At 73.2% G+C, this 54,678-nt stretch carries 53 protein-coding genes, 1 pseudogene and 1 riboswitch (1 of these 55 cut by a window edge); of the genes and pseudogenes, 19 read left to right on the forward strand and 35 right to left on the reverse strand.

Translation table 11 applies throughout. The features are described from left to right. The 6 genes from ACIBA9_RS32835 to ACIBA9_RS32860 form a co-directional block, all read right to left on the reverse strand. Window positions 1–633: the 5' portion of a cytochrome P450 gene (locus ACIBA9_RS32835; protein ID WP_399368790.1), read on the reverse strand. 603 nt of this gene lie to the left of the window's left edge; only the first 633 of its 1,236 coding nucleotides appear in the window; it begins with the start codon at window positions 631–633; its stop codon lies off the left edge, out of view. Between the two features lie 39 nt (window positions 634–672). Then, window positions 673–2,064, reverse strand: a complete 1,392-nt coding sequence (locus ACIBA9_RS32840) for an NAD(P)/FAD-dependent oxidoreductase (RefSeq protein ID WP_399368792.1) — start codon at window positions 2,062–2,064, stop codon at window positions 673–675. Beyond that, complete coding sequence (locus tag ACIBA9_RS32845; RefSeq protein ID WP_399368794.1) at window positions 2,054–2,308, reverse strand: ferredoxin; 255 nt, start codon at window positions 2,306–2,308, stop codon at window positions 2,054–2,056. The genes ACIBA9_RS32840 and ACIBA9_RS32845 overlap by 11 nt, the downstream gene beginning before the upstream one ends. 162 nt (window positions 2,309–2,470) lie before the next feature. After that, window positions 2,471–3,148 (reverse strand): hypothetical protein, encoded by a 678-nt coding sequence (locus ACIBA9_RS32850; RefSeq protein WP_399368796.1) that lies wholly within the window; start codon window positions 3,146–3,148, stop codon window positions 2,471–2,473. Window positions 3,149–3,289: 141 nt separating this feature from the next. Further along, window positions 3,290–4,981, reverse strand: coding sequence for a DUF885 domain-containing protein (locus tag ACIBA9_RS32855; RefSeq protein WP_399368798.1), 1,692 nt, complete (start codon window positions 4,979–4,981; stop codon window positions 3,290–3,292). Between the two features lie 53 nt (window positions 4,982–5,034). Next, window positions 5,035–5,520 (reverse strand): Lrp/AsnC family transcriptional regulator, encoded by a 486-nt coding sequence (locus ACIBA9_RS32860; protein ID WP_362155686.1) that lies wholly within the window; start codon window positions 5,518–5,520, stop codon window positions 5,035–5,037. 60 nt (window positions 5,521–5,580) lie between these two features. On the opposite strand from ACIBA9_RS32860, the gene ACIBA9_RS32865 reads away from it, so the two are divergent. Further along, complete coding sequence (locus ACIBA9_RS32865; protein ID WP_399368800.1) at window positions 5,581–6,798, forward strand: trans-sulfuration enzyme family protein; 1,218 nt, start codon at window positions 5,581–5,583, stop codon at window positions 6,796–6,798. A 540-nt stretch (window positions 6,799–7,338) separates the two neighbouring features. Here the strand turns inward: ACIBA9_RS32865 and ACIBA9_RS32870 are convergent. The 4 genes and pseudogenes from ACIBA9_RS32870 to ACIBA9_RS32885 form a co-directional block, all read right to left on the reverse strand. Then, window positions 7,339–8,769, reverse strand: a complete 1,431-nt coding sequence (locus ACIBA9_RS32870; protein ID WP_399368802.1) for a GNAT family N-acetyltransferase — start codon at window positions 8,767–8,769, stop codon at window positions 7,339–7,341. 198 nt (window positions 8,770–8,967) lie between these two features. Next, window positions 8,968–11,625: a DUF6493 family protein gene (locus ACIBA9_RS32875; protein WP_399368804.1), complete on the reverse strand. Its 2,658-nt coding sequence runs from the start codon at window positions 11,623–11,625 to the stop codon at window positions 8,968–8,970. Further along, a pseudogene (locus ACIBA9_RS32880) lies at window positions 11,622–13,054 on the reverse strand (SWIM zinc finger family protein). The gene ACIBA9_RS32875 and the pseudogene ACIBA9_RS32880 overlap by 4 nt, the downstream one beginning before the upstream one ends. A 513-nt stretch (window positions 13,055–13,567) precedes the next feature. Beyond that, the gene (locus ACIBA9_RS32885; RefSeq protein WP_399368806.1) at window positions 13,568–14,401 is read right to left on the reverse strand and encodes an alpha/beta fold hydrolase; all 834 of its coding nucleotides are present in this window, start codon (window positions 14,399–14,401) and stop codon (window positions 13,568–13,570) included. Between the two features lie 321 nt (window positions 14,402–14,722). Between ACIBA9_RS32885 and ACIBA9_RS32890 the strand changes: the two genes are divergently transcribed. Beyond that, a complete protein-coding gene (locus ACIBA9_RS32890; RefSeq protein WP_399368808.1) occupies window positions 14,723–15,484 on the forward strand; it encodes a GntR family transcriptional regulator in 762 nt (253 codons plus the stop codon). 111 nt (window positions 15,485–15,595) lie between these two features. On the opposite strand, the gene ACIBA9_RS32895 is transcribed toward ACIBA9_RS32890, so the two are convergent. The 3 genes from ACIBA9_RS32895 to ACIBA9_RS32905 form a co-directional block, all read right to left on the reverse strand. Further along, entirely contained in the window at window positions 15,596–16,753 is a 1,158-nt protein-coding gene (locus ACIBA9_RS32895; protein WP_399368810.1) for an ROK family transcriptional regulator, read from the reverse strand. Window positions 16,754–16,902: 149 nt separating this feature from the next. Next, window positions 16,903–17,568 carry a response regulator gene (locus ACIBA9_RS32900; RefSeq protein WP_399368812.1) on the reverse strand — a complete coding sequence of 222 codons (666 nt, stop codon included), beginning with the start codon at window positions 17,566–17,568 and terminating at the stop codon, window positions 16,903–16,905. Between the two features lie 48 nt (window positions 17,569–17,616). Further along, on the reverse strand, window positions 17,617–18,771 hold the full coding sequence (locus ACIBA9_RS32905; protein WP_399368814.1) for a sensor histidine kinase: 1,155 nt from the start codon (window positions 18,769–18,771) through the stop codon (window positions 17,617–17,619). 107 nt (window positions 18,772–18,878) lie between these two features. Here ACIBA9_RS32905 and ACIBA9_RS32910 point away from each other — a divergent pair, with 107 nt between their 5' ends. From ACIBA9_RS32910 to ACIBA9_RS32920, 3 genes are read left to right on the forward strand one after another with little or no spacing between them, the layout of a single operon-like run. Beyond that, on the forward strand, window positions 18,879–19,799 hold the full coding sequence (locus ACIBA9_RS32910; RefSeq protein ID WP_399368816.1) for an ATP-binding cassette domain-containing protein: 921 nt from the start codon (window positions 18,879–18,881) through the stop codon (window positions 19,797–19,799). A 2-nt stretch (window positions 19,800–19,801) separates the two neighbouring features. Then, window positions 19,802–20,518 (forward strand): ABC transporter permease, encoded by a 717-nt coding sequence (locus tag ACIBA9_RS32915; RefSeq protein ID WP_399368818.1) that lies wholly within the window; start codon window positions 19,802–19,804, stop codon window positions 20,516–20,518. Between the two features lie 41 nt (window positions 20,519–20,559). Next, window positions 20,560–21,042: a hypothetical protein gene (locus ACIBA9_RS32920; protein WP_399368820.1), complete on the forward strand. Its 483-nt coding sequence runs from the start codon at window positions 20,560–20,562 to the stop codon at window positions 21,040–21,042. A gap of 51 nt (window positions 21,043–21,093) precedes the next feature. Here ACIBA9_RS32920 and mug read toward each other — a convergent pair whose 3' ends face one another. The 9 genes from mug to ACIBA9_RS32965 form a co-directional block, all read right to left on the reverse strand. Then, complete coding sequence (gene mug, locus ACIBA9_RS32925) at window positions 21,094–21,585, reverse strand: G/U mismatch-specific DNA glycosylase (RefSeq protein ID WP_399368822.1); 492 nt, start codon at window positions 21,583–21,585, stop codon at window positions 21,094–21,096. A gap of 62 nt (window positions 21,586–21,647) precedes the next feature. Further along, a complete protein-coding gene (purB, locus tag ACIBA9_RS32930; RefSeq protein ID WP_399368824.1) occupies window positions 21,648–23,090 on the reverse strand; it encodes an adenylosuccinate lyase in 1,443 nt (480 codons plus the stop codon). A 59-nt stretch (window positions 23,091–23,149) separates the two neighbouring features. After that, the gene (locus ACIBA9_RS32935) at window positions 23,150–23,506 is read right to left on the reverse strand and encodes a DUF4326 domain-containing protein (protein WP_399368826.1); all 357 of its coding nucleotides are present in this window, start codon (window positions 23,504–23,506) and stop codon (window positions 23,150–23,152) included. A gap of 10 nt (window positions 23,507–23,516) precedes the next feature. Further along, window positions 23,517–24,305, reverse strand: a complete 789-nt coding sequence (locus tag ACIBA9_RS32940) for an SGNH/GDSL hydrolase family protein (protein ID WP_399368828.1) — start codon at window positions 24,303–24,305, stop codon at window positions 23,517–23,519. A 75-nt stretch (window positions 24,306–24,380) separates the two neighbouring features. Further along, window positions 24,381–25,394 carry a hemolysin family protein gene (locus tag ACIBA9_RS32945; protein ID WP_399368830.1) on the reverse strand — a complete coding sequence of 338 codons (1,014 nt, stop codon included), beginning with the start codon at window positions 25,392–25,394 and terminating at the stop codon, window positions 24,381–24,383. After that, entirely contained in the window at window positions 25,391–26,734 is a 1,344-nt protein-coding gene (locus ACIBA9_RS32950) for a hemolysin family protein (protein WP_399368832.1), read from the reverse strand. Before ACIBA9_RS32950 ends, ACIBA9_RS32945 begins: the two co-directional genes overlap by 4 nt. Before the next feature lie 153 nt (window positions 26,735–26,887). Further along, complete coding sequence (locus tag ACIBA9_RS32955; protein WP_399368834.1) at window positions 26,888–27,313, reverse strand: GNAT family N-acetyltransferase; 426 nt, start codon at window positions 27,311–27,313, stop codon at window positions 26,888–26,890. Between the two features lie 417 nt (window positions 27,314–27,730). Then, a complete protein-coding gene (locus ACIBA9_RS32960) occupies window positions 27,731–30,298 on the reverse strand; it encodes an ABC transporter permease (RefSeq protein ID WP_399368836.1) in 2,568 nt (855 codons plus the stop codon). A 4-nt stretch (window positions 30,299–30,302) separates the two neighbouring features. Then, window positions 30,303–31,115, reverse strand: a complete 813-nt coding sequence (locus ACIBA9_RS32965; protein WP_362155624.1) for an ABC transporter ATP-binding protein — start codon at window positions 31,113–31,115, stop codon at window positions 30,303–30,305. A gap of 149 nt (window positions 31,116–31,264) precedes the next feature. Between ACIBA9_RS32965 and ACIBA9_RS32970 the strand changes: the two genes are divergently transcribed. Both ACIBA9_RS32970 and ACIBA9_RS32975 read left to right on the forward strand, forming a co-directional pair. Further along, complete coding sequence (locus ACIBA9_RS32970) at window positions 31,265–31,507, forward strand: toxin-antitoxin system HicB family antitoxin (protein ID WP_399368838.1); 243 nt, start codon at window positions 31,265–31,267, stop codon at window positions 31,505–31,507. Between the two features lie 4 nt (window positions 31,508–31,511). Continuing rightward, window positions 31,512–31,886, forward strand: coding sequence for a fic family toxin-antitoxin system, toxin component (locus ACIBA9_RS32975; protein WP_362155619.1), 375 nt, complete (start codon window positions 31,512–31,514; stop codon window positions 31,884–31,886). Between the two features lie 681 nt (window positions 31,887–32,567). On the opposite strand, the gene bioD is transcribed toward ACIBA9_RS32975, so the two are convergent. The 3 genes from bioD to bioB are packed head-to-tail and all read right to left on the reverse strand — an operon-like array spanning window position 32,568 to window position 35,875. Then, window positions 32,568–33,284 carry a dethiobiotin synthase gene (gene bioD, locus ACIBA9_RS32980; RefSeq protein WP_362155616.1) on the reverse strand — a complete coding sequence of 239 codons (717 nt, stop codon included), beginning with the start codon at window positions 33,282–33,284 and terminating at the stop codon, window positions 32,568–32,570. Window position 33,285: 1 nt separating this feature from the next. Continuing rightward, the gene (locus ACIBA9_RS32985; protein WP_362155613.1) at window positions 33,286–34,575 is read right to left on the reverse strand and encodes an adenosylmethionine--8-amino-7-oxononanoate transaminase; all 1,290 of its coding nucleotides are present in this window, start codon (window positions 34,573–34,575) and stop codon (window positions 33,286–33,288) included. Further along, on the reverse strand, window positions 34,568–35,875 hold the full coding sequence (gene bioB / locus ACIBA9_RS32990; protein WP_399368841.1) for a biotin synthase BioB: 1,308 nt from the start codon (window positions 35,873–35,875) through the stop codon (window positions 34,568–34,570). The genes ACIBA9_RS32985 and bioB overlap by 8 nt, the downstream gene beginning before the upstream one ends. A gap of 147 nt (window positions 35,876–36,022) precedes the next feature. Here bioB and ACIBA9_RS32995 point away from each other — a divergent pair, with 147 nt between their 5' ends. Next, window positions 36,023–37,150 (forward strand): 8-amino-7-oxononanoate synthase, encoded by a 1,128-nt coding sequence (locus ACIBA9_RS32995; RefSeq protein ID WP_399368843.1) that lies wholly within the window; start codon window positions 36,023–36,025, stop codon window positions 37,148–37,150. 142 nt (window positions 37,151–37,292) lie between these two features. Here the strand turns inward: ACIBA9_RS32995 and ACIBA9_RS33000 are convergent, their stop codons facing one another. Further along, window positions 37,293–37,517, reverse strand: a complete 225-nt coding sequence (locus ACIBA9_RS33000; RefSeq protein ID WP_362155604.1) for a DUF397 domain-containing protein — start codon at window positions 37,515–37,517, stop codon at window positions 37,293–37,295. 9 nt (window positions 37,518–37,526) lie between these two features. Further along, window positions 37,527–38,387 (reverse strand): helix-turn-helix domain-containing protein, encoded by an 861-nt coding sequence (locus tag ACIBA9_RS33005; protein WP_399368845.1) that lies wholly within the window; start codon window positions 38,385–38,387, stop codon window positions 37,527–37,529. A 212-nt stretch (window positions 38,388–38,599) separates the two neighbouring features. Here ACIBA9_RS33005 and ACIBA9_RS33010 point away from each other — a divergent pair, with 212 nt between their 5' ends. Beyond that, entirely contained in the window at window positions 38,600–39,058 is a 459-nt protein-coding gene (locus ACIBA9_RS33010) for an ATP-binding protein (protein WP_399368847.1), read from the forward strand. Window positions 39,059–39,327: 269 nt separating this feature from the next. Here the strand turns inward: ACIBA9_RS33010 and ACIBA9_RS33015 are convergent, their stop codons facing one another. The 3 genes from ACIBA9_RS33015 to ACIBA9_RS33025 all read right to left on the reverse strand — a co-directional run bounded on the left by ACIBA9_RS33015 (window position 39,328) and on the right by ACIBA9_RS33025 (window position 41,349). Then, window positions 39,328–39,801 carry a C40 family peptidase gene (locus ACIBA9_RS33015; protein WP_362155595.1) on the reverse strand — a complete coding sequence of 158 codons (474 nt, stop codon included), beginning with the start codon at window positions 39,799–39,801 and terminating at the stop codon, window positions 39,328–39,330. Between the two features lie 3 nt (window positions 39,802–39,804). Further along, window positions 39,805–40,037: riboswitch (cyclic di-AMP (ydaO/yuaA leader) on the reverse strand. A 339-nt stretch (window positions 40,038–40,376) separates the two neighbouring features. Beyond that, entirely contained in the window at window positions 40,377–40,685 is a 309-nt protein-coding gene (locus tag ACIBA9_RS33020) for a hypothetical protein (protein WP_393898134.1), read from the reverse strand. Window positions 40,686–40,692: 7 nt separating this feature from the next. Next, window positions 40,693–41,349 carry an ATP-dependent Clp protease proteolytic subunit gene (locus ACIBA9_RS33025; protein ID WP_399368849.1) on the reverse strand — a complete coding sequence of 219 codons (657 nt, stop codon included), beginning with the start codon at window positions 41,347–41,349 and terminating at the stop codon, window positions 40,693–40,695. An 86-nt stretch (window positions 41,350–41,435) separates the two neighbouring features. Between ACIBA9_RS33025 and ACIBA9_RS33030 the strand changes: the two genes are divergently transcribed. The 8 genes from ACIBA9_RS33030 to ACIBA9_RS33065 all read left to right on the forward strand — a co-directional run bounded on the left by ACIBA9_RS33030 (window position 41,436) and on the right by ACIBA9_RS33065 (window position 48,220). Then, window positions 41,436–41,714, forward strand: a complete 279-nt coding sequence (locus ACIBA9_RS33030) for a type II toxin-antitoxin system Phd/YefM family antitoxin (protein WP_399368851.1) — start codon at window positions 41,436–41,438, stop codon at window positions 41,712–41,714. A 226-nt stretch (window positions 41,715–41,940) separates the two neighbouring features. Continuing rightward, window positions 41,941–42,243: an urease subunit gamma gene (locus ACIBA9_RS33035; protein WP_399368853.1), complete on the forward strand. Its 303-nt coding sequence runs from the start codon at window positions 41,941–41,943 to the stop codon at window positions 42,241–42,243. A 10-nt stretch (window positions 42,244–42,253) separates the two neighbouring features. Next, window positions 42,254–42,565 (forward strand): urease subunit beta, encoded by a 312-nt coding sequence (locus tag ACIBA9_RS33040; protein ID WP_393898137.1) that lies wholly within the window; start codon window positions 42,254–42,256, stop codon window positions 42,563–42,565. Next, window positions 42,558–44,276, forward strand: coding sequence for an urease subunit alpha (locus tag ACIBA9_RS33045; protein ID WP_399368856.1), 1,719 nt, complete (start codon window positions 42,558–42,560; stop codon window positions 44,274–44,276). The genes ACIBA9_RS33040 and ACIBA9_RS33045 overlap by 8 nt, the downstream gene beginning before the upstream one ends. Next, complete coding sequence (locus ACIBA9_RS33050) at window positions 44,276–44,950, forward strand: urease accessory protein UreF (RefSeq protein ID WP_393898139.1); 675 nt, start codon at window positions 44,276–44,278, stop codon at window positions 44,948–44,950. Before ACIBA9_RS33045 ends, ACIBA9_RS33050 begins: the two co-directional genes overlap by 1 nt. A gap of 100 nt (window positions 44,951–45,050) precedes the next feature. Continuing rightward, entirely contained in the window at window positions 45,051–45,728 is a 678-nt protein-coding gene (gene ureG, locus ACIBA9_RS33055; protein ID WP_362155573.1) for an urease accessory protein UreG, read from the forward strand. Further along, a complete protein-coding gene (locus tag ACIBA9_RS33060; RefSeq protein WP_362155570.1) occupies window positions 45,716–46,486 on the forward strand; it encodes an urease accessory protein UreD in 771 nt (256 codons plus the stop codon). The genes ureG and ACIBA9_RS33060 overlap by 13 nt, the downstream gene beginning before the upstream one ends. Before the next feature lie 138 nt (window positions 46,487–46,624). Further along, window positions 46,625–48,220, forward strand: a complete 1,596-nt coding sequence (locus ACIBA9_RS33065) for an alpha/beta hydrolase (protein ID WP_399368859.1) — start codon at window positions 46,625–46,627, stop codon at window positions 48,218–48,220. Window positions 48,221–48,325: 105 nt separating this feature from the next. On the opposite strand, the gene ACIBA9_RS33070 is transcribed toward ACIBA9_RS33065, so the two are convergent. The 3 genes from ACIBA9_RS33070 to ACIBA9_RS33080 all read right to left on the reverse strand — a co-directional run bounded on the left by ACIBA9_RS33070 (window position 48,326) and on the right by ACIBA9_RS33080 (window position 50,822). After that, window positions 48,326–49,351: an NAD-dependent epimerase/dehydratase family protein gene (locus ACIBA9_RS33070; RefSeq protein WP_399368861.1), complete on the reverse strand. Its 1,026-nt coding sequence runs from the start codon at window positions 49,349–49,351 to the stop codon at window positions 48,326–48,328. A 61-nt stretch (window positions 49,352–49,412) separates the two neighbouring features. Beyond that, window positions 49,413–50,138, reverse strand: a complete 726-nt coding sequence (locus tag ACIBA9_RS33075; RefSeq protein ID WP_399368863.1) for a lysophospholipid acyltransferase family protein — start codon at window positions 50,136–50,138, stop codon at window positions 49,413–49,415. A gap of 234 nt (window positions 50,139–50,372) precedes the next feature. After that, entirely contained in the window at window positions 50,373–50,822 is a 450-nt protein-coding gene (locus ACIBA9_RS33080; RefSeq protein ID WP_399368865.1) for a peptidase inhibitor family I36 protein, read from the reverse strand. A gap of 351 nt (window positions 50,823–51,173) precedes the next feature. On the opposite strand from ACIBA9_RS33080, the gene ACIBA9_RS33085 reads away from it, so the two are divergent. Then, complete coding sequence (locus ACIBA9_RS33085; protein ID WP_399368867.1) at window positions 51,174–51,578, forward strand: DUF6153 family protein; 405 nt, start codon at window positions 51,174–51,176, stop codon at window positions 51,576–51,578. A 77-nt stretch (window positions 51,579–51,655) separates the two neighbouring features. After that, window positions 51,656–52,288 carry a DUF305 domain-containing protein gene (locus ACIBA9_RS33090; protein ID WP_399368869.1) on the forward strand — a complete coding sequence of 211 codons (633 nt, stop codon included), beginning with the start codon at window positions 51,656–51,658 and terminating at the stop codon, window positions 52,286–52,288. Between the two features lie 69 nt (window positions 52,289–52,357). On the opposite strand, the gene rocD is transcribed toward ACIBA9_RS33090, so the two are convergent. Beyond that, window positions 52,358–53,575 (reverse strand): ornithine--oxo-acid transaminase, encoded by a 1,218-nt coding sequence (gene rocD / locus ACIBA9_RS33095; protein ID WP_362155550.1) that lies wholly within the window; start codon window positions 53,573–53,575, stop codon window positions 52,358–52,360. Then, entirely contained in the window at window positions 53,575–54,384 is an 810-nt protein-coding gene (ddaH, locus tag ACIBA9_RS33100; RefSeq protein WP_399368871.1) for a dimethylargininase, read from the reverse strand. The genes rocD and ddaH overlap by 1 nt, the downstream gene beginning before the upstream one ends. Between the last annotated feature and the right edge of the window lie 294 nt (window positions 54,385–54,678).

Raw genomic sequence — 54,678 nt, forward strand, 5'->3', positions numbered from 1 at the left:
GGTACGTTCCTCGACCAGCCCGGCCAGATACATCCCGAGCTGCATCCGCGCCTCCGTCGCCGACTTCGCGAAGTCCGGGTCCGCCGTCATGCGGGTCGCGGGGTCCAGGGTGGCGACGAGCGGATCGACCCAGGCACGGAAACGCGGCTCGTCCTCGCGGGGCACGCCCAGCAGCCGGCAGATCACCGTCACCGGGAAGGGATAGGCGAACTGGTCGACGAGGTCGATCTGCCGGGCGTCCCCGAACCCGTCGATCAGCTCGGCGACGATGTCCGCCATCTCGCCGCGCATGTTCTCGACCCGGCGCGGCCGGTGCGGCGGCCCGAAGGCGCTGTTGGCGATGCGCCGCAGACGGTCGTGCTCGGGCGGGTCGAGCCGCAGGAAGGACGGCGGCAGCCCGGTGTTCTCCCCCTGGCCGATGTCGTCGTCCCCGGCGGCGACGAGGGTGGCGGCGTCGGAGCTGATCCGGGGATCGTGCAGCAGACCCTTGATGTCGTAGTACGAGCTGATGACGTAGGGGCCGCCCTCCTCCTCGTGCAGCACCGGCGTCTTGCGGAGCTCCTCGTACAGCGGGTACGGGTCGGCGCGGTTGGCGAAGTCGGTGATCTGGCGGAACAGCGAGGTTTGCGTCATCACGGGTCCTTGGAGCGGCGGTGAGGGGCGGGGCGGCGGTCAGTGACGGGCGGGGTGGAAGACCAGCTGCTGGTCGGCCGGCGAGTAGCCACTGAGGGTCACGGTGGCGCCGTGGGTCGGCAGCGACGGGTCGGGGAACTCGGCCGCGACCGGATTACGGCCCTCGGGACGCCGGTCCATCGTCGGATACTCGACCGGGAACGGCGCGCCCCGTTCGATCTGCCGGGCGTAGAACTCCAGCCACCGGGTGTTGTCGAAGCTCACGGCCGCGATGACGCGGCCCTTGTAGCCGTAGACGCCCACGAACCGGCGCTCCGCCAGCGAGCCCTGCGTGATCATGAGCTGCTCGCCCATCGGCGGTACGCCGACCGACTTGATGTTCACGCCGAACATCGAGGACCAGAAGGCGGGCATCCACAGATGCGGACGCCGTTCGGTGCCGTGGCAGATCATGTTGTGTGCGGCCGTCTCCGCCTGGGCGACGGCGTTGCCCCAGTGCTCCAGCGAGAGGAACTGGTAGCCGAACAGCGCGTGCGGGGAGCGCGCCACGTCACCGGCCACGAAGACGTCGTCGGTGACGATGCCGCGGAAGTCGAAGGCACGGCAGCCCGCGTCGCAGGCGATGCCCCGCGGCCCGGCGCCCAGCCCCGAACCGGTCAGCCACTCCGTGTTCCGCAGCGAACCCAGCGAGACCACGACCACGTCCGCCTCGACGACGCTCTCGTCGGACAGATGGACCGCCCGCACCCTGCCGACCGCGTCGCCTTCCAGCGAGGTCACCGTGACATGGGTGCGCAGGTCCACGCCGTTCTCGACCTGCAGGTCGGCGGCGACCGATCCGACCACTCCGCCGAGGGCGCCGACCAGCGGCGCGCCCGCCCGCTCGGCCACCGTGACCGCGATGCCCATCTCCCGGCAGGCCGACGCGACCTCCGAACCGGCGAACCCGGCGCCGATGACGAACACCCGTCGCGGCCCCGCCTTCAGCCGCTGGTAGAGGTCCGCCGCGTCGTCGCGGGTCCGTAGCAGGCAGACACCGTCCAGCCGGGCCTCCTCCTCCTTCGGCCAGGGTCGGGCCCGCACCCCGGTGGTGATCAGGAGGCGGTCGTACTCCACCTCGTCGCCGTCGGCCAGCCGCACCCGCTTCGCCCGCAGATCCAGACCGCTCGCCGCGACTCCCAGCCGCCACTTGGCGTCGATCTCCGCGCGGCGCGGCAGGTCGGTGTGGCGCGGGGACGCCATGCCCAGCAGGACGGACTTCGACAGCGGCGGCCGGTCGTATGGCTCGTACGGCTCGTCACCGATCAGGGTGAGTTCCCCCGTGAAGCCCTCGGCCCGCAGGGTCTCCGCGGCCCGCAGGCCCGCCAGCGAGGCACCCACGATGACGATCCGGCCCTCACGCCTGAGCCATTCCACGGAGTCAGCGGCCATCGGAGGCCTCCAGCGGAGTCCCGGCCGCCGCCGGGCCGGCACCGGCCACGCCGTCCAGCCCGTCGGCCGTGATCGCCCGCACCGGGCAGGCGGCGACGGCGCGCGCCACCTGCTCCCGTTGTTCCTCCAGCGCGCGCGGGTTGTACATCAGCGACTCCTCGCCGTGCATGGCGAAGACGTCGGGCGCGAGGAACGCGCACTGCGCGTAGCCCTGACACTTGTTGAGATCGACGACGAGCCTCATCGGCGCTCCGCCCCTTCCGGTCGCCAGGTCCGGTGCGCGCCACTGCCGGCGTGCGGTCCTCTCCGGACGGCGGTCATGTCCCGCACGCCAGCATGGGAGCCCGACGGGAGGCGCGCGCGCCGGGCGGGGCCGTCCGGGTGAGCGGCGCCGAAGCCGCCCGGGTCACGCGGAAGCGGCCGCTCGGGTCCGCGCACGGCGGCCGGCCACGAGGATGTGCAGGCTCAGCACCAGCGACCAGGCGGGGAAGACCAGTTCCGCCCAGGGGACGTTCGAGGAGACGAAGAGCAGGATCAGGGCGGTCAGGAAACCCACCAGCGACAGCCAGCGCGGCAGGACGCCGAGATGGTGCCCGATCATCGACATCGAGCACACGAAGACGGCCGCCATCCGCATGGCGTACCCCGTCATCAACGTGTACGCGAGATGCCGGCCGAAGTCCCAGGCGATGGGGTCGGGCGTCGCGCCGGCCTGGTGCCTGACCGCGAGTACCGCGCTCGCCGCCGCGGCGGCGGCGAACAGGCTGGCGACGAAGACCAGCCCGCTGCCGAGCAGGACGGTGGCGAGGAACTTGTCCTCGGCCGCGCCGACATGCGCGCGGACCGCGCCGACGAACCACAGGAAGAAGATGCCGGTGAACGGCACGAGCGCGAGGGCCGCGCGCAGGGCGTCGCGCCGCCCGGAATCGGTGAATGCCTGGACGGTGACCGCGTCGGCCCCCTCGGGGATCCCCATGCGGATCAGGACGATCGCCGCCGCCAGCAGCAGCGCGAAGACCACTCCGGCCAGCCCGGCGGCCCGCGGGGTCTCCAGCGCCTCCTGACCCGGCGCCTTCTGCTCCATACCCGGCCCGCCTCCTTCGCATCGGCCCCGGGCACCAGCTAGCGGCCTCGCCACCCGCCCGCGCCACCCGAAGACGGCCGTACGGCCGAGCGAACCGCCCGGCCGTACGCCACCGCCTCCCGCTGCCCCTGCCGCGCGCCCTCAGAGCCGGGAGAGTTCGTCCACCAGGTCGTCCAGGCCCAGCGCGCCCTGGGACAGCGCCGCCATGTGCCAGGCCTTGAGGTCGAAGGCGTCTCCGTGCCGCTCGCGAGCCTTCTCCCGGCCCAGCAGCCACGCCCGCTCGCCGAGCTTGTAGCCGATCGCCTGCCCCGGAATCGTCAGATACCGGGTCAGCTCGCTCTCCACGAACTCCGCCGGCCTGCTGCTGTGCGCGCCGAAGAACTCCTGCGCCAGCTCCGGGGTCCACCGCTCACCGGGGTGGAACGGCGAGTCCGCCGGGATCTCCAGCTCCAGGTGCATACCGATGTCGACGATCACCCGGGCCGCCCGCATCATCTGCGCGTCCAGGTAACCGAGCCGCTCCTCGGGGTCACCCAGATAGCCCAGCTCGTCCATCAGCCGCTCCGCGTACAGCGCCCAGCCCTCGGCGTTGGCGCTGACCCCGCCGACCGTCGCCTGGTAGCGGGAGAGGTTTTCGGCCACGTGTGCCCACTGGGCGAGCTGGAGGTGATGGCCGGGCACGCCCTCGTGGTACCAGGTCGACACCAGGTCGTAGACCGGGAAGCGGGTCTGGCCCATCGTCGGCAGCCAGGTGCGGCCGGGCCGGGAGAAGTCCTCCGAGGGAGCCGTGTAGTACGGCGCCGCCGCACTGCCGGGCGGCGCGATCCGCGACTCCACCCTGCGCACCCGCTCGGCGAGTTCGAAGTGCGTGCCGTCCAGGTCCTCGATCGCCTTGTCCATCAGGCCCTGCAACCAGGTGCGGACCTCTTCCACGCCCTCGATGTGCCGGCCGTGCTCGTCGAGGTGCGCGAGCACCACCCAGGGCGTCGCGGCGCCGGGCAGGATCTTCTCCCCCTCCTGCCGCATCTCACCGAGGATCCGGTGGAACTCCGACCAGCCGTAGGCGTACGCCTCGTCCAGGTCGAGGTCGGTGCCGTTGAAGTAGCGGGACCAGCGGGCGTACCGCTCACGCCCCACCGTGTTCGGGGCGTCCTCGACGGCCGGCGCGTACACGTCGCGCAGCCAGTCCCGCAGCTCCACCAGGGCCCCGGTCGCCGTCCGGGCCGCCTCGTCCAGATCCGCGCGCAGCGCCTGCGGGCCGCCGGCGGCGAAGTCCTCGAACCAGCCGCGCCCCGAACCGTCCGTGTCGGCCCACTCGGTGAGCTGCTCGATGAAGGTGGCGGTCGGCCGGGGCGCCGCGAACAGTTTGCGGTCCAGGCCGAGTTGAAGGGATTCGCGGTAGCCCGCGAGCGCGCCCGGCACGGCGCGCAGCCGCTCGGTGATCGCCGCCCAGTCCTCGTCCGTCTGCGCCGGCATGATGGTGAAGATGTCGCGCACCGAGTGGCCGGGGGTGTGCATGTTGCCGACCGCCCGCAGATGCTCGTCCGCCTCGTGGACGGCGAGTTCGGCGGTCAGCCGCTCGCGCAGCAGCCGCCCGCAGCGCCGCTCCGCGTCACTGTCCGCGCCGGGCCGCCGCTCCGCCTCGTCCAGCTTCAGGAGGGTGGACCGGGCCAGCTCGGCGAGCGCTTCCTGGCCCGCGGGCGAATAGTCGGGCAGCCTGCTCGCACTCTCCTTCACCCCCAGATAGGTACCGGTGACCGGGTCCAGGGCGATGAGGTCGTCCACATACGCGTCGGCGACCTGACGGGGCAGCGGGCTCTTGGTCTCAGACATGCGGTCCATCCTCGTACGACGAGGATCACCGCGTCACCCACGTATGGGGGTATTCAGCTCTCGGCGTGGCCGGGAGGCAGCAGGGGTCCGCACTCCCACTGCTGGAAGATCAACCGGGTCTCCACCCGGGCCACCTCCCGCCGTGACGTGAACTCGTCGAGCACCAGCCGCTGCAGATCGGCCATGTCCGCCACGGCCACATGCACCAGGTAGTCGTCCGGCCCGGTCAGATGGAACACCGTCCGTGCCTCCGGCATGGCCCGGATCCGCTCCACGAACGGTCCCACCAGCTCCCGCCGGTGCGGCCGAACCTGCACCGACAGCAGCGCCTGGAGCCCGCGTCCGAGTTTGGCCGGATCGAGCCGCAGCCGATGGCCGAGGATCACCCCCGACCGGCGCAGCCGGGTCACCCGGTCCAGACAGGTCGACGGCGCCACGCCCACCTGCGCCGCGAGCTCCCGGTACGTGGTCCGGGCGTCGTTCTGCAACAGCCGCAACAGATGGAGGTCCACCGAATCCAGTACGACAGATTCCGCCATATGCCGAACGTAGCACGGAGACCGAGCCCCGAAAACCGTTCGATGTTCACTCTTCCGCCCATGGACACAGCGAGCATCGGTGCCTACGACGACGTACGCACCGCATCGAGAGCCCTGGCCACCGAGGCCGTGCACGCCGGTCGCGACGACCTCGCCCGCCAGGGCCTGCACGCCCCGCCGATCGATCTGTCCACCACCTACCCCTCCTACGACAGCCGCACCGAGGCCGCCCGCATCGACGCCTTCGCCACCGACGGCGCCGACCCGATCGGGCCGCCCGTCTACGGCCGCCTCGGCAACCCGACCGTCGCTCGCTTCGAGACCGCCCTGGCCCGCCTGGAGGGCACCGAGGCCGCGGTCGCCTTCGCCAGCGGCATGGCGGCGCTCAGCGCGGTCCTCCTCGCCCTCCCCCTCCCCGGGGGCCTGCGCCACGTCGTCGCCGTACGACCGCTGTACGGCTGCAGCGACCATCTGCTGACCGCCGGGCTCCTCGGCACCGAGGTCACCTGGACCGACCCGGCCGGCATCGCCGACGCGCTGCGCCCCGACACCGGCCTGGTGATGGTGGAGACCCCCGCCAACCCGACCCTCGCCGAGGTCGACCTGCGTTCCGTCGCCCGCGCCTGCGGTTCCGTGCCGCTGCTCGCCGACAACACCTTCGCCACACCCGTGCTGCAACGCCCGGCCGAGCAGGGCGCCCGGCTGGTGCTGCACAGTGCCACCAAGTACCTCGGCGGACACGGCGACGTGCTGGGCGGAGTCGTCGCCTGTGACGAGGAGTTCGCCGGCCGGCTGCGCCGGATACGGTTCGCCACCGGTGGTGTGCTGCATCCGCTGGCGGGCTATCTGCTGCTGCGCGGCCTGTCCACGCTGCCGGTACGGGTCCGGGCCGCGTCCGAGAACGCCGCCGAGCTGGTCCGCCGGCTCGCCGCCGACCCCCGGGTGTCCCGTGTGCACTATCCGCGGATCGGCGGCGCGATGATCGCCTTCGAGGTGCACGGCGACCCGCACGAGGTCATCTCCCGGGTCCGGCTCGTCACCCCGGCGGTGAGCCTGGGCAGCGTCGACAGCCTCATCCAGCACCCCGCGTCCATCAGCCACCGCATCGTCGACGCCGATGACCGGCGCGAAGCCGGGGTGAGCGACCGGTTGCTTCGGCTCTCCGTGGGCCTGGAGGACGTGGAGGACATCTGGGCGGACCTGAACCAGGCACTGGGCACCTCACCGAACCGGCCGACGGCGACGACGAACCACGCGGTGGCGGGCGCGGGCCGGTAGGGGCGGTGTGCGGTCGTGGCGACGGGCAGGCGGCTGGTCGCGGATGCGGCGGCACGGCGGCCTGCTGTGCGCGGTCACCGCGCGGCGGCACGGCGGCGGAGCACTCCGTGGCGAGGCCGGCGGCCAAGCGCCGTCGCCGTCGCCGCGGACCGGCCGGGGCGGTGGACGCCTCACGTGGACGGTCTGGCGCATCGGCGGTGGGCTGGTGTGCGGTGGCCGTCCGGTCGGTCGGTGTGGTGGGTCAGTCGCGGCGGGCCGGAGCGTGATGGTTCGCCGGGTCCGTCGGCTGTGCGCGTTCGGGAGCCGGCCGGGGCGGTGGACGAGTGCGCCAAGCGCGTGCCCTGTTGCCGCGGCGGTGGGCCGCCGGGTGACGGCGGTCGTGGCCGGTCGGTGTCGATGGTCGGCCGCGTCGGACCGCCGGGGCGGCGGTGCGCCGTCGCGGCGGTCCGGTAGGCGAGTGGACGCTCCACCAGGGCGGTGGACGCTCCACGCGAACGGCCCGGCGTAACGGTGCCGGGCCGTCGTGGCGGGGCGTGTGGGTCAGCCGCGGTGGGCCGGGTCGCCGAGGTGTGCTCGCGCGATGTCGAGGGACGGGCGGGACGCGTCCGGGGCCGAGTCCAGCCGGGCCGTGATGACCAGGGTGCCCTCCTCGACCTGGTAGTCCAGGGGCAGCCCGAGGCCCCGCATCGCGGCGACCATGCCCGTGTTCGAGGCCCGCGTCACCGCGTACACGCTCGCGCAACCGGCCTCCACCGCCATCGCCACCAGTCGGCCGAGCAGTTCGGCGCCGATGCCGCGCCGCTGCCACTCGTCCTCGATCAGCAGCGCCACCTCCGTCTCGTCCCCGTCCCACAGCAGATGCCCGAGGCCGACGATCTGTCCCGCGGGCGTCTGCGCCGCGAGCGTCCGCCCGAAACGTGGGCTGAGCAGGTGGTTGAGATAGCGGCCCGCATCGCCGACGGGACCGTGGTAGCGCATAGCGAGGGTGCGTGTCGAGCACCGGTCGTGCATCGCCTTCGCCTCCGCCACATCCCCGGTGTCGACCCGGCGCACGGCGATGTCGTTGCCCTCGGGCAGGGTCAGCACGTCCTGGCCGCGCGGAATCCGCGGTCCGAGCCGGCCGTCCAGCTCCACCAAAGCCCGGGCCCGGGCGAACTCCGTCGGCGTGAACGGCAGATACGCCCGCTCCACGGTGAGCACCCCACCCTCCGGGGCCCGCAACCGCATGACCGTGTCTTCCAGCACGCCCTCGGCCGGCACCGGCTCGGGCCCGCGGCCCCCGCCGACCGGCGTACCGGGCAGCGAGCGGATCGTGCACCGGCCCAGCAACTGACGCAAGGCCAACGGCAGTTCGGCGGCGTCCAGCGCGGTGCGGGCCGCCAGGCCGAGCACCCGGGTGGGCACGTCGACCAGGTCGTGCGCGTCCGCCCGCTCGATCCAGGTGCCCGTGCCGCCGGCCAGGGCGACCGCCCGGGTGATCTCGGCCGCCGACAGCGGGCCCGGCGCCCGCAGCAGGAACTCGTCCACCGTGCCGTCGGCCAGCGGATGGGTCTGCAGACTGAGGATGTCGACCCGCCGCTCGGCCAGCGCGGCGCACAGCGCGGCCAGTGAACCCGGCTCGTCCTTCACGGTCGTCCGCATCCGCCACAGCGCGCCGGGGCCGGTCACGTCCGCCGTGCCGGCCGACTGCTCCGGAAGCCCGGCCGACCGCGACGCGGACGACCGGGTGCCGGTATCACCGGCCGGGGGTGCGTGCCCGGGGCGCCTCGCCCACCAGGCGTGGAATCCCGCCGTAGCCACCAGCACGACCGCCGAGGTCACCAGCAGCACCGGACCGTCGGGCCCATGACCGATCAAGTTCGCCACCGCGTCCGCCACGGCGACGGCCGTGAAGAGCGCGGCCAGCTCGACGACGTCCCGCCGCCAGTGGTGCACGGGGCGCGCGTGCCTCGTGCGGGTCACATCAGACATGTCTGGAGTCATACAGCCACTGTGAAGGAACGGTGTTGCGTGATCACGAACTGATTGTGACCGATGGGTAAAGCATGCTCCGCCCCTTTTGTTGCCCTTTCCACAGCCGGCCCGCCGTCGGTCCGCCGTCGGCCCGCTGTCGGCCCACGCTCGACCCGCTGTCGGCGCCCCGGGCCGTCGGCGCGACCGGGGCTGCGCTCAGGCCGCCGCAGTCTCCGGGGCCAACGCGGCTCGCAGTCGCCGCGCCTCGCTCACCATGCGGGAGTTGCCCTTGCGTGCGGCGGTGTGGGCGAGGTGCGGCATCTCGGCACGGACACCCGACCGCTCGGCGCAGTCCGCCGCGACGGCCAGCAGATCCCCGAGCCCCCGGGCCGACACCGCGCCCGCCTCCGGCCGGGCGGTCGCGAGGTCGGCGAGCAGTACGGGCAGAGTGTGCCGGAGCATGCCCCAGATGGTCGCGTTGGCGCCGGTGGCCGCCGCCGTCCGCGCCGCGTCGGCCAGCCGCTGTGGCTTGACCGCACCACGCCGCACCAACTGGCCGAGGTCCGCGCCGAGTCGGGCGGCGTCCAGCTGACCCCGCGCGGCGAGCACCAGCAGGGCGTCCACGGCGGCCAGCCGGTCCTCCGCGTGCCGTGCGCCGAGCCCGTAGGCGACGCACAGATGCACCGCTTCACCCGCCTCCCCGCCGGACTCGGCGAGCAGGGGCAGCACTCCGGTGTCGCGCTCGTCGTCCACGGCCGTGGCGGCGATGTCGCGCAGCAGCCGGACCGCGACCAGCTCCCGACGCTCCGGAAGAACGGCGAGCCAGTGCGGGCGTATCGCGTCGTCCCAGTGGTTGCAGCGGTGGCGGCCGGTGAAGACGGACACCGGCCGGCCGAGGTGATGGAACTCCGTCGGGAAGCCCTCCGGGAACCCCGGCAGTTCCCCCTGCTCCAGCAGGATGCGCACGCCGCCGGTGCGCCGCCGGGTCGCGGGCCGGCCCGGGTTCGGCGCGGTCAGATGCCGGGCGAGCCGGCTGCCCTCCCGGGTGCCGAGCGCCCGCGCACGCCGCGCCGCCTCCGCGACGGCCGTGGGGTCGTCCCGGCGCAGCCGCAGCAGAGCCTGGGCGAAGTCGGTTGCGGCGACCCGGGCGTCCAGCCTCCGGTACTCCGCGAGGCGGGCCACCAGGTCCTCCGGCTCCAGCGCACCGGTGCTCCAGGTGGGTGTGGCGAGCAGCAGCGGCAGCGGTTCGGTGCGGACCCGGTACGCCACCTCGCGCAGCCGGGCGTCGAACACCCGACTGAGGCCGGAGTGCGCGCACTCCTGCTCCCGGGGGCCCTGCCGCACGGCGTCGCAGAGTGTGGCCGTACCCACTTTCTCGTGCAGGGTGGCGAGGAGCAGGTCGATTCCGTCGCGGGCGCCGATCGTGCCGTAGCGGTCGTTGCCGAAGTAGGTGTCCCGGTGCGGCCACTGCGAGTCGTCCGAGATCGCCCACCAGCGGTTCGCGACCACCGGTGCGAGCGCCTCGCGTAGTGCGTTCGGATCCCGGTAGGCGTGACGCACCAAGCCGTCCAGCGCCCGCTCGAACCCGGCGACATCGTCTCCGGGGGATGCCAGCAGCGCCCCGACCTCCTCGGCCAGTTCCACCGCCGACTCCGGCACCGACGCCAGCCGCACCGGCTCGGGAGCGGGCGGCAGCACCTCCTCGTACACCTCCCGGGGAGCCACGGTGACACCCGGCAGCGCGGACGCGCGGGCGCGCAGCACCGGGGACAACCGGCCGACCGCGTGACCGAGTTCCCCGGCCGGGTCCAGTTGCCCGGCGTACCGCTCGACCAGCTTGAGCGCCCGCTCCTGCACCCGCACGTCCTCGTGTCCGAACGCCTGGATCACGACCGGCAGCAGCTCCGCCGCGGCGCCCCGATCACGCGCCAGTACCTTCCCCAGCAGCACGAGTTGGGCTCGGACCAGCTTCTTCTCGGTGCGGAACAGCAGTCCCCCGGAAGCCTCGGTCAGCTGCGCCGGAGTCAGGTCCCCGGCCAGGGCCAGGGCCGCGAGCACCGTCTGGGCATGGGTGGCGACGGGCGACACCGCGTCCCGGGCGAGCGCCGTCCAGTCTGCGATCCGCGCCCGCTGCTCCTCCCGGGTCGGGGAAAGCCTGGTCAGCAGGGGCAGGAAGACCCGGTGGTCGGTGGGGCCGCCGCCGCGCAGCAACCGGGCCACGCACGCGTCGACGAGGAACGCGCGGTCCAGGAGGCCTTCCCGGGTCAGGTCCGTGAGGGCGCTCTGCCAGGACCGGGATCCGTCGCCGAGCAGCCACCGGACCTCGCGAAGATCAGTGAGGGTGAACAGACCGGAGACCAGCGTGGCCAGATGGGGCTCGCCGCGCAGGGCGTCGAGGACGCCGGAGTGGTTCGAGGCGTGGCTGATGTGCTGGATCCAGCCGGTGACGTAGGCGTCTGTCACCGGCACGTCGCAGCCGGCGCGGTGCACCAGCCCGGCCATGAGCGGGTACGGCACACCCGCGGACACCGGTCGCCGGGCCAGCCGGTGCGCGACATCGGCCAGCCAGCCGGTGTCCCGGTGTTCCAGCACCCGCAGGAGGCTGTCGGTGGGTGCGTGGCTCCAGCGCAAGTCGGTGGCGCCGAGCCAGTCGGCGGCGGCCGCCGCGCCCGTGTGACAGGCGGCCCCGGCCAGATGCAGCGCCGGCAGTACCTGCCCTGACCGTGCCTCCCACACCCGGGTGCGCCGCAATTCCCTGCGCAGCTCCTTCAACTCCGGCAGGTGGGAACGTCGTTCGCTCTCCGTCAGGCTCCTCAGCAGCCGCAGGGTCTCCGCCATGCGCCCCGCCCGCACCGCTTCCAGCAGTTCACTCATCGCACGCCCCCGTCGATTCCCGCCAGCTCACGCGCCGTCGCGTCCGCCCCGGCCACGGCCTCCGCCGCGGCACCCCGCCGTACCAACCGCACCGCCAGCGCGTGCTTGCACGGCCCGCGTCCGCCGCGGTACTTCGCCCACCACAGGCAGCTGCACGTCAGTACCCCCGCCTCCTCGCGCACCCGGTGCACATGGCCGTCCCCTGCCGTCACCGTGGCGAGGGCGCCGTCCAGCGTGACCGCCCCCGCGGCCACCAGCGCCCGTGCCGAGAGCAGCCGCGGATTGTGCCGCTCGGCGCGCCCGGCGTCGTACGGCAGCTCGCGGTGGAAGTACGCCGCCTCCGCCGTGTCGTACCCGACCTGGCCCGAGGTGCCGAGGCGGACCAGGGCGGCGCGGACCCGCTCCGGGGTGAGACCGGAGGCGGCCGCGAGATCGGCCACGTCGACGCGGGGTTCCCAGGCCAGCAGTACCGAGATCAACTCCGCGTCCGCGCCTGCCTCCTCCGCGGCCAGCGCCTCCAGGACGCCGCCCTCGCCGGAGAAGCCGCGCGAGGCGTCCGGCGACAGCGTCAGGGTGAGCCGCATACCGGGCAGGACGACCTCCCAGGCGGCGGCCGCCGCGGCCGTGCCCGTGGCCGCGGGGCCGTACACCCGCAGGGCCGTGGCGTGCCGCAGCACCCGCCGGAGTGCCGCCAGCCGCTCCGGGCCCGGCAGACATACCGCGCCGGGCACCGCGCGGGTCGTCGGCCGCAAGCCGCGGCCCACCGGCACGACCCAGCGCGGACCGCCCGGGGCGCGCCGCGCGCCGCCCGGCCCGGGCAGTCCGCGCAGGAACCGCACCGCCTCGTCCGCCGGCAGCTCGGCCCGCAGGTCGAAGCCGGCCGCGATCACCTGGGCCTCGGCGAAGCCGCGCAGCCAGCGGTCGGGCAGTGGGACCTTCTTCTCCACCACCGGGCCGTCCAGCGTGGTGACCGCGAGCTCCTCCGGGCCGACCCGCAGGTGCAGCGGGTCGGCGCCGCCGAGGCGGGAAAGCGCCTCGCGCAGCGGGTTGTTCACGTCGACGTTGGTGGTGCCGTGCCCCACCGCGCCGCCGTCGAGGCCCGGGGCGAGCACGTCCAGGCGCGCGTACACCCCGCCGCAGCCGGAGAAGGACTCGAAACGCAGCCGGTCGCCGTTGCCCGTCACCACCGGGTCGAGCGACGCGCGCAGCTGCGGCTGGTAGTACCGGGCGGCCGCCACGTCCGCCACCGCCAGCAGCCCCGCCGCCGCCACCTGAGGCGAGGTCAGGAAGCCCGCGAAGAACCGCGGATGGTCCTCGACACCCGTGGGTGTCGCCCCCCGGGACGTTTCAGTCCGAGTCGGCTCCCGCCCGTGGCGGACTTCAGCGCGGAGGGTCGGCGATAGGCCACGGCCTGCAGTGATCGCGTCATGGAAAGACCGTAGAGGCGACCACTGACAATGGGTCCGACCTGCGAAGACGGCTTTTCGGAGGGGGAGTTGCCGTGCCGCGCACCGGGGGATGACGCCGGTGCGCGGCACGGTGTGCGGGGTAGGGGACACGGCGGCCCCGCCGAGTACTCCTCGCCGGGAACCCGGCCGGGGCCACGGCCCGACGACCGCTGCCCGGAACTACTGCCCGGGAACTACTGCCCGACGCGGCCCGGCCGGAGCGTCCGCGTGAACAGCACTGTGCCGTCCCGCTCGCGCAGCCGCAGCGTTTGCTCGCCGCTGCCGCCGTCGATGCCGACCTCGCCGAAGAACTGGTGGCCGCCGGCGGGGGCGCGCCCGAGAACCCGCGCCTGCCGGTCCGGCCGGTCGCCGTGCGCGGGGCCGATACGGCCGGCACGCGCGCGTGCCGGCGCGGCGCCGCGGTGCGGGCCGGTGGCGCCCGGTCGCGGCCCCTGTTGGTCACCGCTCGCGGTAGCGGCGCGTCGGTCGGTGGTTCAGGCGCGGCTGCCGTCCAGGATGACCCGCGCGACCAGCGCCGGATCGTCGTTCATCGGGCAGTGGCCGCAGCCGGGCAGCCGCACCAGCCGGGCGTGCGGTATGAGTTGCTTGGCGCGCACACCCTGGCGGCGGAGGAGGAGCCGGTCCCGGGAGCCCCAGGCCACGGTGACGGGCAGGCCGAGCAGATCGTCCGTGAACCGCACGGTGATCCCCGCCCGCAGGGTCGCGTCGAAACCGGTGGCTCCCGCGAGGGCGAGCGTCTCGGCGACCACGGCCTCCGGGGAACGGCGCCCGGGGCGGCCGTAGATGGTGCTGGTCAGGGCGGTGCGGCCGGCCGCGGTACGGCTCAGCCGCTCCACGAGCGGCAGCGGGAGCCGCTGGGCGATGCCGCGCATCGCCAGCAGCACCGCGAACGCGTACCGGCGCTCGGCCTCCGTCCAGAAACCGGCCGGCGACAGGGCCGTCACGGACCGTACGGCCTTTTCGCGGCCCAGCTCCAGGGCGAGCAGGCCGCCCAGCGAGTTGCCCGCCACGTGCGGGCGGTCCAGGCCCAGTTGCCCGAACAGGGCACCGAGCACGGTGTTGGTCGTCGCCAGGCCGTAGGCGAGGTCGCCCGGCAGAGCGGGGGAGGCGCCGAAGCCCGGGAGGTCGACGGCGATCACCTCGCGCTCGGTGGCGAGGATGTCCACGACCGGGTCCCAGGCCTGCCGGTGATGGCCGATGCCGTGCAGCAGCACCAGCGGTGCGCCGCGTCCCACGCGCGCGTAGGACACGGTCACATCGCGCGGGCCGAGCGCGGTGGGGACCTGGAAGGAGGCGGTCGCGGACATGGGTGCTCCTCGTCTGGAGGCTCCGGAGGCTGACGGACGCTGTAGACAGCTTGTCAGCAATCGCTACCGGCGGGTAGCCCTTCGCTCCCGTCGACCGGCGCCCCCCAAGTGCGACGAGGGCTTTGCCGCGATGTCACGGACACCGTTCCGTACGAACGCCTCGTGAACGCTCCGCGGCGGGTCGCCCATGGGTTGCCCAAGGGTCCGAGGATTGGTCTTGACCAAGGGTGGCGGCAGCCCTATGGTCGCAGAGAAGTGCAACAACCTTTAATAAACAAGGGCGCTAAAAACCGCCGGACCACGGCTCTTGCGGAGGACAGGGTGGGGACCACGCAGCTGGAATCGGTGCCGGAACCGAAGTACTGGCATCTCAAGACCGTACTCAGTGAGGCATTGGACTCCGAGTTCTCGGTCGGTGAGATCCTGCCCAACGAGCGGGACCTCGCCGCCCGCTTCGGCGTGGCCCGTGCCACGCTCCGCCAGGCCCTCGAACAACTGGAGCTGGAGGGCCGGCTACAGCGCCGCCGCGGTGTCGGCACCACCGTCGCGCCCCCGCGTGTGGGCGTCGCCGTCGGCACCGAACGGCACATCTGGCCCGGAGCCACGGGAGACGCGTGGCAGCCCGTCGACAGCGGGCTGGCGGTCCCGCCCGCCGCCGTCGCCGAGGTCCTGGAGACCGGCGCCCAGGAAGCCGTCCACACGGTCCGTCGCTCCCGCACCTCCCACGGCCGATGCGTCGCCACCGAACTGCTCTACGTCGCGGCGGCATCGGTGCCCGACCTCTCCGCGATCGACGCCCCCTCCGGGCCGGCACGCGCGCGGGCGGTGCTGCGCGAGCTGCAGCACCTGGAGCTCGAGGGCCAGGACCGTGCCGTCGAGCTGGGCTCCGCGCGCGCGGACGACGCGAAGGAACTCGACCGGCTCCCCGGCTCGCCCGTCCTGGTCGTCACCACCCGCTTCCATGCCCAGGGGCGTACGGCGGTGCTGTCCGTGGCGACCTACCGCGCGGACACGTGCCGGCTTACCTTCGGCGACTCGGCCGGCGTGGAGATACACCACACGCCCGAACAACAGGCCTCCTGACACCTCGCGAGCCACCGCCCGGCGGGTGCGGAACGCCCCGCCGGGCACCCCGGGCGGACACGCGCCGAAGTGGGCCGCCCGATCCCCACCGGCGCCCCCGGTCCGGTCGCCTCAGCGCCGCGCGGTCACCGTGCCGTTCACCGCGAACAGCTGCTCCTCGACGTGGTCCAGGGCGAGCCGCAGGGCGCCCGTGGCCACCGCCGCCTCGCCCAGCAGGGACAGCGCCACCCGGGGCGGCCGCAGGCAGTAGCGGGCCAGTTCGCGGCGCAGCGGTTCCAGGACGCCGTCCAGGCCGGCCGCCCAGCCGCCGACCACGACCAGTTCCGGATCGACCGCCAGCACCAGTGCGGCCACGTCGTGCACGAGCCGCTGGATGAACCGCTCGACGGCCGCCCCCGCCCGCTGGTCGCCCTCGCGGGCCAGCGCGAACACCTCGGCGACCGCCTGCTCGTCCAGCGGGTGCAGCGGTTCGTCGGTGGTGGACAGCAACGTCTCCGGCGTCGCCTCCCGACCCAGCAGGTGCAGCGCCCCGATCTCACCGGCCGCCCCGCCGTAGCCGCGGTGCAGCCGTCCGCCGATCAGCGAACCCGCCCCGGGACTCAGCCCGGCCAGCACGAACACCACGTCGTCGGTCTCCGTCGCCGCGCCCTTCCAGTGTTCGGCGACCGCTGCCGCGTTGGCGTCGTTCTCGACCAGCACGGGGCATTTGAAGGAGCGGCTGAGCCGCTCACCGAGCCGCAGTCCCGTCCACTGCGGCAGTGCGGTGCTCAGTCGTATCGTGCCACCGGCCTCCACGATGCCCGGGGTGCCCACGCCCACCGCCCGCAGCGAGCCGCGCGCCACCCCGGCCCGGCGCAGCAGCTCGGCCACCGCGCCGCGCAGCCGGTCGAGCCGCTCGTCCGCGGAAGCGGTCGCGTCCACCTGCTTGGCCTGCGCGCCCAGCACCCGCCCGTCCAGATCGGACAGGAGCGCCGCGACCCGGTGCGGCCCGATCTCCAGGCCCAGCAGATGGCCCGCCTCGGCCCGGAACCGGAACCGGCGGGCCGGCCGCCCCTGACGGCGCGTGGCGTTCCCGTCGGCCGCCGTCTCCACGACGAGTCCGGCGTCGATGAGCCCTTCGACGACGCCCTCGACGGTCGGCCGGGACAGACCGGTCACCCGGGTGACCTCGGTGAGCGTCGCGCAGTCCGTGGCCCGCAGCGCGTGCAGCACCACCGCGGAATTGATCCTTCGCAGCAGCGAGGGATCGCCGCCGGTCAGCTGCCCCACCGTCCGTCCTTCCAGCTCGCAGGCGTGTTTCGCCGGATCGTACTCGGCCCGGCGCACCCCGGCGAGTGCCGGGTTCGGGCGGGCGGCGCGGCGCCGGTCACGGTGGCCCGGCGGCGGGGCCGGGCGCCCGAGTGCCCGTCCGCCGTATCTCAGCGCGGCTCCACGAACCCCGACTCGTAGGCCGTGATCACCGCCTGGGTGCGGTCGCGCGCGCCGAGCTTGGCCAGCACGCCGCTCACGTGCGACTTCACCGTCTCGGTGCCCACCACCAGCCGCTCGGCGATCTCCGCGTTCGACAGCCCCCGCGTCATGAGCCGCAGCACCTCGGCCTCCCGTTCCGTCAGCCCGGCCCGCTCCAGCACGGCACGCGCCGGACGCTCACGGTCGCCGGCATCGCCGTACCGGGCGGCGAGACGGCGTACGGAGGCGGGGAACAGCAACGACTCGCCCTCCGCCACCAGCCGCACCGCGTGCACGATCTCGGCCGGCCGGGCCCGCTTCAGCAGGAAGCCGGCCGCTCCCGCGCGCAGCGCCTCGTACACGAACTCGTCGTCCTCGAAGGTGGTCACGACGAGGATCCTGGGCGGCGCCTGGACGGTACGCAGCACCGCGCGCGTGGCCTCGATCCCGTCCATCAACGGCATGCGGACGTCCATCGCGACCACGTCCGGGCGCAGTCGGCGCACCAGCGGGATGACCGCCGCCCCGTCGGCCGCCTCCCCCACCACCCGGATGTCGGGCTGCGCCTCGAGAACGGCGCGCAGGCCCGCGCGGACCAGGGGTTCGTCGTCCACCAGAAGTACGCTGACCGGCATCCGGCCAGCCTAGAGGGTGTTGCTCAGCGGTGATCGACAGCCCATGGATCACCCGAGTGGAAGCTCCGCCCGCACCCGCCAGTCGCCCTCGTCCGGTCCCGTGCGGGCCCTGCCGCCCAGCAGCGCGGCCCGCTCCCGTATCCCGCGCAGCCCGCTGCCCCGCCCGGGCCCCCGTATCCCGGCCGGCAGCGGATTGCGGACCTCCAGACACAGGGTGCCCCCCGCGACGGCCACCCGGACCCGCACCGGGACGGCACCGGCGTGCCGCAGCACATTGGTCAGCGCCTCCTGGAGGATGCGGTACCCCTCGCGGGAGACCGGGCCGGGCACCTCCGCCAGCGGACCGGAGACCTCCGCGTCGACCTCGGCGCCGGAGGTGCGGGCCGACTCCAGCAGGCGGTCCGCGTCGGCCAGCGTGGGCCGGGCGCTCGCCGGCCGCTCCGACTCGCGCAGCACCCCGAGCACCCGCTCCAGGTCCGCCAGCGCGGCCCGCCCCGTCTCCTCGATGGCGTCCAGCGCGCGGTCCGTGAACGCCGGATCACCGGCCGCCCGCGCCGCCCCCGCCTGCACGACCGCCACCGTCAGGGCGTGCCCGATGGAGTCGTGCAACTCACGCGCGATACGGGTGCGTTCGAGCAGTTGCTCGGTGCGCTCCTCCAGGGCGGCCAGCCGCTCGGCCGCGGACGGCCCCAGGAGCCGGCGCGCACACCCCGTGACCACCGCGCCGAGTCCGACGACGACCCCGTAGAGGGCGAGCAGGGGCAGCGGGGCCAGCAGGGCGTACGCCGGGCGCGGCTCCAGCCCGGCCGGCCACGGCATGCCGGAAGGCGCCAGACCCCAGCCGCATCTCGTCAGTTCCACGGCGAGGACGGGCAGCCACACCGAGGCGAAGGAGGTCATCGCGCCGAGGGCCATCCGCAGCTCCAGCCACAGCACCGTGCGCATCCGGTCGCGCCAGTTCGCCGACGGGGTCACGGAGATGTCCGGATCCTCCTGACCCGGAGTCAGCAGCAGCCGGGCCTGGACGCCCTCGCCCACCCGCACGGCGGGCAGCAGACCGACCGGCACCAGGACGAGCGCGGGCACCCAGAACCTCGCCGGGTCGATGAACATCCACACGCTCTGCACCAACATCGGCACCCACAGATGCAGCAGGCGCGTGTACGTCGTCCCGCGCAGCAGCGGGCGCAGAAAGCGTGCCATGACGTCATCCTGGCATCCGGCACCGACAACCGACCTCCCCCGCACGGGGGAGACGATCTCCACCGGCGGGGGAGGCGCCAACCCGCCCGCCCGGCAAGGCTGCTGCCATGACCAGCATCGACGTACGAGACCTCACCAAGGAGTACGGCACGCGGCGAGCCGTGGACGGGCTCACCTTCAGTGTCCGGCCCGGCCGGGTGACCGGCTTCCTCGGCCCCAACGGCGCCGGCAAATCCACCACCATGAGGCTCGTCCTCGGCCTCGACCGCCCCACGTCCGGCACCGCCACCGTCGGCGGCCGCCCCTACGGCGAACTCCGCGAACCCCTGCGCCGCGTGGGCGCACTGCTGGACGCACGGGCCGCACACGGCTCGCGCACGGCCCACGATCATCTGCGCGCCCTGGCGGCCGGCAACCGCATCTCCCCGCGCAGGGTCGACGCCGTCCTGGAGGAGACCGGGCTCGCGACGGTGGCGCGGCGCCGGGTGAAGAGGTTCTCGCTCGGCATGCGCCAGCGGCTGGGCGTCGCCGCCGCGCTGCTCGGCGAGCCCGAGGTGATCCTGCTCGACGAGCCCGCCAACGGCCTGGACCCCGAAGGCATCGTGTGGATCCGGAAGCTGCTGCGCCGGCTCGCCGCGCAGGGCCGTACGGTGCTCGTCTCCAGCCATCTGATGAACGAGACCGCCGCGTTCGCCGACCACCTGGTGATCCTCGGCGGCGGGCGGCTGCTCGCCGACACACCCGTCAAGGACTTCATCCACGCGCGCGTACGACCCCGGGTCAGGGTCCGCAGCACCGAACCCGGAGCACTCGGCGACCTGCTCGCCCGGCACGGACACGAGGCCTCCCGCGAGGAGGACGGCACGTGGACCGTGCGCCACGCGCGCGCGGACGACCTCGGGCGACTGATGTCCGAAGCCGGCGTCCCCGTTCTCGAACTCGTCACCCAGGAGGCCACCTTGGAGGAGGCCTACCTCGACCTGACCGCGGCCGAGGCCGAGTTCACCGCACCGCGCCAGGAGGCCTGACCATGCTGTCCGCACCCGTGCTCCACGCCGAGTGGATCAAGATCCGTACCCTGCGCTCGCTGCTCGGCGCCCTGGCCGCGATGGCGTTGGTCACCGCCGGCTTCGCCGCGCTCGCCCCGTCCATGGCCGACGGCGAGTCGTCCGACCCGCTGTTCGCGGTGTTCTTCGGCATCAGCTTCGGGCAGGTCGCCGCGGTCGCCTTCGGTTCGGCGGCCGTGTCGTCCGATTTCCGGGGCGGCGCGTTGTGGCTGACGTGGGCGGCGGTGCCCGGCCGCAGGCGCTGGTTCGCGGCGAAGGTGACGGCGATCGCCCTGCCCGCGCTGGCGGTCGGGCTGCTCACCGGGCTCGTCACACTGCTGGTCGGCGAGGTGGCCCTCGGGGCCTCCGGGCCTGCCTGGGCCGAGGGACTGCGCGGTGCCGTCGGCTGCGGACTGCAACTGACGCTGATGGCCCTGCTCGCCGCCGGGCTCACGGCCGTGCTGCGCAGTGGGACGGCGACCCTCGCCGTACTGATCCCGTTCCTGCTGATCGTGTCCTTCGTGATCGGCGACCTGTCCGGCGGCGTGGCCGACTTCCTGCCCGACCGGGCCGGTCAAGTGGCCCTGCACAGCACCTGGAACGGCTCGCTCGGCCCCTGGAGCGGCCTCGCGGTCACCGCGCTGTGGACGGCGGCGGCCCTGTTCGCCGGCGCCTGGGCCCTCGACCGCAGGGACGCCTGACGGGCCGCCAATTGTCAGTGGTGCCCGCTTTACTGGATTCCATGGACATCGCGAACCACCTCGCCGTGATCGACCGGCTGTGCGCCCGGGACTTCCCGGCCGAGCACGGCAGGACCGACGTCGGCACGGGCGGGCCGGGGTATCTGATAGCCGAGCTGCGGGGCAGCGGCGCGTCCTGGCAGGACGACGGCGCCGGACGGGAGGAGGCCGCCGCGCAGTACGAGGCCGACCGGGACGCGCTGGCGGAGCGGCTCACCGAGCGCTGGGGTCCGCCGGACCGCTTCAGCCTGTACAGCATCCTGGAGCGGACGATCGACGGCGGAGAGGCGGGAGGGGCCCGGGCAGGAGAGGGCGGCGGCCAGGACGGCGCGCAGCCGTGGACCGGACTGAGCGGTCATGTTCCGGACGTCCACCTGTGGCGGGTGCCGGAGGCGGGCCGGTGGTTCGCCCTCGGCGTGTCCCGGTGGAGCGGGGAACCGCCGTTCCGGCTGCTGGCGGTGATCACGGACACGGACCCGCCCTGACCGGGGCCGGCGGGGAACCGGCCTCCCGGGCGGTCGGGGTCGTGCGGATCCTCAGGCGGCCCGCGCCGTCGTGCGCAGGCGGGCGAACTCCTCGGCCATCGTCGCCGTCGTCCAGTGCGCGTTCAGGCCACTGGGGTTGGGCAGCACCCACACCCGGGTGTCCCCGATGGTCCGCTCCTGCGGCCCGACCCGGGCGGTGCGGTCGTCGAAGGCGGCCCGGTACGCGGTCACTCCGACCACGGCCAGCCACTTCGGCCGCAGCCGCGTCACCTTGTCGGTCAGCAGCAGCCCGCCCGCCACGTACTCCGCGGTGGTCAGCTCGTCCGCCCGCGCGGTCGCCCGCGCCACCACGTTGGTGATGCCGAGCCCGTACGCCGGCAGTTCCCCCTGTTCGGCGGGCTTGAGCAGCCTCGGCGTGAAGCCGGACAGGTGCAGCACCGGCCAGAACCGGTTGCCTGGCCGGGCGAAGTGGTGGCCCGTCGCCGCCGTCATCAATCCCGGGTTGATGCCGCAGAACAGCACCTGGAGACCGTCCGCGACCACGTCCGGGACGAGACGGTCGCGGGCGGCTTCCAGGTCCGCCTTGGTGAAGCGGGGAGCGCCGGTCAGAGGATCGCTCCGGGGGTGTAGCCGGCGGCCTCCGGGCGCTGCTTGACGATCTCCTCGATCCGGCCGACGACGACGCCGACCTGGTCGGCCGCGGCGCCGGTGAAGGACAGCTTGTCGGCCATCAGCGCCGCCAGCCGCTCCCGGTCGAGCGGCAGGCGCGCGTCGGCGGCGAGCTTGTCCAGCAGGTCGTTGCGCTCGGCTCCCTGCTCGCGCATGGCGAGCGCGGTGGCCACGGCGTTCTCCTTGATCGCCTCGTGCGCGACCTCGCGTCCGACACCGGCCCGCACCGCGCCCATCAGCACCTTGGTGGTGGCCAGGAACGGCAGGTAGCGGTCCAGTTCACGGGCGACGACGGCCGGGAAGGCGCCGAACTCGTCGAGGACCGTCAGGAAGGTCTCCAGCAGGCCGTCCAGTGCGAAGAACGCGTCCGGGAGTGCGACCCGGCGCACCACCGAGCAGGAGACGTCGCCCTCGTTCCACTGGTCGCCGGCCAGCTCGCCGGTCATCGACGCGTAGCCGCGCAGGACGACCATGAGGCCGTTGACGCGCTCGCAGGAACGGGTGTTCATCTTGTGCGGCATCGCCGAGGAACCGACCTGGCCGGGCTTGAAGCCCTCGGTGACCAGCTCGTGCCCCGCCATCAGCCGGACGGTCTTGGCCAGCGAGGACGGCGCCGCCGCCAGCTGCACCAGCGCGGTGACGACCTCGTAGTCCAGCGAGCGCGGGTAGACCTGGCCGACCGAGGTGAACGCCTGCGCGAAGCCGAGGTGCCCGGCGATGCGGTGCTCCAGCTCGGCGAGCTTGGCCGCGTCACCGCCGAGCAGGTCCAGCATGTCCTGCGCGGTGCCGACCGGGCCCTTGATGCCGCGCAGCGGGTAGCGGTTCAGCAGCTCCTCGACGCGGCCGTGGGCGACGAGCAGCTCGTCGGCGGCGGTCGCGAAGCGCTTGCCGAGCGTGGTGGCCTGCGCGGCGACATTGTGGGAGCGGCCGGCCATGACCAGCTCGGCGTACTCGCCCGCGAGCTTGCCCAGACGCGCCAGCACGGCCACCGTACGGTCGCGCACCAGCTCCAGCGAAAGCCGGATCTGCAGCTGCTCGACGTTCTCGGTGAGGTCCCGGGAGGTCATGCCCTTGTGCACGTGCTCGTGCCCGGCGAGGTCGTTGAACTCCTCGATCCGCGCCTTCACGTCGTGCCGGGTGACCTTCTCGCGCTCGGCGATCGAGGCGAGGTCGACGGTGTCGAGGACGCGCTCGTAGTCGGCGATGGCCTCGTCCGGCACCTCGATGCCGAGGTCCTGCTGAGCCCGGAGCACGGCGAGCCAGAGCTGCCGCTCCAGCTTCACCTTCTGCTCGGGCGACCAGAGCGTGGCGAGCTCGGTGGAGGCGTAGCGTCCGGCGAGGACGTTGGGGATACGGGGCTTGGCGGGCGCAGAAGTCACGTGTCCAGAGTCTACTGGCGGTTTGTGCAGGCCAGCGCCATGGGGTTGTTCGGCGGAAGCTACGAGACCCCGGTCACCTCGCCCCTGTCGGCCAGCTCGGCCAGCACGTCGGCGTGGCAGGGCAGGGGTGCGCACCAGCAGGCCAGGGTCTTTCCGCGCAGCTCCGGCAGCAGGTCCAGCAGTTCCGGCCGCTCCAGCAGGTAGGCCCGGTACAGGGCCATGACCTCGGCGCGGGTGCCGTGCCGCCTCTTCTTCGGGGTGTCGTAGGCGAACGGGTTGTACAGCGGGTGCCGGGGCAGGTCCCAGCCGCCCATCGTCCAGCGGCGGCCGACGTAGACGACGTCCGGGGGCGCGTGTTCCAGCCGGGGGCCGAACTCGTGGATCCGGCCCCGCACGGCGATCACGCGGGTGGTCATGGCCGAGAGGTTACGCCGGACCCTCGTACGGCAGCAGCTCCGGCCGCTTCGGCGGGAGGCCGTCGCCCGAGGAGCGGCCGGTCAGCCGGCGGCCTATCCACGGCAGCAGGTACTGCCGGGCGAAGCGCGCGTCGGCCACCCGCCGGCTCAGCCAGCCGGGTGGGAGCGTGGCCGCCATCGGCACATGCCACTCGGCGTCCTCCGGCTCGTACCCGAGCGTCTGCCACACCGCCTCGGCGACCCGGCGGTGCCCGTCCGCCGTCAGGTGCAGCCGGTCCACGCCCCACAGTCGCGGGTCGGCCAGCGCGGGCGCCCCGTACAGGTCCACCACCAGGGCGCCGTGCTTGTCGGCCAGCTCGTCCACGCAGGCGAACAGTTCCTCCATGCGCGGCCGGAACCGCTCCAGCACCGGGCCCTGGCGGCCGGGGCTGCGCATCAGCACCAGCTGTCCGCAGGAGGGAGCCAGCCGCTCCACGGCCTCGGTCAGCAAGCCCCGCACCCGGCCCATGTCGCACTTGGGCCGCAGGGTGTCGTTGAGACCGCCGACCAGGGTGACCACGTCGGCGTTCATGGCGGCCGCCACGTCCACCTGTTCGTCGACGATCTGCCCGATCAGCTTTCCGCGCACGGCGAGGTTGGCGTACCGGAAACCGGGGGAGCGGGCCGCCATCCGCGCGGCGAGCAGATCGGCCCAGCCCCGGTAGGAGCCGTCGGGCAGCAGGTCGGACATGCCCTCGGTGAAGGAGTCACCGACCGTGACCAGGCTGGTGTACGTGGGAGATATGGGATTCGTCTGCATGACGACAGCGATGGTAACCCGGCTCCATACCCAACGGTCGGTCGCCCTCGCCCTCGCCCCGCACCCCGGCCCCCCTCAGGCCGGCTGGCCGAACAGTTGGCGCAGCACGTCCTCCATCGTCACCAGGCCGGCCAGGCGGCCGTCGTCGCCGAGCACGGCGGCGAGGTGTGTGCGGCTGCCCCGCATCGCGGTCAGGACGTCGTCCAGCGGGGTCCGCTCGCGGACCCGGGGAATGGGGCGCATGTCGCGCAGCCGGAACGGCATGTCCCGGGGCGAGGCGTCCAGTGCGTCCTTGACATGCAGATAGCCCACGATCCGCCGGCTCTCGTCGACCACCGGGAAGCGGGAGAAGCCGGACTCGGCGGACAGCCGCTCCAACTGCTCCGGAGTGACGCCCACGCGCGCGTAGACCACGCGCTCCAGCGGTACCACCACGTCTCGCACCGGCCGGCTGCCCAGCTCCAGGGCGTCGTGCAGCCGCTCCTGCGCCCGGTCGTCGATCAGGCCCGCCTCGCTGGCGTCCTTGACGATCTCGGCCAGCTCGGTGTCCGTGAAGGTCGCCGCGACCTCGCCCTTCGCCTCCACCCGCAGCAGCCTCAGCAGCCCGTTGGCGAAGGCGTTGATGGTGAAGATCACCGGGCGCAGCGCCCGGGACAACGTGACCAGGGGCGGCCCGAGCAACAGCGCGCTGCGCACCGGCTCCGCGAGCGCGATGTTCTTGGGGACCATCTCGCCCAGCAGCATGTGCAGATAGGTGGCCAGGGCCAGGGCGATCACGAAGGACACGACGTGGCCCGCGCTCGCGGGCACGCCGACCGCGTGGAAGGCCGGCTCCAGCAGGTGTGCGATCGCCGGTTCGGCGACCACACCGAGCACCAGGGTGCACAGGGTGATGCCGAGCTGTGTGGCGGCCAGCAGCGCGGAGACGTGCTCCAGCCCCCACAGCACGCTCTTGGCGCGCCGGTCGCCCTCCTGGGCGAGCGGCTCGACCTGTGAGCGGCGCACCGAGATCAGCGCGAACTCGGCGCCCACGAAGAAGGCGTTGACGACCAGCGTCGCCAGCCCGACCAACAGCTGTACGGCGGTCATCGCGCCCCCTCCGGCCTCTCCTGGGTCAGTTCGTCGTCCAGCGGCGCGTGCAGCAGTACCCGGGCCGCCCGGCGGCCGGAGGCGTCCACCACGTCCAGTCGCCAGCCGGCCACCTCGACGCTGTCGCCGGTCTCCGGTATCCGGCCCAGCTCGGTGGCGATCAGGCCGGCCAGGGTCTCGTACGGCCCCTCGGGCACCCGCAGGCCGACCCGGGCGAGCTGGTCGGTGCGGGCCGCGCCGTCGGCCGAGTACAGTGCCCGGCCGTCGCTGTCCGCACCGGCGGGGGCGAGGTCGGGCGTCTCGTGCGGATCGTGCTCGTCGCGCACCTCGCCGACGACCTCCTCGACGATGTCCTCCAGCGTCGCCACCCCGGCCGTGCCGCCGTACTCGTCGATGACGACGGCCATGGTCCGTCGGCCGGAGAGCCGGTCCAGCAGCCGGTCGACGGTCAGGGACTCGGGCACCAGCAGCGGTTCGCGCATCACCTGGGAGACGCGGCGGTGGCGCCGCTGCTCGACGGGCACGGCCAGCACGTCCTTGACGTGGGCGGTGCCGACGACGGTGTCCAGGCTGCCCTGGTAGACCGGGAACCGGGACAACCCGGTGGCGCGGGTCGCGTTCGCCACGTCCTCGCAGGTGGCCTGGGTGTCCAGGGCGACGACCTGCACGCGCGGGGTCATCACGTTCTCCGCCGTCAGGTCGGCCAGGTTCAGCGTGCGCACGAACAGCTCGGCGGTGTCCGGCTCCAGCGCGCCCTTCTTCGCCGAGTGCCGGGCGAGGGCGGCCAGCTCCTGCGGACCGCGCGCGGAGGCCAGCTCCTCGGCCGGTTCGATACCGAGCCGGCGCACGAAACGGTTGGCCGTGTTGTTCAGGTGGGTGATGAAGGGCCGGAACGCGGCGCTGAACCAGCGCTGCGCGCTGCCCACCCGCTTCACCACGGCCAGCGGGGAGGAGATCGCCCAGTTCTTGGGCACCAGCTCGCCGACGACCATCAGGAACACCGTGGACAGGGCCGTACCCAGCACCAGGGCGGCCGAGCCGGCCGCGGTGTGCGACAGGCCCATCGCCCGGAACGGCCCGGCGAGCAGTTTCGCGATCGACGGCTCGGAGAGCATGCCGACCACCAGGTTGGTGACGGTGATGCCGAGCTGGGCGCCGGAGAGCTGGAAGGTCAGGCTCCGTACCGCCTTCAGGGCACCGGACGCACCGCGCTCGCCACGCGCGGCGGCCCGCTCCAGCTCGCCGCGCTCGACCGTGGTCAAAGAGAACTCCGCCGCCACGAAGGCGCCGCAGGCGAGCGACAGCAGGATCGCCACCAGAAGGAGAAGCACTTCGGTCATCGGGTCACCCCCGTCCCATGATCGGACAGGCCGGGGGGATACGCGCGACGTCGCGTACGGGGAGGCTCGCCCATGGGCGGACGCTCACAACCTTTCATAGAGGACCGAGTGATCCCACAATGGTAAAGGATGGGCAAAGTAAGGTGCTTGGTCTCAGTCGGTCAGGGGCTTCACCCAGCGTCGCCACTGGTCCTGCGGCCGGTATCCGGCGGCGCTCCAGGCGTGGTGCGCGCTCTCGTTGCGGACCAGCACCATGGCGTCGGCACGCCGGCCGCCGAGCCGTACGAAGCGTTCCTCGGCGGCGGCCAGCAGCGCCGAACCGATGCCCATTCGGCGCCGCCGGGGGCACACCGCGAGCCGGTAGAGATGACACCGCCAGCCGTCGAACCCGGCGATGACCGTCCCGACGAGTTCGCCGTCGGACTCGGCCAGGAGCAGCGCCTCCGGGTCGTGGGCCACCAGTCGTTCCACCCCGGCCCGGTCGTCGGTGATGCTCGTGCCCTCGGCGGCCACCTTCCAGAAGGCCAGCACGGCATCGAGGTCGTCCGGGGCGGCGGGGCGTATACGCACGGAAGTCATCTGATCATCGGATCACGAGACGCGGGGGCGGTCACGGGATTTCCGTCATACGGACTCGGCGCGCGATTCGCATGGCCCACGGACGCGGGACGGTGGCGGGCCACCCGTTCGGCGGCGGGCAGCGGCTCCGGTGACCCGGGCGCGGGGGCCGGCCGGGCGCCGTCGAGGGCGCGATGTCCGCGTACTCGGACCCGCGGCGCCCGGTCGCGGTCGGCCCCGATCGGCAACGGCACGCGCGAACCGTCCGTCCCGGGCCGGCGCCCGGCCGCGGACGCTCGGTCGCCCCGCCGCGGCGAGCGGCGCCGGCAACGGGGCGGCCCTGCCCAGGTGATCGGGGCCCAGGATCACGTCGTACCCCGCACCCTCCCTCACGCCCCGTTCCCGGCGTCCGAGGCCGCCGTCTCGCCGACGGTGTCGTCACTCGTGCGCGATCGCCGCCAGCACGTTCATCCGCGACGCCCGCAGCGCCGGCAGCAGGGCCGCCACGACGCCCACCACCGCCGAGCCGACCACCACCGCGACGATCGTGCCCCAGGGGATCGCGAGCGCCGTCAGCCCGCGCAGCTCCAGCACCCGGTGCATGCACACGCCCCACACGAGGCCCAGCGCCAGCCCGAGCACCGCGCCGAAGACCGCGATCACCACCGACTCCAGCCGGATCATCCGGCGCAACTGCCGCCGCCCCAGCCCGATCGCGCGCAGCAGGCCGATCTCCCGGGTGCGCTCCACCACCGACAGCGCGAGGGTGTTGACCACACCGAGCACGGCGATCACGATCGCCAGCCCGAGCAGCGCGTACACCAGATACAGGAGCACGGCGATCTGATCGCGCACCAGCGTCTTGTAGTCGCTCTGGTTGCGCACCTGGACCTGCGGGAAGGGCTTGAGTGCCCGCTTCAGCCGTGGACGCAGGGAGTCCGCCTTCGTTCCGGGCGCCGCGTTGACGTACAGCGCGGAGTCCTGCCCCTTCGGTACGTACCTGTCGAGCGTGCCGAGGCCGAGGAGGATGCCGCCCTGGGCGCGGAAGCCACCGGCCGACTGCTGATCGGTGAGCGCCCCGACGGTCAGCCCGGCCCGCCGGCCGCCCGGGAACTCGACCGGGACCACGCTGCCGATCCGCACGCCGTGCTCGGAGGCGAAATCGGCGTCCATGGCCAGGTGGCCGGCCGCCAGCGCCGCCGCCGAACCGCCCCTGACGTAACCGATGTGCACGACGTCGTCGAGCCCGGGGCCGTACGCGGTGACGTTCGTGGTGAGCCGCGTGCCGTCCGGCAGCCGTACGGCGGCCGGACTGAGCCGCTGCCGTACGACGAGCCCCACGCCGGGCGTCGCGCCGGCGGTCTTCGCCACGTCCCGCGTGAACGACGTGAAGCCGGTGTTCTGGACGATGAAGTCCGCGCCCAGGGTCTTGTCGATCTGCCGGTCGAACGACGCGGACAGGGACGCGCTCGCCACCGACATCCCGCCGACCAGCGCCAGCCCCACCATCAGCGCGCCGGCCGTCGCACCGGTGCGACGCGGATTGCGCAGGGCGTTGCGCTGGCTCATCCGCCCGACCGCCCCGAACAGCGCGGGGAACGCCCCGCCCAGCACCCGGACCACCGGCCGGACCAGCAACGGCCCGGCGACCACCGTCGCGATGAGCGTCAGGACCACGCCGGCCCCCAGCAGCGCGGCGGCCTGCGCGGTCCGCGTGGCCACGGCACACCCCGCCAGTGCGGCCGCCCCGACCGCCCCGACCACCGACCCGGCGATCGCCCGCACCTTCAACGGCCGCCCCACACCCGCCACTTCGGCGTCGGCGAGGGCGGCCATCGGAGAGACGGCCGCCGCCCTCCGCGCGGGCAGATAGGCGGCGACGAAGGTGACACCGAGGCCGACGACGTACGCCGCGACGGGCGTGCCCCAGCCGATGACCATCTCGGTCGTCTTCAGTTTCATCCCGAACGCGCTCATCAGCCGCATCAACCCGAAGGCCAGCCCGATCCCGGCCGCGAGCCCGAGCGTGGCACCGACCAGCCCCAGCAGCAGCGCCTCCGTCAGCACCGAACGCCGTACCTGCCGGCGGTCCGCGCCGAGCGCCCGCAGCAGGCCCAGTTCGCGGGTGCGCTGGGCGATGAGCATGGAGAAGGTGTTGACGATGAGGAACACGCCGACGAGCAGCGCGATGCCGGCGAAGCCCAGCATCACGTACTTGATCACGTCGAGAAAGCCGCCGAGGTTGGCCGCGGCCGACTTGGCCTGCTCGTCGGCGGTCCTGAACTCGTAGGGCCCGGCGCCGATCGCCGCCGCCACCCGGCGCTTGAGCTCCGCGTCGGTCACGCCCTTCGCCGCGTCCACCGAGATGCCGGTCGCCTCGGCGGCGGAGCCGAGCAGCTCACGGCCGGCAACGGCCGGGTCCAGATAGACCAGCGCGGAGCCCGGATTGGTCGTGGTGAACGTGGCGATGCCGACGACCCGGACCTCGAAGGTGCCCGGCTGTGCCTGCACGGTGAGCGGATCGCCGATCCGTACGTGCCTGTCGCCGGCGGTGTCGGCGTCCAGCAGCGCCTCGCCCGCCCCGTGCGGCGCGTGACCGGAGGTCAGTCTCACCGGGCTGTGGGGGGTGACGTACCAGGAGGAGGCGATGGTCGGGGCACCGGTCGTCGGGCCGACGGACCTGTCGTGGGCGTCGACCACCACCACGTTCTCCACCGACACGTCGGCGCGGGCGGCCGCCACCCCGGCGACCTTCGCCGCCCGGTCCCGCAGCGCGGCGGGCACGGTCTGCACCAGACCGCTGGGCCGCGCCCCGCTCAGGTCCGCCTTCGGCCGGATCGTCACATCGGCGGCGGTGGAGGCGAAGAGCCGGTCGAAGGTACGGGTGACGGTGTCGGAGAAGATCAGACTGCCCGAGACGAACGCCACGGACAGCACCACGGCCAGCGCGGACAGGGCCAGCCGTCCCTTGTGCGCGAGGAAGCTCCTGAGGGTCGCCTTGAGCACCGGGTCAGGCCTCCCGCGCGGTGACGCCGTCGCCGAGCCGGCCCCGGACCACGTCGAAACGCTTCATGCGTTCGAGCACGGCCTCCGCCGTCGGCCGTTCCATCTCGTCCACGATCCGCCCGTCGCCGAGGAAGAGCACCAGGTCGGAGTGGGCGGCGGCGCCCGGGTCGTGGGTGACCATCACCACGGTCTGCCCCAGTTCGTCAACGGCGGCGCGCAGGAAGCCCAGTACCTCCAGACCCGCCCGCGAGTCGAGGTTGCCGGTGGGTTCGTCGGCGAAGATCAGCTCGGGCCGGGAGGCCAGCGCCCGCGCGCACGCCACGCGCTGCTGCTGGCCCCCGGAGAGTTGCGCGGGCCGGTGCGACAGCCGGGCGCGCAGGCCGAGCGTGTCGATGATCCGGTCCAGCCATTCCTCGTCCGGTCTTCGGCCCGCGATGTCCATCGGCAGGGTGATGTTCTCGGCGGCGGTCAGGGTCGGGATGAGGTTGAACGACTGGAACATGAATCCGATCCGGTCGCGCCTGAGCCGGGTCAGTTCCCGCTCCTTCAGCCCCGTGATCTCGGTGCCCCCCAGCCACACCTGACCGGCCGACACGGTGTCCAGGCCGGCCAGACAGTGCATGAGCGTGGACTTCCCGGACCCCGACGGCCCCATCACGGCGGTGAAGCGGCCGCCCGCGATGTCCACGTCCACCGAGTCCAGGGCGACCACGGCCGTCTCGCCGGAGCCGTAGGCCTTGGTCAGCGCGCGGGCGCGGGCCGCGGCGACGCCGTCCGGCGCGCGGCCCGGGGCATGCTCCGCAGCAGGTGTGGACAAGACCGCCTCCATGTCGCCTCGACGCCCCGACTCCATGGTCGGGCTGAGCCTAGTGTGACCCCTACCACAGCCGGAATCCCTCTGGATACACCCGGACGGCCACCGGGCCGCCCTTGCCGTTGCTAGCACCACGGCGCTAGCTTCGAGGCATGGCGAAGACCCAGCTGAACGTGCGCGTGGACGAGGGCACCGCCCGCGCGGCCCGCGAACGCGCCCTGGCCCGCGGGATGAGCGTCAACCGCTACATCGAGGAACTGGTCAGACAGGACACCGGGGAAGCGGGCCGCACCTTCGTCGACGCGGCCGCCGACTTCATGAAGAGCTACGAGTCCGTGTTCGCCGAGGAGTTCACCGAGGGGCGCGGCACCGACACCGGGAAAAGCCGCCGCTGATCCCTTGAACGAGTTCCGTATCGACCTCGCCTGGCTGCTCATGCTCGCCGAACAGAGGACGCCCGGGGACCCGCAGGTCACCGACTGGGGCGCCCTGGTCGCCGCCGTCGCCCGGCACCGGGCGGAGATATTCGGCACGCCCGTCTACGACAGCCCGCACGCCCGAGCGGCCTCCCTGCTCCAGCTGCTCATCCACGTACCGGCGCTGGAACGCGCCAACGCCCTGTTCGCCTCGGCGGTCGCCTACGCCTATCTGGCCGCGAGCGGGGAGAAGGTGGCCACCACGGCCGAACAGGTGCGCGACCTCGCCCGGCTGGTCAAAGACGGCACGGCGAGCGTCGACGACATCGCGCGCGAACTGCGTGGCTGGAGCCTGTGATCAGCGGACGCCCGGGCCCCGCCCGTCCGCTTCCTCCGGACGCCAGGCGACGCCGGGCACGCAGCACGACGTCGGCGGCGCGGCGCCCTTCCCCGGCAGAGCCGTCCGGCCGACCGCGACCCGGACGGCGAGTCTGCACCTGTTCAGTCCGCCGTGGACCGGAGGAGGGCTGGGCCCGTTCAGTCGGGCCTGGATCGGTGGCGAGGCCGGGTCCGCCCAGTCGCCTGCGGATCCGCGGCGAGGCGGAATCCGTCCGGCCGGTCGCGGACCGGCGGTGGCGAGACCGTCCGGCCGACGATGACCCTTCGGCAAGTCTGCACCTGTCCAGCTCGCCGTGGACCGGAGGAAGGCTGGGCCCGTTCAGCCGGGCCTGGATCGGTGGCGAGGCCGGGTCCGCCCAGTCGCCTGCGGATCCGCGGCGAGGCGGAATCCGTTCGGCCGGTCGCGGACCGGCGGTGGCGAGACCGTCCGGCCGGCGATGACCCTTCGGCAAGTCTGCACCTGTTCAGTCCGCCGTGGACCGGAGGAAGGCTGGGCCCGTTCAGTCGGGCCGGCGAGGCCGGGTCCGTCCGGCCGGCTGAGGACCGACGGTGAGGCGGGAGACGTCCGGCGGTCTGTGGACCGACGGTGAGGCTCGGCGCGTTCGGTCGGACGCTTGGGTGATCCGGCCGGGCGGTGCGGTCAAGCGGTCGCCCGGGCGCGGAAGGCCGCCGCGTCCCATGTTCCGTCCAGCCGGGGTGCGAGCCAGCCCGGTGCCGCCGTACGGAAGTCGGCGGGGGCGAGGGAGCCCGCGCCGGCCGGCAGGGCGCCGAGCAGCGGGGCGCCGGCCACCTCCGGCAGGTCGGCCACATTGCAGCGGGCGGCGAGGTCGGGGGAGTCGGGCCAGCTGCCGATCACCACCCCGGCCGGCTCCAGCGCGCGCCGCCGCAGTTCGCGGGCCGTCAGCTCGGTGGCGTTCAGCGTGCCCAGCCCGGCCGGGGCGACGATCAGGACCGGCGCGTTCAGCAGCCGGGCCGCGTCGGCAAGGGTGCCCCCCGCCGCGTCGAACCGGACGAGCAGTCCACCCGCCCCCTCGACCAGCACCAGGTCGTGCTCCGTGGCCAGTTTGGCGGCCCGGTCGGCCACCTCGTGCGGACGCACCGGTGCCATGCCCGCCCGCCGGGCGGCCGTGCCGGGCGCCAACGGCTCCGGATAGCGGGCCAGTTCGGTCGCTGTGACCGCGCCCGCGAGCCGCGCCACCTCGTCGGCGTCCCCGCGCTCGTCCGGCCGTACACCCGTCTGGGCGGCCTTCAGCACCGCCACCGAGCGCCCGGCCGCGAGCGCCGCCGCGGCGACGGCGGCCGTGGTGACGGTCTTGCCGACCTCCGTGCCCGTGCCCGTGATCACCAGTACCCGCATGTCATCCCTCCCGCGCGGCGGCGCACACCGCGCGCGCGATCCGTGCCACGTCCTCGTCCGTCGTGATGTACGGCGGCATCGTGTAGACCAAATCGCGGAAGGGGCGCAACCACACGCCCGCCCGCACCGCCGCCCGGGTGGCGGCGGCCATGTCGACCTCGTGGTCGAGCTGGACGACCCCGATCGCACCCAGCACGCGCACGTCCCGCACCCCGGGCAACTCCGCGGCCGGCGCCAGTCCCTCGCGCAGCCCCCTCTCGATCCGCTCGACCTCCGAGCGCCAGTCCTGGCCCAGCAGCAGACCGAGGGAGGCGCACGCCACGGCGGCCGCCAGGGGGTTGCCCATGAACGTCGGGCCGTGGGCCAGCACCGGCACCTCGCCCCGCGAGATACCGTCGGCCACCCGGGCGGTGCACAGCGTCGCCGCCATCGTCAGATACCCGCCGGTCAACGCCTTGCCCACGCACATCACATCGGGTGTGACAGCCGCGTGGTCCGCCGCGAACAGGGCGCCGGTCCGGCCGAAGCCGGTGGCGATCTCGTCGAACACCAGCAACACGTCGTGCGCGTCGCACGCCTCGCGCAGCACCCGCAGATAGGCGGGGGAGTGGAACCGCATACCGCCCGCGCCCTGCACCACCGGCTCGACGATGACCGCGGCCAGCTCGTCCGCGTGCTCCGCGATCAGCTCGCGCAACCGCTCGGCGTACGACTCCTCGTACTCCGTCGGCGGGGCGTCCGCGAACACCTGGCGCGGGAGCACGCCGGACCACAGCTCGTGCATCCCGCCCTCGGGGTCGCACACCGACATCGGCTGCCAGGTGTCGCCGTGGTAGCCACCGCGCCAGGTCAGCAGCCGTCGCTTCCCCGGCCGGCCGAGCGAGCGCCAGTACTGCAGACACATCTTGACGGCGACCTCGACCGACACCGACCCCGAGTCGGCCAGGAAGACGTGCTCCAGGCCGTCGGGCGACATGTCGACAAGGAGCTTCGCGAGCCGAACGGCGGGCTCGTGAGTGAGCCCGCCGAACATCACATGGCTCATCCGGCCCAACTGCTCGCGCGCGGCCTCGTCGAGGACCGGGTGGCGGTAGCCGTGGATGGCCGACCACCACGACGACATCCCGTCGACCAGCTCGCCCGAGCCGTCCGCGAGGCGCAGCCGGACACCGCTCGCCGACTCCACGACGAGCGGTTCGACCCGGCCGGGCATCGGCCCGTAGGGATGCCAGACGTGCCGCCGGTCCAGCTCCAGCAGACCGGGTACGTGCGGCTGGGACAGGTCAGGCATTGGGCGCGAGGTCCGTTCCCGCGCCCCTGCGGCGGACGGCGACCAGGTCCGTGCGAGGCTCGCCGGCCGGGGCGGGCGCCGCGGCGGCGGGCGCGGCGTCGAGGGCCGTCGGCACGCTCTCGTCCGTAGCGCCGACACCGACACCGACACCGGCGCTTTCGTGTGCGCCGCATCCTCCGTCGGCGCCCCCGTGCGAGCCGCAACCCGCACCGGGCTCCTCGTGCGAGCCGCACCCCCCGGCTGCCTGCGAGCCACAGCCCGCGCTGTCGTGCGAGCCGCACACGCTCGCGCCCGCGGCCCGGTGCCGCGGCAGCGTCACCTGGTCGGCGCCCTCCACCTCGAACCCGGCGTCCGCGATCATCTCCAGGTCGGCCTTGCCGGCCTGGCCCTCGCTGGTCAGGTAGTCGCCGAGGAAGATGGAGTTGGCCAGGTGCAGCGCGAGCGGCTGCATCGTGCGCAGATGGACCTCGCGGCCGCCCGCGATACGGACCTCCACGTCAGGGCAGACGAAGCGCGCCATCGCGAGGATGCGCAGACAGCGCTGCGGGGTGAGGTGCCACTCCTTGGCCAGCGGGGTGCCCTCGAACGGGATCAGGAAGTTCACCGGAACGGAGTCCGGGTCCAGTTCGCGCAGCGAGAAGACGACGTCCACCAGGTCCGCGTCGCTCTCGCCCATGCCCGCGATCAGACCGGAGCAGGCGGACAGACCGGCCGCGTGCGCCTTGTGCACCGTGTCCACCCGGTCGGCGTACGTGTGGGTCGTCGTGATGTCCCCGTACGTGGACTCCGACGTGTTCAGGTTGTGGTTGTAGGCGTCCGCGCCCGCCTCGCGCAGCCGTTCGGCCTGTCCGTCGGAGAGCAGCCCCAGACAGGCGCACACCTCGACGCCCTCGTTCTGCTCCTTGATGGTCTTGATGGTCTGCGAGACCCGGTCCACGTCCCGGTCCGTCGGACCGCGTCCGCTGGCCACCAGACAGACGCGCTTGGCACCGCCCGCCAGCCCCGCGGCGGCCGCCTCGGAGGCCTGGTCGGGCTTGAGCCAGGTGTACTTCAGGATGTCGGCCTTGGAGCCGAGCCGCTGGGAGCAGTAGGAGCAGTCCTCGGGGCACAGACCGGACTTGAGGTTGACCAGATAGTTGAGTTTCACCCGTCGCCCGAACCAGTGCCGGCGCACCTTCCCGGCCGCGGCCACCACATCGAGCAGGTCGTCGTCGGAGGTGGCCAGCACGGCGAGCGCTTCCTCGCGGGTCGGCAGCTCGCGCCGAAGCCCCTTGTCCACCAGCGTGTTCAGCAGGTCCATGAGGCCCGATCCTGTCCTACGGGACGGCTCCGGGCCAAGGAGGGACCGCACAACGGAGTGGGTTCACCGTGTGGGTATCGCCACACCCTGGGTGCCGGGCCCTGCCGCTAAGGTCTGTCCGCTACCTACAAAAGCACCGGAGGACCCATGGCGTTCGGCTGGATCGACGAGCAGGCCGGGGCGCGCCGGCGCGCCGGACTGGTCCGCACCCTGCGCCCGCGCCCCGCCGAGTCGCCGCTGCTGGACCTGGCGAGCAACGACTACCTCGGGCTGGCCCACCACCGGGAGGTCATCGAGGGCGCGGCCGGTGCCGCCCGGACCTGGGGCGGCGGCTCCACCGGCTCCCGGCTGGTCACCGGCACCACGGAGCTGCACACCCGGCTGGAGAGCGAGCTGGCGGCCTTCTGCGGCTTCGAGGCCGCCCTGGTGTTCTCCTCCGGTTACGCCGCCAATCTGGCCGCGGTCACCGCGCTCGGGCCGCACGGCTCCCTGATCGTCTCCGACGCGGGCAACCACGCCTCCCTCATCGACGGCTGCCGCCTCGCCCGGGGCGGCACCCAGGTCGTCGCTCACGCCGACCCGGAGGCCGTGGCCAAGGCGCTGGCCACGCACGAGGGAGCGGCCATCGTCGTCTCCGACACGGTGTTCTCCGTCGACGGGGACCAGGCGCCGCTGGCCGCGCTGGCCGAGGTGTGCCGGCGCCACGGCGCGGGACTGGTCGTGGACGACGCCCACGGACTGGGCGTGGTGGGCGACGGCGGCCGGGGCGCGCCCTACGCGGCGGGGCTCGCGGGCGCCGAGGACCTGGTCGTGACGGCCACCCTGTCGAAGTCGCTGGGCAGTCAGGGCGGCGTGGTGCTGGGCCCGGCCCGGGTGATCGACCATCTGGTCAACGCCGCCCGGACCTTCATCTTCGACACGGGCCTGGCACCGGCGGCGGCCGGGGCGGCCCTGGCGGCGCTGCGACTGCTGGTGCGCGAACCGCGGCGGGCGGCGCGGGCCCGTGAGGTGGCGGCGGAGCTGTACGCACGGCTGACCGCCGCGGGCCTGGAAGCGGTGCGTCCCGACGCCGCGGTGGTCTCCGTGCGGGCCCCCTCGCCCGAGCAGGCGGTGCGCTGGGCGGCCGACTGCCGTACGGCGGGGCTGGTCGTGGGCTGCTTCCGTCCTCCTTCCGTACCCGACGGCATCTCACGGCTGAGGCTGACCGCCCGGGCGGACCTCTCCGGGGCGGAGATCGAACGCGCTGTACGAGTGATCGGCGAGACGCGACCATGAGTCGGCGTGACACGGCCGTGCGTCGCACGAACGGGGCGGGAACGGACGAGTGATCAGACCGCTCGACCCGTCGATTCGGACGATTCGAATGGTTCGGGCGATTCGGTGGGTTCGGTGGGTTCGGTCGGGTCGGGGTGAACGGTCACCGCAGGGCGGCCACGAACCCCGTCCAGCTCTCGGGGGAGAAGAGCAGCGCGGGTCCGGCCGGATTCTTCGAGTCGCGCACGGCGAGCAGTCCGGCCGGGGGGCCGGTGTGCGGACGGGCCGTCTCCACGCAGTTGTTGGCTCCCGTGCTGCGGCTGCTGCGCAGCCAGCGCACGTCGTGCAGGTCGGTACTGGCAGGGACGTTCCGAGGCAGTGCTGACATGGTGCCTCCTTACGCGCCGTCACCTATTCCGGCGATGTAGTCCAACGATTCCTCGGGTGAAAGGGCGTGCCTCCGAAGGGTGTTGAACGCCTCGGTGTACGCCACCAGGTCTTCTTTCCGTTCGAGGTAGAGGCTACTCGTCAACTGGTCAAGAACAACCACGTCCAGATCGGAAGTGCTCGGAAAGGAGAAGATAACGAAAGGCCCGGTGAGGCCGACATGCGCACCGGCCGTCAACGGCAGTACTTGCAGTCGCACTTGGGGCAGATGTGCGGCCTCCAGCAGCCGCTCCCGTTGCCGGGCCATCACCCGGGGGCCGCCGACCTCGCGCCGCAGCACCGCCTCGTCCAGCACGGCGGACAGCTTCAGCGGGGGGTTGGAACGCAGCACGTCCTGCCGGGCCAGCCGCACCTCCACCAGCGCGTCCAGACGCTCCTCGGCGAGGTCCTTCACGGCCGCCCTGGTCACGGCCCGGGCGTACTCGGCCGTCTGCAGCAGGCCCGGCACGACCGTGGTCTCCAGGGTGCGCATCGTGCTCGCCTGCGACTCCAGGCTGATGAAATCCCGGTAGGTGGGCGGCAGTACCCCGCGATACGCGTGCCACCAGCGGTTGCGGCCCCCGGCGTCCTCGGATCCCGCCAGCATCAGCAGTAACTCACGCAGGTGCCGGTCGCGTACGCCGTAGGCGTCGAGCAGTAACCGCAGATCGGCCGGTTTCACCCCGCTGGCGCCGGTCTCGATGCGGCTCACCTTCGACTGGTGCCAGCCGACCAGATGGGCCGCCTCACCGCTGGTGAACCCGGCGCGGGTGCGCAGCGTGCGCAGTTCTGCGCCCAGTTTGCGACGGCGTACGGCCGGCCCGTTCTGCATGGGCTCCTCCTTACTCCCGATGGGCCGCTCGGAGATGGTCCCGCGTCGCAGAGTTCACCGCATCGAGCGACAGATATATGCATAACTTGGTGGATCGCTCCCGTGACCCGCCCGGTGATGGCAGTCTGACGGCGAAGCACCAGTCCGGGACCGTACTCGAACCATCCACTCCTCGTCGGACTGCGGTCCCGTGGGAAAGGGACGACGTCGCCATGGCAGACCATCTGGAAGCATCCGTCACTCTGCCGAGCGATCCCGCCTCGGTCGCCGCAGCCCGCAGCTACGTCGTGGGAACCCTCGCGGAGTGGGGCCTGCCGTCCGACACCGAAGTGGCCTACACGGTGCGGCTGATCGTCTCCGAACTCGCCACCAACGCCGTCCAGCACACCTTCGGCCAGTCACCCACCTTCACCGTCGACGTCGCGCTGCACCACGACGAACAGCTGCGCATCGGTGTCACGGACAGCCATCCACGCTTCCCCAAGAGACTGCCCGCCGCCGTCCAGCAGGACAACGGGCGCGGCATGGTCATCATCCGATGTCTCACGGCGGAGTGCGGCGGCAGGCTGCGGGTCCGCCCCACGCGCGAGGGCGGCAAGACGGTCCTCATCGAGCTTCCCTGGACGACCCCCGCCGAGCCGGTCACGGCGGGGGGCCGGCAGGAACCGTAGCCCGGCGGCCCGCCTCGGCGGTCAGGGCTGCCCGACGGCGGCGACGGACGGCCGGCGCCCGCACATGGCACCGCCCCCGCGACCGGCGCCGGACACGGGCACGGGTGCGGGGGCGTGCGGACTCGACGGCGGTCCTGCGGGGTTACGCGGCTCGACAGGCTTCAGAAGCGCGTCCTCGGCCGCCCGTGGGCTCCAGGCGGCCACCGGTCGGCGCCGGCGGTGCTCGGAGCGGCCCCGCTCTGCTGGAGCCGCCCCCGTCCCGCGCCGGATCAGCTGACGCGGCCGTACCAGACGCTCCTGGTCCAGATCTTCTGCAGTCGCACCACGTCACCGGTCCTCGGGGCGTGCCAGATCTTGCCGTGGCCGGCGTAGATGCCGACGTGGTAGACGCTGGAACCCGAGTGGAAGAAGACCAGGTCGCCGGCCCTACGGCTGCCGGCGGAGATGTGGTGCGTCTTGTTGTACTGCTGGGCGGCGGTGCGCGGCAGTTTCTTGCCCGCCTTCTTGAACGAGTAGAGCGTCAGCCCCGAGCAGTCGAACCTGCGCGGTCCGATGGCCCCGTAGCGGTACGGGGCGCCCTTCTTCGAGGCCGCGATCCGGAGTGCCTTCGTCGCGGTGGTCGCGGCCGAGGCATCGGAGGCGAGACCCGGAACCACGATCGAGCCGCCCACGGCGGCGAGCGTGAGAGCCGAAGCCGTGCCGGCCCGGGCCATCAGCGACGGGACACGATTGAGCGCAGTCATGCGCAACCCTTCGTCAGCCGCCTGTGAAGGATGACCTGTCGGATTCGGGCTGGCGAAGTAGCCCGGCCGCGTTGCCACGGCTTCACCCCAAGGGTTGCTCGGAGACATCCGGCCGCCCGCGCTGCGCGGACGAACATCTGTTCCGGCGACCCGTCTTGCTCGGGTCCTCCACTCCTGCCGATCCACTCCTGTCGACCGGTCATCCGGGCGGCGGCAGGACTCGGCGTCCGCCCGGATCGCCCCGCCGCGGTGGCGGGGGCTTGTCGTCAGACAGGGATCTTGGCTCACAGTTGTCCGAAAATCCCAACGGAACCGTGACTTTGTGGCGTTACTCACCACTCGCCCGTTCGGGTGGACAGTGCCTTGTTCGAGAGGCCGTCAGTTCCCCTACGTAGCCCCTGACCTGCGGTGGAGCATCACGCGCCGGGGGTCGGACCGGTTGGGCGCGCAACTCGGAGAGCGCGAAGGGGCATCCAGATGTACCTCGGTCGGCGGTACGTCGTTCGGGCCGTTTCAACTCCGGCCCGAGCGGCGGGGCGACGTACGAGGCCCTTCGGGCCGCTCGGGCGTCCGCTTCAGCCGACGCGGTCGGGCGGGAGCACGACGCGCGCGGTACGGCGCTCGCCGTCGAGCACCCGCAACGCGCGTGCCAACGTGTGCCCGTGCAGCTCCGTCTCGCCTCGCCGGTGCATCAGTGCGAGCGCGTCACGCAGCTCCGCGGCCTTGCGCACCAGGGCCTGCGCGGCACGCAGCCCGCGATAGGTGTCCCCGTGCCCCCGCGCCGGGTTGATCCGGCCCAGCAGGTCCACGGCTTCCAGGTAACGGTCGATCAGCTCGCCCTCCGCGCGGGTCAGCGCGGGCAGCGGCGGCAGCTCCGGCAGCATCCCGCTCTCACCTCGGCCCGGCGCAGGAGCCGGACCCGCCGGAGGAGCCGGACCCGCCACGGCGGCCGGGCACGATGCCGTCCACCAGCCCGTAGGCCAGCGCTCCGGGCGCGTCCAGGATCAGGTCCCGCTCCAGGTCGAGGTGGACCCGGTCCGCCGTGCGCCCCGTGTGCCGGGCGAGCAGCCGCTCGGTCAGGGCGCGGGTCCGGGTCAGCTCCTCCGCCTGGATCGCGAGGTCGTCGGGCCGGCCGCGTACCGGCTCGGGCAGCGCGGGCTGGCGCAGCACCACGCGTGCGCCCGGCAGCGCGAACCGCTTGCCCGGGGTGCCGGCCGCGAGCAGGACCGCGGCGACCGAGGCGGCCTGGCCGAGGCAGTAGGTCGCCACGTCGCAGTCGATGTACCGCATCGTGTCGTAGATCGCCGTGAGCGCGTCGAAGGAGCCGCCGGGCGAGTTGACGTACAGCGTGATGTCCCGGTGCGGGGCGGTGTGTTCGAGGTACATGAGCTGGGCCGTGACATCGCCGGCCGCGACGTCGTCGACCGGCGTCCCGAGGAAGACGATCCGCTCCTCGAAGAGCTTCCCGTACGGATCCAGCGGGCGTGTCCCCGCCCCGGCGCGCTCGGTGAACTCCGGCAGGACATGACGGCCTGACAGCCTGGACATGGACATACCCCTCCTCATGGCACGGCCCTCACGGGCTCGGCTTCTGTACAAAATGTACAGGACGTACGTGACGTTATGATGGGGGTATGGCCTACGAGATTCCGGTGACGCAAGCCAGGGCTGAGCTCGCCGACCTGATCAACCGGGTGGTGTACGGCGGTGAGCGCGTCGTCGTGACGCGACACGGCAAGCCGCTTGTCGCGCTGGTCTCGGCCGCCGATCTGGAGCGCCTGGACGCGCTCGACGAGCCGGGCGAGGAACAGGTCGTCAGTACCGTGTCGGGGGTTCACGGGGCCGGGTCCGCCACCGGGGAGCAGCGTCGGTTCGGTATCGCGGCCGAGCACCGGCGTCCGGGCGCGTCCTGAAGTGCGCCGGTATGCGACAGTCCATCGCGTGGTCATAGGCCGATCAAGGTCTGGTTAACGTCGCTGAAACTCCGGCGCTCTAGCCTGCCGAACCACGCCACCAGGGGTTTGTCTGCCCGGATTGACGACGATCCGGGGATTTGTCTGTGTGTTACACCTATCCCCGTCGCGGTGGCTGCGGCAACCGGACCCCGCACGGTCCGGGGCAAGAACTGTGAGGTGGGACGTGCAACTTACCCCGCACGAGCAAGAGAGGCTGCTGATCCACGTGGCGGCCGACGTGGCCGAGAGGCGCCGGGCCCGCGGACTGAGGCTCAACCACCCGGAAGCGGTCGCCCTCATCACGTCGCACATCCTCGAGGGGGCCCGCGACGGCCGCACCGTCGCCGAGCTGATGTCCTCGGGTCGCAAGCTCCTCACCCGCGACGAGGTCATGGACGGGATCCCGGAGATGATCCACGACGTCCAGGTGGAGGCCACCTTCCCGGACGGCACCAAGCTCGTCACCGTCCACGAGCCGATCGTCTGAGGGGGCCGCGATGATTCCCGGAGAGATCCTGTTCGCGGACGACCCCGTCGACTTCAACGTCGGCCGTGAGGTCACCCGCCTGACGGTCCTGAACGCCGCCGACCGGCCGGTCCAGGTCGGCTCCCACTACCACTTCGCGGAGGCCAACCCCGGCCTGGAGTTCGACCGCGCCGCGGCCCGTGGCCGACGGCTCAACGTCGCCGCAGGCACCGCCGTACGCTTCGAGCCCGGCATCCCCGTCGACGTCGAACTGGTGCCCCTGGCCGGCGCCCGGATCGTGCCGGGCCTGCGCGGGGAGACCGGGGGCGCGCTCGATGCCTGAGATCTCCCGCGACGCCTACGCCGACCTGTTCGGCCCGACCACCGGCGACCGCATCAGGCTCGCCGACACCGCCCTGCTGATCGAGATCGAGGAGGACCGCTCCGGCGGCCCCCGCGCCGGTGACGAGGCGGTCTTCGGCGGCGGCAAGGTCATCCGCGAGTCCATGGGCCAGTCCCGCGCCACCCGGGCCGAGGGCACCCCCGACACCGTGATCACCGGTGTCGTCGTCGTCGACCACTGGGGCATCGTCAAGGCCGACGTCGGCATCCGCGACGGCCGGATCACCGCCCTTGGCAAGGCCGGCAACCCCGACACCATGGACGGCGTCCACCCCGACCTGGTCATCGGCCCCGAGACCGAGATCATCGCCGGCAACGGACGGATCCTGACCGCCGGCGCCATCGACGCGCACGTCCACTTCATCTGCCCCCAGGTCGCCGACGAGGCACTGGCCTCCGGGATCACCACGCTGGTCGGCGGCGGCACCGGTCCCGCCGAAGGGTCCAAGGCGACGACCGTGACGCCCGGCCCCTGGCATCTGGCCCGCATGCTGGAGGCGATGGAGGCCTACCCGGTCAACGTCGGCTTCCTCGGCAAGGGCAACACCGTCTCGCACGAGGCGATGCTCTCCCAGATCCGCGGCGGCGCCGTCGGCCTCAAGCTGCACGAGGACTGGGGCTCCACCCCGGCCGTCATCGACGCGGCGCTCACCGTCGCCGACCGCACCGGCATCCAGGTCGCCATCCACACCGACACCCTGAACGAGGCGGGCTTCGTCGGTGACACCCTCGCCGCGATCGCGGGCCGGGGCATCCACTCGTACCACACCGAGGGTGCCGGCGGCGGGCACGCCCCGGACATCATGACCGTGGTCTCGCACGCGAACGTGCTGCCCAGCTCCACCAACCCGACACGGCCGTTCACCGTCAACACCACCGAGGAACACCTCGACATGCTGATGGTGTGCCACCACCTCAACCCGGCGGTCCCGGAGGACCTGGCGTTCGCCGAGTCCCGCATCCGGCCGTCCACCATCGGCGCGGAGGACGTCCTGCACGACCTCGGCGCGATCTCCATCATCTCCTCCGACTCCCAGGCCATGGGGCGGGTCGGCGAGGTCGTGCTGCGCACCTGGCAGACGGCCCACGTGATGAAGGGCCGCCGGGGCGCGCTGCCGGGCGACGGACGGGCGGACAACCACCGGGTGCGGCGCTATGTCGCGAAGTACACGATCAACCCCGCCCTCGCCCAGGGGCTCGCGGCCGAGATCGGCTCCGTCGAGACCGGCAAGCTGGCCGACCTGGTGCTGTGGGAGCCCGCGTTCTTCGGCGTGAAGCCGCTCCTCGTCATCAAGGGCGGCCAGATCGCGTACGCGCAGATGGGCGACGCCAACGCCTCCATCCCCACCCCGCAGCCCATCCTGCCCCGCCCGATGTACGGCGCGATCGGCCGCGCCCCGGCCGCCAACTCCGTCAACTTCGTCGCCCCGGCGGCGATCGAGGACGGGCTGCCGGAGCGGCTGCGGCTCGGCAAACGGTTCGCGGCGATCGAGTCGACGCGCGCGGTCACCAAGGCCGACATGCGGGAGAACGACGCCCGCCCGGACGTCCGGATCGACCCCGACAGCTTCGCCGTGCACATCGACGGCGAACTGGTCGAGGCGGTCCCGGCGGCCGAACTGCCCATGGCCCAGCGTTACTTCCTCTTCTGATGTCGCGGGCAGCACTGCTCGTCCTGGCCGACGGCCGCTTCCCCGCCGGAGGGCACGCGCACTCCGGCGGGGCGGAGGCCGCAGTCAAGGCGGGCCGCATCACCCGCGCCGCGGACCTGGAGGACTTCTGCCGTGGCCGGGCCCACACCGCCGGGCTGGTCGCGGCGGCGCTGGCGGCCGCCGCGGCGCTGGGCGCCGACCCCCGGGAGCTGGACGCGGCGGCGGACGCCCGTACACCCTCACCGGCGCTGCGGGCCGCCGCACGCAGACTCGGCCGGCAGCTGATGCGGGCGGCCCGGGCGAGCTGGCCGTCGGCCGAACTCGACCAGCTGGCGCGGGAGTTCCCCAAGGGAGCGCACCAGCCGGTGGTGCTGGGGCTCGCCGCCCGGGCCGCCGGACTGGGACCCGCGGACGCGGCGTACTGCGCGGCGTACGAGAGTGTCAGCGGGCCCGCCACGGCCACGGTGCGCCTGCTCAGCCTCGACCCGTTCGACGCCACCGGCGTGCTGGCCCGGCTGGCGCCGGAGCTGGACCGGGTGGCGGACGCGGCGGTGGAGGCGGCGCGCAGGGCGCTCGACGAGGGAGTGGACGCCCTGCCCGCCGCGTCGGGTCCCGTGTTCGAAGTCGGCGCCGAGTGGCACGCGACCTGGCCGGTACGCCTGTTCGCCTCGTAGACCGTCGCCCTCACCCCCCCCACGGGTCCTCCCTCCCGGATCCGGTCCCACCCCGTCGGTCGCGGGGTCGGACACCATGTTCTCGTCACTGGAGGCACACATGCATCTCGACCACGCCCACCACGGCCCCTCGGCCGTCAGCGCGGACGCCCACCGCCCCGACGGGACCCGCCGCGCCCTGCGCATCGGGCTCGGCGGACCCGTCGGGTCGGGGAAGACGGCCACCGTCGCCGCGCTCTGCCGGGTCCTGCGCGACCAACTGTCCCTCGCGGTCGTCACCAACGACATCTACACCCGGGAGGACGCGGAGTTCCTGCTCCGGGAGGCCGTGCTGCCGCCGGAGCGGATCAGCGCCGTCGAGACGGGCGCCTGCCCGCACACCGCGATCCGCGACGACATCTCCGCCAACCTCGAAGCCGTGGAGGACCTGGAGGACGCGGTCGGCCCGCTGGACCTGATCCTCGTCGAGTCCGGCGGCGACAATCTGACCGCCACCTTCTCCAAGGGGCTGGTGGACGCACAGATCTTCGTCATCGACGTGGCCGGCGGCGACGACATCCCGCGCAAGGGCGGCCCCGGCGTCACCACGGCCGACCTCCTCGTCGTCAACAAGACCGACCTCGCCCCCCACGTCGGTTCCGACCTCGCCAGGATGGCCGCCGACGCCAAGGCCCAGCGCGCCGAACTCCCGGTCGTCTTCCAGTCCTTGCGGGGAGAGACGGGCGTGGCGGACGTGGCGGCCTGGGTCCGGGAACGGCTCGCCCAGTGGACGGCGTGACGGCCACCGGGGTCAGGGCGGCCGCCCGGATCGTCGCTCGCGCCGACGGCCGCGGCGGTACGTCGCTGCCCGTGCTGGACGGCGAGGGGCCGCTGGCCCCTCGCCGCACCCGGGCGAGCGGGCCCGGGGCGAAGGTCATGGTCGTCGGCGCGATGAGCGGCCCACTCGGCGGTGACCGCCTGACGCTCACCGCGCGGGTGGAGGAAGGTGCCCGGCTGCATGTCGGCTCGGCCGCCGCGACCATCGCGCTGCCGGGCCAGGCCAAGGGCGAGGCCCGCTACGACGTCCGGCTCGACGTGGCCGACGGCGGCGAACTGCACTGGCTGCCCGAGCAGTTGATCTCCGCAGGGGGCAGCGACCTGCGGATCACCACACGGGTCGAACTCGGCGCCGGGGCGCGGCTCGTGCTGCGCGAGGAGCAGGTGCTCGGGCGGGCCGGGGAGGAGCCCGGGCGGCTCACCAGCCGGCTGACCGTGCGGATCGCGGGCCGGACCGTGCTCGACCAGGAGCTGGCCTGCGGCCCCGGCGCGCCGGGCGGCTGGGACGGCCCGGCCGTGCTGGCCGGACATCGCGCCGTGGGCCAACTGGTGGTAGCGGCACCCGAGTTCGCCGACCGCCCGGTCGCCGCCCGGATGCTGGGTGAGGGCGCCGCGCTGCTGCCGCTCGCGGGGCCCGCCGTGCTGGTCAGCGCGGTGGCACCCGACGCGCTGCGGCTGCGCCGGCTGCTGGAGGAGGCGCGGATGGTGCTCGGCTGCTGACGGCCGCCCGCTGAGCGGGACACGGTCGCCCGGTTATCGGATGGGTAAAGATGGGCGGCAACCCCTGTTCTCAGACACCTCACAGTCGAGAGGATCCCGCCTGACCACTCGCAGCGAGGTACGGGGAGGGGCCCCATTTTGAGGGACAACAGAGGGAAGAGCCGCCTGCCGGCGCTCGGTTCGGCCGCGGCACTCGTCACCGCCACGCTGATCGCCGGTGCCGTATCGGCGCCCGCGGCCGGCGCGACGGACAGGTCGGGCCATGACCGCGAGGCCGTCGGAGCCCGGATAGCCGCGGCCCGCGCGGCCCAGGCCGGCATCGACTGGCAGGACTGCCCGGCCGACTGGGGGCTGGCCAAGCCCATCCAGTGCGGCTGGGTCAGCGTGCCGCTCGACTACGCCCACCCCTACGGCAAGCAGATCAAGCTCGCCGTGGACCACATCGGCAACACCGGAACCCCGGGCGAGCGCCAGGGTGCCCTCGTCTACAACCCGGGCGGCCCCGGCGGCTCGGGCCTGCGTTTCCCGAACCGGGTCGTCAACAAGAACCCGGTCTGGGCGAACGTCGCCAAGGCCTACGACTTCGTCGGCTTCGACCCGCGCGGCGTCGGTCACTCGGCGCCCATCTCCTGTGTCGACCCGCAGGAGTTCGTCAAGGCACCCAAGGCCGACCCCGTGCCGGACAGCGAGGCCGACAAGCTGGCGCAGCGCAAGCTGGCCCGCGAGTACGCCGAGGGCTGCGGGGAGCGCAGCGCCGCGATGCTGCCCCAGATGACCACGCCGAACACCGCGCGCGACCTGGACGTCATCCGTGCCGCGCTGGGCGAGAGCAAGCTCAACTACCTCGGTGTCTCCTACGGCACCTACCTCGGCGCCGTCTACGGCACCCTCTTCCCGGGCCACCTGCGCCGCATGATCGTCGACAGCGTGGTCAACCCGGCCCGCGAGAACATCTGGTACGAGGCCAACCTCGGCCAGGACATCGCCTTCGAGGGCCGCTGGAAGGACTGGGAGGACTGGGTCGCCGCGAACGACGCCGCGTTCCACCTGGGCACCACCCGTGACGCCGTCCAGGCCAAGTGGCTCCAACTGCGCGCCACCGCCAAGAAGAACCCCATCGGCGGGGTCGTCGGGCCGGCCGAGCTGATCGCCTTCTTCCAGAGCGCCCCGTACTACGACTCCTCGTGGGTGCCGGTCGCGACGGTCTTCAGCAAGGTCTACGCCGGTGACACCCAGGCGCTCGTCGACGCGGCCGCCCCGGACCTGTCGGACACGGCGGGCAACATCGCCTCGGAGAACTCCAACGCCGTCTACACGGCGGTCGAGTGCGCCGACGCCAAGTGGCCGACCAGCTGGCGCAAGTGGGATCGGGACAACACCCGGCTGAACGCCCAATACCCCTTCATGACCTGGGCGAACGCCTGGATGAACCTGCCGTGCGCCACCTGGCCGGCCAAGCAGCACAACCCGGTCGAGGTCGGGACCCACCACGGCCTGCCGCAGGTGCTGATCGTGCAGTCCACCCGGGACGCGGCCACCCCGTACGAGGGTGCCGTCGAACTGCACAAGCGCTTCGCGGGCTCCCGCCTGATCACCGAGAAGGACGCGGGCTCCCACGGTGTGACCGGCCTGGTCAACCCCTGCATCAACCAGCGCGTCGACGCCTATCTGATCGACGGCAAGCTGGACGCCGCGGACGTGACCTGCACACCGCACGCCACTCCCAAGCCGTAAGGCCCACCGTACGACCGTACGACGACGAGGGGCGACCGGAACCTCCCGGCCGCCCCTCGCTCGTGCCCGCGCACCGGCACGTGCCCCCCGCCGGCGGTCCGTCGGTCACCCCCGCAGCCAGGCGTCCTCCGCCGCGTAGTCGAACAGGTCGCCGTAGGCCCGCGCCATCTGCGGATACGCCGAGCGCCAGTCCCGCCCGGCGAGCCGGTCCTCGATCCACGCCACCGTCCGCGCCAGCGAGTCCCGGTACGCGACCACCGGGCGGTAGCCCAGTTCCCGCTCCGCCGCCGACATGTCGGCCACGACCGGATGCGGCACCGACCACGGGGTCTCGCCCACCCCCGGCGCCGGGGGAGCGCCGTCGACCAGCACCGTCTCGTTCTCCACGCCCATCACGGCGTCGATCGCCGCGCCGATCTCGGCGACCGTCGGCGCCTCGGCGTCGCAGGCGTTCAGGACCCGTGAACCGGGCCGAGCCGCCGCCAGCCGCACCAGTTCCGCGATGTTGAGGGCACTCGCGGGATGGAACCGGCTCCGTCCCCCGTACGCGAGCACGCGCCTGCGCCGGCCGTCCAGGTTCCGCTTGACGAAGTACAGCTCGCGCGGACTGCGGCAGTGCGGACCGTGGATCGCTCCGGCCCGCAGCAGGGTGGCCGGCAACCGGTCGGCCGCGGCGAGGAGTTCACGCTCCAGCGCGACCTTGCGGGTGCTGTACGTGGCCTCGCCGGGCGCCACCGTCCGCTGGCTCTCCGGCAGCGGCACCGGATACCGGGGGAAGCCGTCCGGCCGGTCCTGGGTGTCGAAGCCGCGGCCCTCGCCGTCCTCGTACACCGACACGCTGGAGACCACCACTGCCGAACCGACCCGGTCGGCGAGCGAGAGCAACTGCCGTGCGTGCGGGACCCCGAAGGCGACGACGTCGACCAGCACGTCACATCCGTCGCCCACCACCCGGGCCAGGGCCCGCCCGTCCTCCCGGTCGAGCCGGACCGCCCGCACCTCCCTGGGCCATGTCTCCTCCCGGCCTCCGCCGTACGAGGCGGCCGTCACCTCCCAGCCGTCCCGCACCAGCGCGTTCACCGCCGGCCGCCCGATCTGCCCGGTCGCCCCGATCACCACTACACGTCCCATGGCGCGACCGTACGGCCACCCGGACGCCCTCGGCGCGGTGTTCTGCCGACGGCAGAGGCGGTCAACCGAGCGGTGAGCGCGGGAATCTGCGCTCCCTGACGCCCTGCTCCGCCGTCTGCCGCTCCTTGGCGACGGCCGCGTACTCGTCGACGTACTCCTGCTCGGACAGCGTCAGGATCGCGTACATGATCTCGTCGGTGACGGCCCGCAGGACCGCCTTCTCCTTCTCCATGCCGGCGTACCGGGAGAAGTCGAGCGCCTTGCCGAAGCGGATGGCGACCGGATGGATCCGCGGGAGCCGCCTGCCGGGCGGCTGTGCCTCGAAGGTGCCGATCATCGCGCAGGGCACCACCGGCACCCCCGCCCGCAGCGCCATGACGGCGACGCCGACCTTGCCCTTGTAGAGCCGGCCGTCGTGCGAACGGGTGCCCTCGGGGTAGATACCGAGCAACTCGCCCTTGCCCAGCACCCCGAGCCCCTCACGGATCGCCGCCTGGCCGGCCTCCTTGCCCGAGCGGTCCACCGGGATCTGCCCGGCGCTGCGGAAGAAGAACGCGGTGAGCCGGCCCTTGAGTCCCGGGCCGGTGAAGTACTCCGCCTTGGCGAGGAAGGTGATGCGACGCTTCAGGATCGCCGGCATCAGGAAATGGTCGGAGAACGACAGATGGTTGCCGGCGACGATCGCGGCGCCCTCGGCGGGTACGTTCTCCAAGCCCTCGATCCGGGGCCGGAAGACCAGCCTGAGCAGGGGCCCCAACAGCACGTACTTGAGCAGGTGGTAGAACACGGCTCGCCCTCACTCGGTCAGGCCGGCTGCGCACCGGCGGCTCCCGGCCCACGGGCCGAGCGGCCGGCCCGCGTGGCCCCTGCCATCATCGGCTGCCCCGTTCCGCCGGGCCAGTACCCCGACGCCGGGCCGTGGCGCACCGGCCGGAAAGTGTGCGGCGACGGCCGCCGTCCCGGAGGGGACGACGGCCGTGATCTCACCGCCGGCAAGGCCACCGCCCTTGAGCGGCGGCGCCTACGGCCACAGCACGAGGTCGACGGTGTCGTTGTGCCCGGGCGGTTCCTCCAGCCGCTGCCCGGGGAACAGGGGCCGGATCTCGTCGCGGTCCCGGTCGACGAGGAGCGCGTCGCTCCGTGTGTGGTTCACCCACGAGGACACGTTGTTCGCCGCCGTGGGCCCCCCGCTTCCCGGCATGGGCAGGGCACGCAGGTCGACGTCGTAGCCGGCACCGATGCCGTAGGCGGGGCCGCGGAAACCGTAGTCGCGGTACAGACACAGGGTGAAGACCGGGCAGGGTTCGCCGTCGCCGAGCGGGATCACCCCCGGGGGCAGCCGCTTCGCGACGGCCGTCGGGGCGTCCGCCTGGGCCGAGGTCAGGCCCAGCGGGAGCAGGGCCCCGGCCATGGCCGCCACGGCGAGCGCGCGGGTGAACAGGGACGGACGCCTGGAACTCGTCGTCTTCAACTCGACCTCCTGGAGGGCTGGGGCGTGCGGACCGTCCGTACGCCCGCTGTCACGAGTCAGTCCATCCCCTCACCAGCGCTCATCACACAGTGCGGTCGATCAGTGACGTGATGTGTTCGCTGTGGCCGGGCGGGCGGCCTTGCGCCCGGATTCCGCCGCTCACCCGCCCGTCACCTGCGCGAATGTCGGCGCAGGCCGACCCGCGCCGCGTCGGCGCCCACCGGGGACGGCCTGGAGATCACCCGCGTCAGCGATTCGGGAGTGCGCGGCCCGCGCCGCCGCACGCAGGTCGCGCGCCCGCGTCGGCGGGCCGCGCACTCCGGCCGGTGGCCGCCCCGTACGATGATCCCGATGCCCAGCACCCGACAGCACCCTCGGCGACCGCCCCGTCGGCGGCACCGCGCGCTGTCCGTGCTGGCGGTGCTGATCGGCCTCCTGGGCATGCACGCCCTGGCGCCCGGCGGCGGGACGGGGCACCCGGGGCACCACCCCCCGAGCGCGCATGTGGCGGTCGCGCTGGACGCCATGGACGACTGCTTCGGCGGGGACGCCCGGCACGGCGGTCACCGGATGCTGCACGCCGATCCCACCTGCGTGTCCGGCGCCGTCGACGACGGGCCCAGGGTGCCGGACCCCGGGGCCGCCCCGGTGACCGCCTCCGCACCGGCCGACGACCTCGGTCCGTGCGCCGTGACGACTCCGGACGGGGCGCGCGCGCCACCGACCCTCGCGGAACTCCAGCTCCTGCGGATCTAGAGGCACCGACGACCGCCCACCCGCGGCCGTCCTCCCACGCGTGCCCGAAAATCCTCTCCCACGGCAGGAGTTCCCGTATGACCATCCGCACCCTGACGCGCCGCACCGCCCTCGTGACGGCGGCCGCACTCGCCTCCCTCGTCCTCGCCGCCTGCGGCGGCGGCGACAGCGCCGCCCCCTCGGGCGGCGGTCACGGCCACGGCTCCTCGGCGACGGCGGGCGCGACCGCCCACAACGCCCAGGACGTCGCCTTCGCCCAGGGCATGGTCCCGCACCACCGGCAGGCCCTGGAGATGGCCCGGCTCGCCGCGTCCCGGGCCTCCTCCGCCCGGGTCAAGGACCTCGCGACCCGCATCGAGAAGGCGCAGGACCCTCAGATCCGCACCATGACCGGCTGGCTGAAGAGCTGGGGTGAGCAGGCCCCCGCGGCCGGCATGGACCACTCCGGGCGCACCGGGACGTCCGGCGCGTCCGGGATGGCCGGCATGATGAGCGACGGTGACATGGCGGCCCTGGAGAAGGCCACCGGCGCGGAGTTCGACACACGCTTTCTGTCGCTGATGGTCCGGCATCACCAGGGCGCCGTCGAGATGGCCGGCACCGAGCGCGACAAGGGCGCCTACGGGCCCGCCAGGCGCATGGCGGGAAGCGTCGTCACGGCGCAGACCGCCGAGATCAGGGAGATGAAGCAGCTCCTCGGCGCCGGCTGACGCCCCCGCACCGCCCGACGACACGCGCGGGGGCCGGCGCCCCGGGCACCGGCCCCCGCGCGCGGACCGTCAGACCAGCACCTTCTGAAGTGCCGCCAGCGCGGAGCGCAGTTCCTGCGCCGTGATGGTCAGCGGGGGCGCCAGCCGGATCGTGGAGCCGTGGGTGTCCTTGACCAGGACGCCCTCCCGCATGAGGCGCTCGCTGATCTCCCGGCCGGTGCCGATCGCGGGGTCGATGTCGACGCCCGCCCACAGCCCGCGCGCGCGGAAGCCCAGCACACCCCTGCCGACCAGCTCGGTCAGTCCGTCCCTCAGGACCACGCCCAGCTCGGTGGCGCGGCGCTGGAACTCACCGGTCTCCAGCAGCTCGACCACGGCCGTGCCGACCGCCGCCGCGAGCGGGTTCCCGCCGAACGTCGAGCCGTGCTCGCCCGGGTGCAGCACGCCGAGCACCGCGCTGCGGGCCACCACCGCCGACACCGGCACGATGCCGCCGCCGAGCGCCTTGCCGAGCAGCAGCATGTCCGGGACGACGTCCTCGTGGTCGACGGCGAGGGTGCGCCCGGTGCGGCCCAGCCCCGACTGGATCTCGTCGGCGATGAACAGACAGCCCTCGCGCCGGGTCAGCTCGCGCACCCCGGACAGGTAGCCGTCGTCCGGGACGACCACGCCCGCCTCGCCCTGGATGGGCTCGATCAGCACCGCGGCCGTGGTGTCGTCGACGGCGGCCGCCAGCGCGGCCAGGTCGTTGTACGGCACCACCCGGAAGCCGGGCGTGAACGGGCCGAAGCCGGTCCGGGCCGACTCGTCGGTGGAGAAGCTGACGATGGTCGTCGTCCGGCCGTGGAAGTTGTCGGCGGCTACGACGATCGTCGCCCGGTCGGCCGGGACGCCCTTGACGTCGTAGGCCCACTTGCGGGCCACCTTGACGCCGCTCTCCACCGCCTCCGCGCCAGTGTTCATCGGCAGCACCATGTCCAGGCCGGTCAGCGCCGCGAGCCGCTCCGCGAACTCGGCGAGCCGGTCGTTGTGGAAGGCCCGGGAGGTCAGCGTCAGCCGGTCCAGCTGCCGGTGCGCCGCCTCGACCAGCGCCGGGTGCCGGTGGCCGAAGTTGAGCGCCGAGTACCCGGCGAGCATGTCGAGGTAGCGGTTGCCCTCGACGTCCTCCACCCAGGTGCCCTCGGCCCGCGCCACCACCACCGGCAGCGGGTGGTAGTTGTGCGCGAGGACGGGCTCCTCCGCCCGGATCAGGTCGGCGGACGTGCGCGTGCGCGCGGGTGCGGTCATCAGCGGATCTCCTGGGTGCAGCACTTGATGCCACCGCCGGCCTTGTGGAACTCCGACAGGTCGACGGGGACGGGGACGTAGCCGTGGTCGACGAGGCGTTCGGCGAGCACCTCGGCGCGGGGCGCGATGAAGACGTTACGGCCGTCGGACACGGAGTTCAGGCCGAACGCCATCGCGTCCTCCCGGGTGGCGAGTACCGCTTCCGGGTACAGCCGGCGCAGCACTTCGCGGCTGCCCTGCGAGAACGCCTCCGGGTAGTAGCAGATGTTGTCGTCGTCGAGGACGAACAGCGCGGTGTCCAGGTGGTAGAAGTACGGGTCCACCAGGGTGAGCCCGATCACCGGGTGGCCGAGGAACTCCTGCACCTCCCGGTGCGCGTCGCGGGTGGTGCGGAACCCGGTGCCGGCGAGCACGTACCGGCCCGTCCACACCAGGTCGCCCTCGCCCTCGGACACCGCCTCGGGCCGGTACACGTCGTAGCCCGCCGTCTTGAACCAGGTGTCGTAGTGCACCGACTCCGGGCGCCGCTGCGGGGCGTGGAAGAGGGAGCCGAAGACCCGGCCGTCCACGACGAACGCCGCGTTCGCCGAGAAGACCATGTCGGGCAGGCCGGCGACCGGCTCGACGGACTCGACGGTGTGTCCCTGGGCGCGGTAGGCGCGGATCAGCGCCTGCCACTGGTCCTGCGCGAGATCCACATCGACGGGCTGGTCGGGTCGCATCCAGGGATTGATCGCGTACTGCACCGCGAAATGTCTGGGTTCACAGACGAGGAAGCGCCGAAGGCGAGGCGCGCGGCTCACGGGCACAGAGGGTCTCCTCCGCTTTCCGGTGTGTCACTGGGGGTGAGACCACCGTAGAAAGGAGGAAGACGGACGACAAGAACGAAAGGCTGCGCGTGGCCGCAGCAACACTGCGTTGTCGTGCCGGCTCACGCACGAGTGCTGCGCATACCCGGGCTCAGTCGGGTGTCGCGGCGGGGGGCCCCCCGGGGGGGGCCCCCCCCGGGGGGCGCCGGGGGGGGGGGGGGGGGCCCCGAACCCGGGGGGGGGTGGGGGGGAAAAGCCGCGGGGGGGGTGGCGCCCCCACCCCCGCCGAGTGGG

Source organism: Streptomyces sp. NPDC051452 (assembly GCF_044454765.1).
GTDB lineage: Bacteria > Actinomycetota > Actinomycetes > Streptomycetales > Streptomycetaceae > Streptomyces.

What these genes read in the sequence shown, in the direction of transcription:
- ACIBA9_RS32840 (WP_399368792.1), bottom strand. Translation starts at nt 2,064, where the DNA reads ATGGCCGCTGACTCCGTGGAATGGCTCAGGCGTGAGGGCCGGATCGTC.
- ACIBA9_RS32845 (WP_399368794.1), bottom strand. Translation starts at nt 2,308, where the DNA reads ATGAGGCTCGTCGTCGATCTCAACAAGTGTCAGGGCTACGCGCAGTGC.
- ACIBA9_RS32850 (WP_399368796.1), bottom strand. Translation starts at nt 3,148, where the DNA reads ATGGAGCAGAAGGCGCCGGGTCAGGAGGCGCTGGAGACCCCGCGGGCC.
- ACIBA9_RS32855 (WP_399368798.1), bottom strand. Translation starts at nt 4,981, where the DNA reads ATGTCTGAGACCAAGAGCCCGCTGCCCCGTCAGGTCGCCGACGCGTAT.
- ACIBA9_RS32860 (WP_362155686.1), bottom strand. Translation starts at nt 5,520, where the DNA reads ATGGCGGAATCTGTCGTACTGGATTCGGTGGACCTCCATCTGTTGCGG.
- ACIBA9_RS32865 (WP_399368800.1), top strand. Translation starts at nt 5,581, where the DNA reads ATGGACACAGCGAGCATCGGTGCCTACGACGACGTACGCACCGCATCG.
- ACIBA9_RS32870 (WP_399368802.1), bottom strand. Translation starts at nt 8,769, where the DNA reads ATGTCTGATGTGACCCGCACGAGGCACGCGCGCCCCGTGCACCACTGG.
- ACIBA9_RS32875 (WP_399368804.1), bottom strand. Translation starts at nt 11,625, where the DNA reads ATGAGTGAACTGCTGGAAGCGGTGCGGGCGGGGCGCATGGCGGAGACC.
- ACIBA9_RS32885 (WP_399368806.1), bottom strand. Translation starts at nt 14,401, where the DNA reads ATGTCCGCGACCGCCTCCTTCCAGGTCCCCACCGCGCTCGGCCCGCGC.
- ACIBA9_RS32900 (WP_399368812.1), bottom strand. Translation starts at nt 17,568, where the DNA reads ATGCCGGTCAGCGTACTTCTGGTGGACGACGAACCCCTGGTCCGCGCG.
- ACIBA9_RS32905 (WP_399368814.1), bottom strand. Translation starts at nt 18,771, where the DNA reads ATGGCACGCTTTCTGCGCCCGCTGCTGCGCGGGACGACGTACACGCGC.
- ACIBA9_RS32910 (WP_399368816.1), top strand. Translation starts at nt 18,879, where the DNA reads ATGACCAGCATCGACGTACGAGACCTCACCAAGGAGTACGGCACGCGG.
- ACIBA9_RS32915 (WP_399368818.1), top strand. Translation starts at nt 19,802, where the DNA reads ATGCTGTCCGCACCCGTGCTCCACGCCGAGTGGATCAAGATCCGTACC.
- ACIBA9_RS32920 (WP_399368820.1), top strand. Translation starts at nt 20,560, where the DNA reads ATGGACATCGCGAACCACCTCGCCGTGATCGACCGGCTGTGCGCCCGG.
- ACIBA9_RS32935 (WP_399368826.1), bottom strand. Translation starts at nt 23,506, where the DNA reads ATGACCACCCGCGTGATCGCCGTGCGGGGCCGGATCCACGAGTTCGGC.
- ACIBA9_RS32940 (WP_399368828.1), bottom strand. Translation starts at nt 24,305, where the DNA reads ATGCAGACGAATCCCATATCTCCCACGTACACCAGCCTGGTCACGGTC.
- ACIBA9_RS32945 (WP_399368830.1), bottom strand. Translation starts at nt 25,394, where the DNA reads ATGACCGCCGTACAGCTGTTGGTCGGGCTGGCGACGCTGGTCGTCAAC.
- ACIBA9_RS32950 (WP_399368832.1), bottom strand. Translation starts at nt 26,734, where the DNA reads ATGACCGAAGTGCTTCTCCTTCTGGTGGCGATCCTGCTGTCGCTCGCC.
- ACIBA9_RS32955 (WP_399368834.1), bottom strand. Translation starts at nt 27,313, where the DNA reads ATGACTTCCGTGCGTATACGCCCCGCCGCCCCGGACGACCTCGATGCC.
- ACIBA9_RS32970 (WP_399368838.1), top strand. Translation starts at nt 31,265, where the DNA reads ATGGCGAAGACCCAGCTGAACGTGCGCGTGGACGAGGGCACCGCCCGC.
- bioD (WP_362155616.1), bottom strand. Translation starts at nt 33,284, where the DNA reads ATGCGGGTACTGGTGATCACGGGCACGGGCACGGAGGTCGGCAAGACC.
- ACIBA9_RS32985 (WP_362155613.1), bottom strand. Translation starts at nt 34,575, where the DNA reads ATGCCTGACCTGTCCCAGCCGCACGTACCCGGTCTGCTGGAGCTGGAC.
- bioB (WP_399368841.1), bottom strand. Translation starts at nt 35,875, where the DNA reads ATGGACCTGCTGAACACGCTGGTGGACAAGGGGCTTCGGCGCGAGCTG.
- ACIBA9_RS32995 (WP_399368843.1), top strand. Translation starts at nt 36,023, where the DNA reads ATGGCGTTCGGCTGGATCGACGAGCAGGCCGGGGCGCGCCGGCGCGCC.
- ACIBA9_RS33000 (WP_362155604.1), bottom strand. Translation starts at nt 37,517, where the DNA reads ATGTCAGCACTGCCTCGGAACGTCCCTGCCAGTACCGACCTGCACGAC.
- ACIBA9_RS33005 (WP_399368845.1), bottom strand. Translation starts at nt 38,387, where the DNA reads ATGCAGAACGGGCCGGCCGTACGCCGTCGCAAACTGGGCGCAGAACTG.
- ACIBA9_RS33010 (WP_399368847.1), top strand. Translation starts at nt 38,600, where the DNA reads ATGGCAGACCATCTGGAAGCATCCGTCACTCTGCCGAGCGATCCCGCC.
- ACIBA9_RS33015 (WP_362155595.1), bottom strand. Translation starts at nt 39,801, where the DNA reads ATGACTGCGCTCAATCGTGTCCCGTCGCTGATGGCCCGGGCCGGCACG.
- ACIBA9_RS33020 (WP_393898134.1), bottom strand. Translation starts at nt 40,685, where the DNA reads ATGCTGCCGGAGCTGCCGCCGCTGCCCGCGCTGACCCGCGCGGAGGGC.
- ACIBA9_RS33025 (WP_399368849.1), bottom strand. Translation starts at nt 41,349, where the DNA reads ATGTCCAGGCTGTCAGGCCGTCATGTCCTGCCGGAGTTCACCGAGCGC.
- ACIBA9_RS33030 (WP_399368851.1), top strand. Translation starts at nt 41,436, where the DNA reads ATGGCCTACGAGATTCCGGTGACGCAAGCCAGGGCTGAGCTCGCCGAC.
- ACIBA9_RS33040 (WP_393898137.1), top strand. Translation starts at nt 42,254, where the DNA reads ATGATTCCCGGAGAGATCCTGTTCGCGGACGACCCCGTCGACTTCAAC.
- ACIBA9_RS33045 (WP_399368856.1), top strand. Translation starts at nt 42,558, where the DNA reads ATGCCTGAGATCTCCCGCGACGCCTACGCCGACCTGTTCGGCCCGACC.
- ACIBA9_RS33050 (WP_393898139.1), top strand. Translation starts at nt 44,276, where the DNA reads ATGTCGCGGGCAGCACTGCTCGTCCTGGCCGACGGCCGCTTCCCCGCC.
- ureG (WP_362155573.1), top strand. Translation starts at nt 45,051, where the DNA reads ATGCATCTCGACCACGCCCACCACGGCCCCTCGGCCGTCAGCGCGGAC.
- ACIBA9_RS33070 (WP_399368861.1), bottom strand. Translation starts at nt 49,351, where the DNA reads ATGGGACGTGTAGTGGTGATCGGGGCGACCGGGCAGATCGGGCGGCCG.
- ACIBA9_RS33085 (WP_399368867.1), top strand. Translation starts at nt 51,174, where the DNA reads ATGCCCAGCACCCGACAGCACCCTCGGCGACCGCCCCGTCGGCGGCAC.
- ACIBA9_RS33090 (WP_399368869.1), top strand. Translation starts at nt 51,656, where the DNA reads ATGACCATCCGCACCCTGACGCGCCGCACCGCCCTCGTGACGGCGGCC.
- rocD (WP_362155550.1), bottom strand. Translation starts at nt 53,575, where the DNA reads ATGACCGCACCCGCGCGCACGCGCACGTCCGCCGACCTGATCCGGGCG.